General features: G+C 52.6%; 54 protein-coding genes (1 of these 54 running past the window's edge). 27 read left to right on the top strand and 27 right to left on the bottom strand.

Annotated features, from left to right (window positions below; translation table 11 throughout):
• A protein-coding gene (locus JW499_RS08380; RefSeq protein ID WP_091360370.1) for a type IV pilus twitching motility protein PilT crosses the window boundary here: on the bottom strand, positions 1-290 show its beginning. It extends 745 nt beyond the left edge of the window; the window shows 290 of its 1,035 coding nt (coding positions 1-290); the start codon lies at positions 288-290; its stop codon lies beyond the left edge, outside the window.
• 347 nt (positions 291-637) lie between these two features.
• Between JW499_RS08380 and JW499_RS08375 the strand changes: the two genes are divergently transcribed.
• The 13 genes from JW499_RS08375 (at position 638) to yddG (ending at position 10,969) form a co-directional block, all read left to right on the top strand.
• Positions 638-1,348: a YggS family pyridoxal phosphate-dependent enzyme gene (locus JW499_RS08375; RefSeq protein ID WP_205210175.1), complete on the top strand. Its 711-nt coding sequence runs from the start codon at positions 638-640 to the stop codon at positions 1,346-1,348.
• Between the two features lie 42 nt (positions 1,349-1,390).
• A complete protein-coding gene (gene proC, locus JW499_RS08370; protein ID WP_205210174.1) occupies positions 1,391-2,215 on the top strand; it encodes a pyrroline-5-carboxylate reductase in 825 nt (274 codons plus the stop codon).
• A gap of 144 nt (positions 2,216-2,359) precedes the next feature.
• Positions 2,360-2,917: a YggT family protein gene (locus tag JW499_RS08365; protein ID WP_205210173.1), complete on the top strand. Its 558-nt coding sequence runs from the start codon at positions 2,360-2,362 to the stop codon at positions 2,915-2,917.
• Between the two features lie 8 nt (positions 2,918-2,925).
• Positions 2,926-3,219 carry a DUF167 family protein gene (locus JW499_RS08360; RefSeq protein ID WP_205210172.1) on the top strand — a complete coding sequence of 98 codons (294 nt, stop codon included), beginning with the start codon at positions 2,926-2,928 and terminating at the stop codon, positions 3,217-3,219.
• Positions 3,220-3,360: 141 nt separating this feature from the next.
• Positions 3,361-4,527 carry a homoserine O-succinyltransferase MetX gene (gene metX / locus JW499_RS08355; RefSeq protein ID WP_205210171.1) on the top strand — a complete coding sequence of 389 codons (1,167 nt, stop codon included), beginning with the start codon at positions 3,361-3,363 and terminating at the stop codon, positions 4,525-4,527.
• Positions 4,527-5,117, top strand: coding sequence for a methionine biosynthesis protein MetW (gene metW, locus JW499_RS08350; RefSeq protein WP_091360359.1), 591 nt, complete (start codon positions 4,527-4,529; stop codon positions 5,115-5,117). The genes metX and metW overlap by 1 nt, the downstream gene beginning before the upstream one ends.
• Before the next feature lie 11 nt (positions 5,118-5,128).
• Positions 5,129-5,611 (top strand): DUF4426 domain-containing protein, encoded by a 483-nt coding sequence (locus JW499_RS08345; RefSeq protein ID WP_205210170.1) that lies wholly within the window; start codon positions 5,129-5,131, stop codon positions 5,609-5,611.
• A gap of 36 nt (positions 5,612-5,647) precedes the next feature.
• On the top strand, positions 5,648-6,247 hold the full coding sequence (gene rdgB / locus JW499_RS08340) for an RdgB/HAM1 family non-canonical purine NTP pyrophosphatase (RefSeq protein WP_205210169.1): 600 nt from the start codon (positions 5,648-5,650) through the stop codon (positions 6,245-6,247).
• Between the two features lie 11 nt (positions 6,248-6,258).
• Positions 6,259-7,401, top strand: a complete 1,143-nt coding sequence (gene hemW, locus JW499_RS08335) for a radical SAM family heme chaperone HemW (protein ID WP_205210241.1) — start codon at positions 6,259-6,261, stop codon at positions 7,399-7,401.
• Positions 7,402-7,515: 114 nt separating this feature from the next.
• A complete protein-coding gene (locus tag JW499_RS08330) occupies positions 7,516-8,409 on the top strand; it encodes a DMT family transporter (protein WP_205210168.1) in 894 nt (297 codons plus the stop codon).
• Entirely contained in the window at positions 8,402-9,253 is an 852-nt protein-coding gene (locus JW499_RS08325; RefSeq protein WP_205210167.1) for a methylated-DNA--[protein]-cysteine S-methyltransferase, read from the top strand. Before JW499_RS08330 ends, JW499_RS08325 begins: the two co-directional genes overlap by 8 nt.
• The gene (locus JW499_RS08320; RefSeq protein ID WP_205210166.1) at positions 9,228-9,956 is read left to right on the top strand and encodes a helix-turn-helix domain-containing protein; all 729 of its coding nucleotides are present in this window, start codon (positions 9,228-9,230) and stop codon (positions 9,954-9,956) included. The genes JW499_RS08325 and JW499_RS08320 overlap by 26 nt, the downstream gene beginning before the upstream one ends.
• A 74-nt stretch (positions 9,957-10,030) precedes the next feature.
• Positions 10,031-10,969: an aromatic amino acid exporter YddG gene (gene yddG, locus JW499_RS08315; RefSeq protein WP_205210165.1), complete on the top strand. Its 939-nt coding sequence runs from the start codon at positions 10,031-10,033 to the stop codon at positions 10,967-10,969.
• Here yddG and JW499_RS08310 read toward each other — a convergent pair.
• From JW499_RS08310 to lptM, 7 genes are all read right to left on the bottom strand, one after another.
• Positions 10,917-11,450, bottom strand: coding sequence for a hypothetical protein (locus tag JW499_RS08310; RefSeq protein ID WP_205210164.1), 534 nt, complete (start codon positions 11,448-11,450; stop codon positions 10,917-10,919). The genes yddG and JW499_RS08310 overlap by 53 nt on opposite strands.
• 8 nt (positions 11,451-11,458) lie before the next feature.
• Positions 11,459-12,190: an HAD family hydrolase gene (locus JW499_RS08305; RefSeq protein WP_232846297.1), complete on the bottom strand. Its 732-nt coding sequence runs from the start codon at positions 12,188-12,190 to the stop codon at positions 11,459-11,461.
• The gene (gene xerC / locus JW499_RS08300; protein ID WP_205210163.1) at positions 12,177-13,124 is read right to left on the bottom strand and encodes a tyrosine recombinase XerC; all 948 of its coding nucleotides are present in this window, start codon (positions 13,122-13,124) and stop codon (positions 12,177-12,179) included. Before xerC ends, JW499_RS08305 begins: the two co-directional genes overlap by 14 nt.
• A gap of 3 nt (positions 13,125-13,127) precedes the next feature.
• A complete protein-coding gene (locus JW499_RS08295) occupies positions 13,128-13,814 on the bottom strand; it encodes a DUF484 family protein (protein ID WP_205210162.1) in 687 nt (228 codons plus the stop codon).
• A complete protein-coding gene (gene dapF / locus JW499_RS08290; RefSeq protein ID WP_205210161.1) occupies positions 13,811-14,641 on the bottom strand; it encodes a diaminopimelate epimerase in 831 nt (276 codons plus the stop codon). Before dapF ends, JW499_RS08295 begins: the two co-directional genes overlap by 4 nt.
• Positions 14,642-14,760: 119 nt before the next feature.
• Positions 14,761-16,011 carry a diaminopimelate decarboxylase gene (gene lysA / locus JW499_RS08285; protein WP_205210160.1) on the bottom strand — a complete coding sequence of 417 codons (1,251 nt, stop codon included), beginning with the start codon at positions 16,009-16,011 and terminating at the stop codon, positions 14,761-14,763.
• Between the two features lie 77 nt (positions 16,012-16,088).
• Positions 16,089-16,193, bottom strand: coding sequence for an LPS translocon maturation chaperone LptM (gene lptM / locus JW499_RS08280; protein WP_408627316.1), 105 nt, complete (start codon positions 16,191-16,193; stop codon positions 16,089-16,091).
• Between the two features lie 136 nt (positions 16,194-16,329).
• On the opposite strand from lptM, the gene cyaY reads away from it, so the two are divergent.
• Both cyaY and JW499_RS08270 read left to right on the top strand, forming a co-directional pair.
• Positions 16,330-16,647, top strand: coding sequence for an iron donor protein CyaY (gene cyaY, locus JW499_RS08275; RefSeq protein WP_205210159.1), 318 nt, complete (start codon positions 16,330-16,332; stop codon positions 16,645-16,647).
• A gap of 13 nt (positions 16,648-16,660) precedes the next feature.
• Positions 16,661-17,221: a D-sedoheptulose-7-phosphate isomerase gene (locus JW499_RS08270; RefSeq protein WP_205210158.1), complete on the top strand. Its 561-nt coding sequence runs from the start codon at positions 16,661-16,663 to the stop codon at positions 17,219-17,221.
• A gap of 72 nt (positions 17,222-17,293) precedes the next feature.
• On the opposite strand, the gene waaA is transcribed toward JW499_RS08270, so the two are convergent.
• On the bottom strand, positions 17,294-18,595 hold the full coding sequence (gene waaA / locus JW499_RS08265; protein WP_232846296.1) for a lipid IV(A) 3-deoxy-D-manno-octulosonic acid transferase: 1,302 nt from the start codon (positions 18,593-18,595) through the stop codon (positions 17,294-17,296).
• Positions 18,596-18,661: 66 nt separating this feature from the next.
• Here waaA and JW499_RS08260 point away from each other — a divergent pair, with 66 nt between their 5' ends.
• Together JW499_RS08260 and JW499_RS08255 are read left to right on the top strand one after the other, a co-directional pair.
• A complete protein-coding gene (locus tag JW499_RS08260; protein WP_205210157.1) occupies positions 18,662-19,846 on the top strand; it encodes an FAD-dependent oxidoreductase in 1,185 nt (394 codons plus the stop codon).
• Entirely contained in the window at positions 19,840-20,652 is an 813-nt protein-coding gene (locus tag JW499_RS08255) for an aldo/keto reductase (protein WP_205210156.1), read from the top strand. The genes JW499_RS08260 and JW499_RS08255 overlap by 7 nt, the downstream gene beginning before the upstream one ends.
• Before the next feature lie 9 nt (positions 20,653-20,661).
• Here JW499_RS08255 and hldE read toward each other — a convergent pair whose 3' ends face one another.
• Together hldE and msbA are read right to left on the bottom strand one after the other, a co-directional pair.
• Entirely contained in the window at positions 20,662-22,086 is a 1,425-nt protein-coding gene (gene hldE, locus JW499_RS08250; protein ID WP_205210155.1) for a bifunctional D-glycero-beta-D-manno-heptose-7-phosphate kinase/D-glycero-beta-D-manno-heptose 1-phosphate adenylyltransferase HldE, read from the bottom strand.
• A complete protein-coding gene (gene msbA, locus JW499_RS08245; RefSeq protein ID WP_332874420.1) occupies positions 22,083-23,870 on the bottom strand; it encodes a lipid A export permease/ATP-binding protein MsbA in 1,788 nt (595 codons plus the stop codon). Before msbA ends, hldE begins: the two co-directional genes overlap by 4 nt.
• A gap of 143 nt (positions 23,871-24,013) precedes the next feature.
• Between msbA and JW499_RS08240 the strand changes: the two genes are divergently transcribed.
• Positions 24,014-24,943: an LpxL/LpxP family acyltransferase gene (locus JW499_RS08240; RefSeq protein WP_332874419.1), complete on the top strand. Its 930-nt coding sequence runs from the start codon at positions 24,014-24,016 to the stop codon at positions 24,941-24,943.
• Here JW499_RS08240 and JW499_RS08235 read toward each other — a convergent pair.
• The 7 genes from JW499_RS08235 to rfaC are packed head-to-tail and all read right to left on the bottom strand — an operon-like array spanning position 24,940 to position 31,700.
• Positions 24,940-25,953, bottom strand: coding sequence for a glycosyltransferase family 2 protein (locus JW499_RS08235; RefSeq protein WP_205210154.1), 1,014 nt, complete (start codon positions 25,951-25,953; stop codon positions 24,940-24,942). The two genes, JW499_RS08240 and JW499_RS08235, sit on opposite strands and share 4 nt — an antisense overlap.
• A gap of 9 nt (positions 25,954-25,962) precedes the next feature.
• Entirely contained in the window at positions 25,963-26,850 is an 888-nt protein-coding gene (locus JW499_RS22820) for an alpha-1,2-fucosyltransferase (RefSeq protein WP_205210153.1), read from the bottom strand.
• The gene (locus tag JW499_RS08225) at positions 26,831-28,069 is read right to left on the bottom strand and encodes an O-antigen ligase family protein (protein WP_205210152.1); all 1,239 of its coding nucleotides are present in this window, start codon (positions 28,067-28,069) and stop codon (positions 26,831-26,833) included. The genes JW499_RS22820 and JW499_RS08225 overlap by 20 nt, the downstream gene beginning before the upstream one ends.
• 15 nt (positions 28,070-28,084) lie before the next feature.
• A complete protein-coding gene (locus JW499_RS08220) occupies positions 28,085-28,765 on the bottom strand; it encodes a putative nucleotide-diphospho-sugar transferase (RefSeq protein ID WP_205210151.1) in 681 nt (226 codons plus the stop codon).
• The gene (locus JW499_RS08215) at positions 28,762-29,622 is read right to left on the bottom strand and encodes a glycosyltransferase family 2 protein (RefSeq protein ID WP_205210150.1); all 861 of its coding nucleotides are present in this window, start codon (positions 29,620-29,622) and stop codon (positions 28,762-28,764) included. The genes JW499_RS08220 and JW499_RS08215 overlap by 4 nt, the downstream gene beginning before the upstream one ends.
• Positions 29,623-29,661: 39 nt before the next feature.
• Positions 29,662-30,696, bottom strand: a complete 1,035-nt coding sequence (locus tag JW499_RS08210; protein WP_205210149.1) for a polysialyltransferase family glycosyltransferase — start codon at positions 30,694-30,696, stop codon at positions 29,662-29,664.
• Between the two features lie 2 nt (positions 30,697-30,698).
• Positions 30,699-31,700, bottom strand: a complete 1,002-nt coding sequence (rfaC, locus tag JW499_RS08205) for a lipopolysaccharide heptosyltransferase RfaC (protein WP_205210148.1) — start codon at positions 31,698-31,700, stop codon at positions 30,699-30,701.
• Positions 31,701-31,978: 278 nt separating this feature from the next.
• Here rfaC and JW499_RS08200 point away from each other — a divergent pair, with 278 nt between their 5' ends.
• On the top strand, positions 31,979-32,974 hold the full coding sequence (locus JW499_RS08200; RefSeq protein ID WP_205210147.1) for a branched-chain amino acid aminotransferase: 996 nt from the start codon (positions 31,979-31,981) through the stop codon (positions 32,972-32,974).
• A gap of 169 nt (positions 32,975-33,143) precedes the next feature.
• Complete coding sequence (locus JW499_RS08195; protein WP_205210146.1) at positions 33,144-34,859, top strand: histidine kinase; 1,716 nt, start codon at positions 33,144-33,146, stop codon at positions 34,857-34,859.
• On the opposite strand, the gene JW499_RS08190 is transcribed toward JW499_RS08195, so the two are convergent.
• Positions 34,774-35,322 (bottom strand): arylesterase, encoded by a 549-nt coding sequence (locus JW499_RS08190; protein ID WP_232846294.1) that lies wholly within the window; start codon positions 35,320-35,322, stop codon positions 34,774-34,776. The genes JW499_RS08195 and JW499_RS08190 overlap by 86 nt on opposite strands.
• Before the next feature lie 67 nt (positions 35,323-35,389).
• Between JW499_RS08190 and JW499_RS08185 the strand changes: the two genes are divergently transcribed.
• Positions 35,390-36,076: an ABC transporter ATP-binding protein gene (locus JW499_RS08185; RefSeq protein WP_205210144.1), complete on the top strand. Its 687-nt coding sequence runs from the start codon at positions 35,390-35,392 to the stop codon at positions 36,074-36,076.
• A 1-nt stretch (position 36,077) separates the two neighbouring features.
• Positions 36,078-38,540, top strand: a complete 2,463-nt coding sequence (locus JW499_RS08180) for an ABC transporter permease (protein ID WP_205210143.1) — start codon at positions 36,078-36,080, stop codon at positions 38,538-38,540.
• Between the two features lie 29 nt (positions 38,541-38,569).
• Here JW499_RS08180 and JW499_RS08175 read toward each other — a convergent pair whose 3' ends face one another.
• The gene (locus JW499_RS08175) at positions 38,570-41,464 is read right to left on the bottom strand and encodes a DUF748 domain-containing protein (RefSeq protein ID WP_205210142.1); all 2,895 of its coding nucleotides are present in this window, start codon (positions 41,462-41,464) and stop codon (positions 38,570-38,572) included.
• A gap of 336 nt (positions 41,465-41,800) precedes the next feature.
• Here JW499_RS08175 and JW499_RS22650 point away from each other — a divergent pair, with 336 nt between their 5' ends.
• Positions 41,801-41,929, top strand: a complete 129-nt coding sequence (locus tag JW499_RS22650; RefSeq protein ID WP_269814550.1) for a hypothetical protein — start codon at positions 41,801-41,803, stop codon at positions 41,927-41,929.
• A gap of 96 nt (positions 41,930-42,025) precedes the next feature.
• Here the strand turns inward: JW499_RS22650 and rpiA are convergent, their stop codons facing one another.
• Positions 42,026-42,697 (bottom strand): ribose-5-phosphate isomerase RpiA, encoded by a 672-nt coding sequence (gene rpiA / locus JW499_RS08170; RefSeq protein WP_205210141.1) that lies wholly within the window; start codon positions 42,695-42,697, stop codon positions 42,026-42,028.
• 155 nt (positions 42,698-42,852) lie between these two features.
• Between rpiA and ilvA the strand changes: the two genes are divergently transcribed.
• Positions 42,853-44,370 carry a threonine ammonia-lyase, biosynthetic gene (gene ilvA / locus JW499_RS08165; RefSeq protein WP_205210140.1) on the top strand — a complete coding sequence of 506 codons (1,518 nt, stop codon included), beginning with the start codon at positions 42,853-42,855 and terminating at the stop codon, positions 44,368-44,370.
• 67 nt (positions 44,371-44,437) lie between these two features.
• Here the strand turns inward: ilvA and JW499_RS08160 are convergent, their stop codons facing one another.
• The 4 genes from JW499_RS08160 to JW499_RS08145 form a co-directional block, all read right to left on the bottom strand.
• Positions 44,438-44,938, bottom strand: coding sequence for a hypothetical protein (locus JW499_RS08160; RefSeq protein WP_091360488.1), 501 nt, complete (start codon positions 44,936-44,938; stop codon positions 44,438-44,440).
• A gap of 190 nt (positions 44,939-45,128) precedes the next feature.
• Entirely contained in the window at positions 45,129-46,526 is a 1,398-nt protein-coding gene (locus JW499_RS08155; RefSeq protein ID WP_205210139.1) for a TRAP transporter large permease, read from the bottom strand.
• Positions 46,523-47,107: a TRAP transporter small permease gene (locus JW499_RS08150; protein WP_205210138.1), complete on the bottom strand. Its 585-nt coding sequence runs from the start codon at positions 47,105-47,107 to the stop codon at positions 46,523-46,525. Before JW499_RS08150 ends, JW499_RS08155 begins: the two co-directional genes overlap by 4 nt.
• A 237-nt stretch (positions 47,108-47,344) precedes the next feature.
• Positions 47,345-48,328: a TRAP transporter substrate-binding protein gene (locus JW499_RS08145; protein WP_091360296.1), complete on the bottom strand. Its 984-nt coding sequence runs from the start codon at positions 48,326-48,328 to the stop codon at positions 47,345-47,347.
• Between the two features lie 409 nt (positions 48,329-48,737).
• On the opposite strand from JW499_RS08145, the gene JW499_RS08140 reads away from it, so the two are divergent.
• Positions 48,738-50,333, top strand: a complete 1,596-nt coding sequence (locus tag JW499_RS08140; protein ID WP_205210137.1) for a methyl-accepting chemotaxis protein — start codon at positions 48,738-48,740, stop codon at positions 50,331-50,333.
• 87 nt (positions 50,334-50,420) lie between these two features.
• Here the strand turns inward: JW499_RS08140 and JW499_RS08135 are convergent, their stop codons facing one another.
• Entirely contained in the window at positions 50,421-51,797 is a 1,377-nt protein-coding gene (locus tag JW499_RS08135; RefSeq protein WP_205210136.1) for a sigma-54-dependent transcriptional regulator, read from the bottom strand.
• 30 nt (positions 51,798-51,827) lie between these two features.
• On the bottom strand, positions 51,828-54,071 hold the full coding sequence (locus tag JW499_RS08130) for an ATP-binding protein (RefSeq protein WP_205210135.1): 2,244 nt from the start codon (positions 54,069-54,071) through the stop codon (positions 51,828-51,830).
• Between the two features lie 264 nt (positions 54,072-54,335).
• Here JW499_RS08130 and pyk point away from each other — a divergent pair, with 264 nt between their 5' ends.
• Both pyk and gshA read left to right on the top strand, forming a co-directional pair.
• Positions 54,336-55,772 (top strand): pyruvate kinase, encoded by a 1,437-nt coding sequence (gene pyk, locus JW499_RS08125; RefSeq protein ID WP_205210134.1) that lies wholly within the window; start codon positions 54,336-54,338, stop codon positions 55,770-55,772.
• Between the two features lie 159 nt (positions 55,773-55,931).
• Positions 55,932-57,497 carry a glutamate--cysteine ligase gene (gshA, locus tag JW499_RS08120; protein ID WP_205210133.1) on the top strand — a complete coding sequence of 522 codons (1,566 nt, stop codon included), beginning with the start codon at positions 55,932-55,934 and terminating at the stop codon, positions 57,495-57,497.
• Positions 57,498-57,671: the final 174 nt, after the last annotated feature.

Raw genomic sequence — 57,671 nt, 5'->3', positions numbered from 1 at the left:
CGGAATACCGCTGCCGCACCACGGTTCTGGTTATAGGCGTTAACACGGAAACGGGCCAGACCGGGCACCTCGAAGGAGAAGTCAGTTTCAAACCGCTCCTCGTAGTCCTTACGCTGCTTATCATTCATGATATCGTATATCAGCGTATGAACCTGTTTGTGCTCCAGAGAGGGCAACTTAATTCTGCGGACCTCGCCATCAACCCGGATAACCGGTGGCATACCGGCGGTTATATGGAGGTCGGACGCTCCCTGCTGAACGGTAAACGATAAGAGTTCTGTAATATCCATGGCTTCTCAGGTGTATAGGGAATCTGCAAGCAGTTCCATTGATTATCTGTAAGCGACAAAGCCTTCGACTGAAGACGTTGCATACCGTATAACTGGCCCTTCAATGATAATAAAAGCTGCAACCGGGGATATAAAGTCTTTATAAGCCTATTTTGGGCAGCATTGGCTATGATTTACCATAAAAACAGCTCTGAGCGCTGCTAAACGTTGCGAACAACCCAGGCACGGGGCAAATATTCGCGGGTTAGCCGGTGTTCTCTGGTATTATAGTCGCTCACCCCTTATGGGTTGCACTATATCAGTTTTATCAGAATCGCCCATCATAGCCAATCGCTAGTTATTACACTATGACACAGATTACAGATCGATTAAAAAACGTTCACTGCCAGATAAACGCGGCAGCCATCGCTGCGCAGCGTCAGCCGCAAGCGATCAAGCTGCTGGCGGTCAGCAAAACACGCCCGGCTGAAGAACTGCGTCAGGCCTGGGCTTGCGGGCAACAGGCATTTGGCGAGAACTATCTTCAGGAAGCGCTGGATAAGATTGAGGCGCTACAAGATCTGGATATCATCTGGCACTTTATCGGTCCGATACAGTCCAATAAAACCCGGGCAATTGCAGAAAACTTCAGCTGGGTTCACAGCGTAGACCGGTTTAAGATCGCACAACGCCTCAGCGATCAGCGGCCCGGAAACTTGCCTCCACTGAATATCTGTCTGCAGGTAAACATCAGCGGGGAAAGTAGCAAATCAGGGGTTCTGCCGGCTGATTTGCCCGCACTGGCCGCCGCAGTGGCGACGCTGAGCAACATCCGTCTGCGGGGATTAATGGCCATTCCCGCCAGTAGCGACGATCCCGAACAGCAACGCAAACCCTTTGCACAGATGAATCATCTGCTGCAATCGTTGCAACGGCAATTGCCGGACCAGCCACTGGACACTCTGTCTATGGGGATGTCCGGTGATATGGAGGCCGCCATTCTGGAAGGTGCTACCATTGTACGTATCGGCACTGCATTGTTTGGCCCCCGCGACTACAGCAGCCATCATCAGTCATAGCAAGCATCAATCTATAACCATATTTAACATCGGGTATTACACGTGAGCACACAACCTACATTAGCATTTATCGGCGCAGGCAACATGGCCCGGGCCATCATGGGCGGACTGATCAGCAACGGTTATCCGGCGGCAAACATCTGGGCTTGTGATACCGAGCAAGACAAGATGGCCGACCTGCAGCAGCAGGGGCTCAATACCACCACCGACAACAATGCCGCTGTGGCTGCGGCGGATATCGTGATTCTGGCGGTTAAACCTCAGGTGCTAAAAAGCGTCGCCATGGATATGGCGGCCAGCGTGCAGCAACATAAGCCGCTACTGATCTCTGTCGCCGCCGGCATTCTGTGCAACAGCCTGGAACAGTGGCTGGGGGGGGATATCCCGGTGGTACGCTGTATGCCCAACACCCCGGCACTGGTTAAGCAGGGGGCCAGCGGTCTCTATGCCAACAATCGGGTTAGCGACCTGCAACGCAGCCAGACCGAACAGGTCATGACCGCCACCGGTATTGCGCTGTGGGTTGAAAACGAAGCTCAACTGGATGCGGTCACAGCGGTTTCCGGTAGCGGCCCGGCCTACTATTTCCTGATGATGGAAGCGATGGTCGCGGCAGGAGAAAAACTGGGGCTGAGCCGTGAAGTAGCGCAGCAACTCACTATCCAGACCGCCCTCGGGGCAGCGGAGATGGCGCGCCAAAGCGATGTTGAGCCCGCTGAACTGCGCCGCCGCGTGACATCCCCCAAAGGCACTACGGAACAGGCGATACTCACCTTTATCGATCAGGGACTGCCTGAAATCATTGCTAACGGCATGCAGGCATGCAGTGACCGCTCTGCAGCACTGGCAGAAGAACTTGGCAAATAAGCAAATGATATAAATGCCTTTCTTCGGTTCATAGTCACCATGAAAGGCTCTATACTCAGGGCTATACGCTGACGCATGACTCACACTGTAATGCGCCAGACACTGAATCAACCCAAACAGATATCTGCAACAGGAACAGAGACAATGGGACAGGATCCTCTCAGTTCAATTATTCAGCTTTTCGGCCAGCTTTATGTTTTCATTGTCGTGCTGCGATTTTTGCTACAGATCGCTAAAGCCGACTATTACAACCCTATCTGTCAGGCGGTCGTTAAAATTACTGCAGTGCCACTGACACCATTACAGAGAGTATTGCCACGCCCCGCCAATATCGATCTTTCACCGCTGTTACTGGCGTTTTTAATCAATGTTGCGCTCTGGGCAATTATTCTGCTGCTCAAAGGCCAGAGCATGGGTGCAAACCTGTCTCCCGTGATGGTCCTTTCCGGCATCGGGGTACTGAATACGATTCTCGATATCTATTTTTACGCGGTTATTGGCGCGGTGATCATCAGTTGGGTGGCCCCCGGTAGCTATCATCCGGGGCCACAACTGATTGTACAGCTGACAGAACCGCTGTTTGCCCTGGCACGCAGGGTGATTCCCTCCCTGGGAGGACTTGATCTGTCGCCGATACTGATCTTTTTCGTCATCCAGATCGCCCGTTACCAGCTAGGCAACCTGACCCACTTCCTGCTCTGAGGACGCTGATGACAGACTTTTACTCCTGGCAGGACGACTGTCTGATTATCAGCTGTCGTCTGCAACCCAAAGCCAGCAATGATGCAATTGTTGGCTTACTGGATGATAGTGTTAAAATCCGTATCACTGCGCCGCCTATAGAAGGCAAGGCCAATGCCCATTTGATAAAATTTCTGGCGAAACAGTTTGGTGTGGCAAAAAGCTCAGTTACAATCCTGAGTGGCGAGCTGGGTCGACAAAAGCGGGTAAAGATTGCAGACCCGAAAAAATTTCCAGAACAACTGACGATTGAGCGCACCTGAAGTGATACTGAGATCCCTGCATAATTACCGACCCGCTGGCTATCTGATTCTGGATAGCCAGTCTCTGCTGTACGAAATGTGAAGCTCGACCCGATAGATCAGCAGCTCCATATTTCAAGTTATCAGCAATAAGTGAGAACTATGCCTCAATCATTTCCCCAAGACTCTGTCGGTATCGTTACACCACAGATCATCCATTTTGAGCAGCCACTGCCCCTGGCCTGCGGTCGTCAGCTCGACAGTTACGAGCTGATTGTAGAAACTTACGGCACCCTGAATGCCGATACCTCCAATGCCGTTCTGGTGTGTCATGCGCTGTCAGGAAACCATCATCTGGCGGGCTTTCACAGTGAACAGGAAAGCAAGCCCGGCTGGTGGGATTCGGCTATCGGCCCGGGCAAACCGATCGATACCAATACTTTTTTTGTCATTGGCCTGAATAATCTCGGCGGTTGTCATGGCTCCACCGGACCACAGAGCATCAATCCCGAAACCGGCAAACCCTTTGGCCCTGATTTTCCCATCATGACGGTCCCGGACTGGGTTGAAAGTCAGGCTCGTCTGGCAGATCATTTTGGCATTCAACAGTGGGCGGCCGTTGTCGGGGGCAGCCTGGGGGGAATGCAGGCACTTCAATGGGCGATCGATTACCCACAACGACTGCGCCACTGCCTGATTATCGCAGCGGCCCCCAGACTCAGTGCCCAGAACATCGCATTTAATGAGGTTGCCCGGCAGGCAATCACCCGGGACCCAGATTTTAATAACGGCCATTTCTACGAGAACGGTAACGTCCCCAAAACCGGACTGATGCTGGCGCGGATGCTGGGGCATATTACCTATCTGTCCGATGACGGTATGCGGGAAAAATTTGGCCGGGAGTTGCGGGAGGGCAAGATCAGCTACGATTTCAACCCGCAATTTGAGGTTGAATCCTATCTGCGTTATCAGGGAGAACGTTTTTCCACCGCCTTCGATGCCAATACCTATCTGCTGATGACCAAAGCACTGGACTATTTCGACCCGGCGGCGGACTACGGTCACAACCTGGCCGAAGCGGTTCGCAATGCGCTGTGCAAGTTTATGGTGATCTCCTTTACCTCGGACTGGCGCTTCTCGCCTGAACGATCCCGCGAGATTGTCGATGCGCTGGTTGCCGCAGAAAAAAAAGTGAGCTATGCCGAAGTAGACTCCGATCATGGTCATGACGCATTTCTGATTCCGAACCCTCGCTATATGGATATCTATTCAGCCTATATGAAGCAGGTTGCCAGCGATATTCCCCCAACCAGTAAGGAGAACAACTGATGCGAGCGGATCTGGAAATCATTCAGGAGTGGATAGCGCCCAACAGTAAGGTGCTGGATCTGGGCTGTGGTAATGGCGAGCTGCTGGCCTTTCTGCAGCAACAGAAACAGATCACCGGTTACGGCGTCGAGGTGGACCATGACAACATCACCGCCTGCCTCGAAAAAGGGGTCAATGTAATCGAAAAAAATATCGATGAGGGGCTCGCCAGCATCGATGACAGCAGTTTCGACACCGTCATCATGACACAGGCACTGCAGGTGATGTATCGTCCGGACCAGATTGTTGATGAGATGCTGCGCATCGGCAAAGAGTGCATTGTCACCTTTCCCAACTTTGGTCACTGGCGGGCACGGGGCTATCTGGCGTTTCGCGGGAAAATGCCCGTATCTAAATTCCTGCCCTATACTTGGTACAATACACCCAATATCCACTTCTGTACCTTCAAGGATTTTGAACAGCTATGCGTCGAGCGCAACATTCACATCCTTGATCGCACGGTGGTGGATAATGAACATAAACATCACTGGTCGATCCGTTTGTGGCCCAATATGCTGGGTGAAATCGCAATCTACCGGATCACCCGATAGGGAGAGATAAAATGAAAACGCCAACCAGGCACCATGGATTTCTTCAAACAACCGCAACGATTCTGTTGATGTTCGCGGGGTTGCTGAGTGCCGCTTTCAGCAGCAGCGCCTCTGCCGAACAGATGGTCTCCCATGGGGACTACATGATCCACTACAACGCCTTCAATAGTAGCTTTATTGAACCGGATATCGCCTCATCCTATGGCATTGAACGCAGCAAAACCAAAGGGTTGCTGAATATCTCGGTGCTTAAAAAACAGGCCGATGGCACAACCAAACCGGTTTCGGCCATTGTTTCGGGTGATGTCACCAATCTGATCTCCCAGCGGCAGACGCTGAAATTTATGAAGATCGAGGAGACCAATGCGCTTTACTATATCGGCGAATATGGTTTTACCGATGATCAGGTGCTGCGTTTCAATTTACAGGTTCAACCTGATCCAAATCAGCCTGCCTATACCATCAATTTTGAACAGCGCTTCTACGTCGACTGACTGCTGACGATCTGAACAAAAAATAAAGGCCCGTTAATGACCCGTCAAATAGTCCTTGCCAGCGGCAACAGAGGTAAACTGAAAGAGTTTAATCAGGTTTTAGGGGAGCTGGGGGTTGAGGTGATTCCTCAGTCACAGTTCAGCGTCCCCGATGCAGAAGAGACCGGCCTGAGCTTTGTTGAAAATGCCATTATTAAAGCCCGCCATGCGTCGCAACTGACCGGTTTGCCGGCACTGGCAGACGACTCAGGGCTGGAGGTGGATCTCCTCAACGGGGCGCCAGGGATCTACTCCGCCCGTTTTGCAGGGGCTGGTGCCACCGATGCGGAAAATAATCAGAAACTTCTAACGCTGCTCGAAGGCGCCTCTCCGGAACAGCGAACCGCGCGTTTCCGGTGCGTTCTGGTGTTTATGCGTCATGCAGAAGACCCCACGCCACTGATCTGTCAGGGCAGTTGGGAGGGACAGATTCTGCCCCTGCCCCAGGGCGAAAACGGCTTTGGCTATGACCCACTGTTTCTGGTTCCCGGGCTGGATATCGCGTCAGCTCAGTTGCCCCCCGAGCAAAAAAACAAAATCAGTCACCGGGGACAAGCGGTTCAGCAACTGATCAAGATGATCCCGGCCTATCTTTGAGCCGGTCGCTGATGCTCTCACTGCCACCGCTATCCCTCTATATACACATTCCCTGGTGTGTGCGTAAGTGCCCCTATTGCGACTTTAATTCCCACGCGGTTACCGGAGAGATTCCACAGCAACGCTATATTGATGCACTGTTAAGAGATCTTGAGTCGGAGCTTCCCGCTGTACAGGGAAGAGTCATCGAAACCATTTTTATCGGTGGCGGAACCCCCAGCCTGTTTGATGCCAGCGGAATCCAACAGATACTCCGGGGCATCGAAACACTGACGCCCCTGTCCCCGTCGGCCGAGATCACCATGGAGGCCAACCCCGGCACCTTCGAACAGGACCGTTTTGCAGGTTTTCGCCAGGCCGGTATCAACCGCCTTTCCATTGGGATCCAAAGCTTTGACAGTGGCCGGTTACAGCAATTGGGACGGATTCATAACCGTAATGATGCCTTGCTCGCCGCCAGCAAAGCCCGGGAGATCGGTTTCGATAATTTCAATCTCGATCTGATGCATGGTCTGCCGCAACAGACGCCGGAGATGGCCCTGGCTGATCTGCAACAGGCGATTGGCCTGCAACCCACCCATCTTTCCTGGTACCAACTGACCATCGAACCCAATACCGAATTCTTCAGTAAGCCGCCAGAACTACCAGAAGATGAAGATCTGTGGGCGATACAGGAACAGGGGCAGGCCCTGCTGGAAGCTCATGGATATCATCAATACGAGATCTCAGCCTACAGTCAGCCCGGGCGTCAGTCGCAGCATAATCTTAACTACTGGCAGTTTGGCGATTATATAGGCATCGGTGCCGGTGCCCATGGGAAGATCAGCTGGCCGCAACAGAATCGAATCAGCCGCCGCTGGAAACAGCGTCAGCCAAAAGCCTATATGGATGCCCTGACCCCTCTGTCCGGGGAGCAGGATATCACACCTCAGGAACGCCCTTTTGAGTTCATGATGAACGCTTTACGACTGACCCATGGAGTCAAAAGCGATCTGTTCACCCAGCGCACCGGCGTATCACTGACTTCAATCCAGGACCTTCTGGAGCGGTGTCGCCAGTCCGGTCTGATGGAAACCGATGCAGCGATTCTTGCCCCCTCTCCACAGGGACGACTGTTTCTGAATGATCTGCTGGAACAGTTTCTCGACGACTGAGTTTTTGGCGGGCTGCCTGACTGAATATAATAGACAATTAGCGCAAGAATCGGGTGGCTCTGGCGACTTAAATCGTCAACACTAAACGGATTAACACCCATACGGAACAGCACAATGACGATTAAGCACCTGCTACAATTGCTGAGCCTTGCCGCGCTCTGGGGCGGATCATTTCTATTTATGCGGATAGCCGCTCCGGTCATTGGCCCAGCTATTCTGATTGAGTTACGACTGCTGCTTGCAGCTCTGTTCCTGCTGGCAGTTGCTACGTTTCTCAAACGCCATTTACAGCTACGGCAGCACTGGAAACATTACTGCATACTGGGCTGGTTTAATTCAGCCCTCCCCTTTCTGCTGTTTGCCTACGCCGCACAAACACTTTCCGCATCGCTGCTATCGATACTCAATGCCACCGCACCGATCTGGGGAACAATCCTGGTGGCGTTGCGATATAAAAAAACGATTACCTTAAAAGTGTTTGCCGGACTCATAGCAGGCATCAGCGGAGTGGCTTTATTGGTCGGCTTTGACCCTGCGGTTTTAGCCGCAGACTCCTGGGTAGTCATTGGCGCGGCACTCAGCGCGGCACTCAGTTATGGGATAGCAACCTGTTATGCACAGGGTAAAAGTGCGATAGAGCCCTTTGCCAATGCCCATGGGAGCATGTGGGCTGCCAGCCTGTTACTGCTGCCACTACTGCCGTTCTTCCCAACACAGGCGAGCAGCGATCCGGAAATTATCGGCTCAGTATTACTGCTGGGCATTGTCTGCACCGGTATCGCCTATCTGTTTTACTTCAGACTGATCGCTGAGATTGGCGCCCCTTCAGCGCTTACCGTGGTTTATATCGTGCCGGTCTTCGGTGTGCTCTGGGGGCACCTGCTGCTGGATGAACCGATAGGCTGGCATACCATCACGGGCGGGCTGACTATCCTTACCGGAGTAGTACTCGTGACCGGCTTCAACCCACTGAGCCTATGGCGAAACAGGGGAGCCTCATATGTCTGACCGATCCCTTCAACATTACAAAACAGTCGCCACGGCGATCCGTTACATCCGCCAGCACGCCAAACACCAACCCGAACTGGCCGAAGTTGCAGCAGCCGTTCATATGAGCGAGCACCACCTGCAACGCATCTTCAGTGCCTGGGCGGGTATCTCCCCCAAGCGATTTCTCCAGTACCTGACTAAAGAGCATGCCCTCAGTGCACTGAAAGCATCCACGGATAGCCTTACTGCCGCACACGACGCCGGCCTCTCCGGCGGTGGACGTCTTCACGATCTGATGATCAGCTGCGAAGCGATGACGCCGGGAGAGATCAGAACCGGAGGGATGGGTGTCGAACTGCACTATGGTATGGCGGCGTCCCCCTTTGGACTCGCACTGGCGGGCTGGACCCGGCGCGGCCTCTGTTATCTGGCCTTCCTCGATGAAGACCGGAGTGAACGTCAGACAGAGCTGTTGCAGCAGTGGCCCAATGCAACCATCATCGCCGATGACCGCGGCGTCGAAGCCCTGATGGAAAAGATATTCCCAGCCACACCACAACCGGGCAAACTGCATCTGTTACTGCGGGGGACCAATTTTCAGATAAAGGTGTGGCAAGCTCTGCTCAACACCCATCCGGGCCAGTTCTGCTCCTACTCGCAACTGGCAGCCGCCACGGGCTCGCCCAAAGGACAACGCGCGGTTGGCAGCGCCGTCGCCGCCAACAATATCGGTTATCTGATCCCCTGTCACCGGGTCATACGGGAGAGTGGTGAGAGCGGCAACTACCGCTGGGGGGCGGATCGAAAGCGGGCGATACATAGCTGGGAATATGCACATGTCACTCAACAACCTGACACTTGATCTGCGCAGCTATAGCGCCGAGACCGATAACCACCTGCATGATTATCACCAGTTGGTCCTGCCGGTCAGTGGTCAGCTGGATATATCGGTGGGCAACCAGTCCGGTCGGGTCGATTCAGATCAGGCTGCGATCATCAGTGCAGGTAAAGACCACGGCTTTTCAGGCTCTGAAGGCAACTGTTTTGTGGTCGCCGATATACCTGACCAACTGGCCCCTGAGTTTGAACAGCTACCGGCCTTCATCCACCTGAACCCGGCGCTGAATCAATATGTGCGCTTCCTTCACCAGCAGCTACAGCAGTATAACTCTGCCAGCACCCAGCGGCAGATGCTGCTGTTATTGATTCAGCTACTACAGGAGCAATGCGGCCACCAACTGCGGCTGGATCGGCGTATCGCAGTCGCCCGCAACTATCTTGATCAGCATTTCAACAGCGCGATCAGTCAACGCCAGTTGGCAGCTGTCGCCAGCCTGAGCCCCCGTCAGCTTGGCGAGCTGTTCCGTAAACAACTGGGGATGACGCCGCAGCAATACGTGATCGAAAAACGGATGCAGCAGGCATGGCAACTCCTTGAGCAGGGACATCTGTCGATTCAGCAGGTAGCGGATGCTGTCGGTTATAGCAGTCTGGCAGCGTTCAGTGATCGCTTTCGCCGACACTTCGATATTCCTCCCAGCTATTTCCGCCGCGTCGGCAAATAATTCCGCCATGATGAGAAAGTCCCGAACTCACGCTGGCGCTATGCTGGTGTGATTCAATAGCAGGATATCCATTCATGTCGACGATCACTCTGCGGGCCACCCTGGTCGGCTCCGTTTCCATCTTTCTCTGGGGAACCCTGGCGCTACTGACCCGCCTGACCGACGGTCGGATACCGCCGTTTCAGATGATGGCGATGACCTTCGCTCTGGCGTTTCTGTTGATGTCTCTGAACTGGTGGCGACAGGGGCATCTGGGTCTGCGCCATCTGCGCCAGCCTAAACTGGCCTGGTTTCTGAGTGTCGGCGGTTATTTCGGCTATCACTTCTGCTACTTTCTCGCCATGACCAAAGCTCCCGCGGTGAGCGTCAGCCTGATCGCTTATCTGTGGCCATTACTGATCGTCCTGTTTGCCAGCCTGTTGCCCGGGGAACACCTGCTGAAACGACACCTGAGCGGAGCGGTGCTGGCGCTGTATGGCTGCTGGTTACTGATTGGTCAGGGAAGCGATGGTTTCAATCCAGACTATCTCGGCGGCTATCTGCTGGCCCTCTGCTGCGCCTTTATCTGGTCCGGATATTCAGTGCTGAGCCGGCTGGTCAAACAGGTTTCCACCGACGCCGCCGGATGGTTTTGTGGTGCTACCGCACTGCTGGCCCTGCTCTGTCACGGGCTATGGGAAACCACAGTCTGGCCGGTATCGGCAAGCCAGTGGCTCGGTGTTATCGGTCTGGGTTTAGGCCCGGTAGGGATCGCCTTCTTTACCTGGGATTACGGTATCAAACATGGCAACCTGCAGTTATTAGGAGTACTGGCCTACTCGGCACCACTGATTTCCGCTCTGTTACTGGTGTTAACAGGCCTCGCCAATGCTGATATCACTCTGCTGCTGGCCTGTCTTGCCATTGTCAGCGGCTCGCTGATTGCCGGCTATCAGCGAAACCGCAGCCAGGGCGCTGAAGTCAGTGCGCCAGAATCGGTTTATGGGGTACACCAGCCCGATCATCGGGCTTAGCTTCTATCCACTCAGCGGCCACCATCACCTGCTGCAGCATATGTTCGAATGAGTAGCGCTGGCCGGGGGGTAATGACAGGGTCATCCCCTCCCCTTCAGCGGGTAGCATAACGAAGCGAACAATTTTGCCTTCGGTTTTAATATCCACCCGCTGCACCAGAATACCGTTCTCTCCTAATGGAAAATGCTCGGCACCATCCTGAAACGGTGTGGAAAAATCAGCCTGCTGAACTGCGCCATGCTTTTCTATATCGCCTAAACTCTGCTGTTGCTCTGGTTGCAGATGACTGGCACTGTTCTCAGTGGGAAAACGGTGTTCCTGAAACAACTTAAAGAGGCGCAGCGCTAACCTTCGGGTCCACCAGGCCCGGTACTCTTTACCGTTTTCGCAGGCGCGGATCAGAATCCGGTCCTCAACAGAGTTGTAACTCAGGTTAATCTGATTCTGCGGCGTTGCAGTGGCAGGAGATTGCTCTGTCATTGACGTACCTAAAGGGTTGCCCGATGGGCAGCGAGTGTGGCAACTTCAGCCACCTTATCCGGAATTTCGCTCAGGCAGGTGACGCTGCGGTCAGCCGGTTCTCCCTCTGGCCACTCTTGCTGATCCCGGTTGACCCAGATGGTCCAGAGCCCGGCATTTTTCGCCCCCGCAATATCATGATGGGGGTGATCGCCGATATGGATCACCTGTTCAGGTCTCAGCTGCTGCTGATGCAGCATCTGTTGAAACATTAATGGGTGAGGCTTTTCCTTACCGACACCATCAGCATTAAGGGCAAAGTCAAACAGATCACCCAGACCTACCCGGCGCACATCGGCATTACCATTACTTAACGCCCCGATCAGATATCCCGCCCGCTGCAACTGTTCCAGCATCGCCCGCGCATGTTCGAACAACTCAACCTGATTGCGCGCTTCGATAAACACTTCGAACGCCTGCCGGGACAACGCCACCGCCTGATCATGGGAATAACCGGCATCTTCCAGCCCGATCTCCAGTTGCTTCAACCGAATCAGGGTAACGCTATGGCCGATATCAGGAAAACGCTGCAGCGCCTTTTTTTTCAGATGCTCAAAATCCTGTAACTGATAACATTTCACAAAGAGTCCGGCATTTTCACTGAGCCAGCGATACAGCGTCTTGTTTGCCTCGACGATAACCGGATCAACCGCCCAGAGTGTATCGTCGAGATCGAAGGTAATACATTTAATCATCGTCATTACGGGCCTTCTTTGGTGACTGTTTGTGGGCCCGGGGGTGGGCTTTATCGTACACATCCATCAGATGCCTGAAATCAAGGTGGGTATAGATCTGAGTGGTGGAGATATCCGAGTGCCCCAGCAGTTCCTGTACCGCGCGAAGATCACCACTGGATTCCAGCATATGGCTGGCAAACGAATGCCGCAGACGGTGCGGATAGACCTTGCCCTGAGTATGCTGCATTCTGGCACGGCGATCGATCCGCAGCTGCACGCTGCGACCGCTGATACGGCTGCCGCGTTTACTGACAAACAGTGCCATCTCTTCCGGTCGGGCCATACTATCGCGAAGATCGCACCAACGGTCCAGTGCCTGCATCGCCTTGCGGCCAATCGGCAGTAACCGCTCTTTGGAACCTTTACCAACCACCCTCAGGCTGGCATCCTGCCAATCGATGCTGTGCAGATCCAGACTGACCAGCTCCGACAAACGCAGACCTGAAGAGTAGATCAGTTCAAGCATCGCCTGATCGCGACACGCCAGAGGATCTGTTTCATCGTCGTCACTCTCCAGCAACTGATTCAGTTGATCAACATCCAGCGTCTGCGGTAAGCGGCGGGGACTCTTCGGCGCCTGAACACCCAGCGCAGGGTTCTGCTGCACCAGCCCTTCCCGGTGAAGATATTTATAAAAGCTGCGGATGGCAGAGAGTAATCGCTGAATACTTTTGCCCCCCAGCCCCTCACGGTGCACCCAGGCAATAAAGTTACGGATATGTTTTGGTTCAATCCGGGCCCAGTCCACGCGGCCATCGGGAAACAGCGTACTGTGTTGCAGATAATCCTGCAGACGACCCAGATCTCGCTGGTAGTTACTGAGGGTATGGCGCGAATACTGCCGTTCGCTGCTCAGATAGGTATAAAACCCATCCAGTGCAGCGTTACCTGAGCTCATTGATCAGACCTTGCGCCCCTGCAGCAGTGGCGAGACCACCCGGCTCACCGCCTGCCCAATATAATCCAGGAACAGGGTGCCCTGATTACTCTGAAAATAGCTCGCATCAAAGCTGCCTATCGCTAACAGCCCCAGGGTTTCGCCCTTCACCAGCGGCACAGCTGCAGCGGACTTCACCTTAAAGGCCTGTTCGCGGAACATAAACTGATTTTGCAGTTCGGTCAGACTGCCGCAACGGGTCTGCGACTGATCCACCAGCGCATCAATCGCCGAAGCTTCGCTGCGGGGCATTAAGCGCAGATTATTCTGCTCTTCCGGCTGATCACTGAACAGCACCAGAGCGGTGGTATCACTATTAAAGTCCTGACACAGGCTTTCATCGATAGCCACCGCCACATCGTCAAGGGTTGCCGCATCCATCAGTGCCAGAATCATCTTCTTGGTTTTACTGAACTGGATATCATTTTCCCGGGCAACGCCAATCATATCGCCCAGATAGTCATGCAGCTCCCGATTTTTCTGGCGCAGCAGACTGGTCTGACGTTCCACCAGAGAGACCGTTGTACCCCGTTGGTGCGGTACATACAGTTGCTCCAGCAGATACTCGTTACCGCTGAAAAAGTCCGGATGCTGTTGCAGATATTCAGCTACCTGCTCAGCGCTGATCTCTGCCGGTTTATTCTCGCTCATATAAAAATCTGCCCCTCATACACAGTCGTGGCCGGCCCGGTCATAATCAGAGGTTCTCCCGCACCTGCCCACTCAATCAGCAGTGTGCCACCGGGCAGGTGAACTGTCACTTTCTCATCCAGCAACCCGCGCAACCGGCCTGCGACAACCGCCGCACAGGCACCGGTACCACAGGCTTTGGTTTCACCCGCACCCCGTTCATAGACACGCAAGCGGATCTCAGCGCCACTGATCACTTCCATAAAACCGATGTTAGCCTTAGCCGGGAACTTGGGGTGAGACTCCAGAGCCGGCCCCCAGGCTTCAACCGGTGCTTTATCAACTGTATCAACCACCAGCACACCATGGGGGTTACCCATCGAGACCGCGCTGATCTGAACCGTTTGCCCCGCCACATCGATCGGGTAAGTGGCCGCCTGATGATCGGCACTAAAGGGGATCTGCTGAGGCTCCAGAACCGGCACCCCCATGTCCACTATCACCTGACGATCTTCATTGATTGTCAGGTAGATCGGCCCTTTCTGGGTCTCAACTGCGATGGTCTCTTTGGCCGTCAGACGCTTATCACGGACGAATTTAGCGAAGCAACGGGCACCATTACCGCAGTGCTCCACCTCACTGCCATCAGCATTGAAAATCCGGTAACGAAAATCCATATCAGGATTGGTTGGCGGCTCAACAATCAGCATCTGATCAAAGCCCACACCAAAGTTGCGGTCTGCCAACCGCGATACAATCGCAGAGTTAACCTTTACCTTCTGAGTCACGGTATCCAGCACCAGAAAGTCATTGCCAAGGCCATGCATTTTAGTAAATCGAACTAACATAGTTATCTCTTCAGGCGCACTGTTCGGACAGTGTTTTGCCTTTTCTATGGGCTTATGCGTAACGCTTGTTTAGCTAATCATCATATCCGATCGCTTAACCAGAATCTTAGCGCCAGTCTTCACCCCGGTAAAATAGCTTCACCCCGCAGCTGATCTGCAATAGTTTCGCGCTTGCGAATCAGATGCACCTGGTTATCATCCACCATCACCTCGGCTGCACGGTTCCGGGCATTGTAATTAGAACTCATGCCAAAGCCATAAGCACCCGCAGAGCAGACGGCCAGCAGGTCACCCGCCTCAATGTTCAGCTGCCGGTCTTTACCCAGAAAGTCACTTGATTCGCATACCGGGCCCACCAGATCGAAACAACGGGCTTCGCCCTCTTCGCGAATATCTACCGGAATAATCTCCATATAAGCGCTGTAAAGCGCCGGACGGATAAGATCATTCATGGCACCATCGATAATGGCAAAGTTCTTGTGTTCGGTGCACTTCAGAAATTCAACCTTAGTGATCAGAATACCAGCATTCGCGGCAATGGAACGACCCGGCTCAAAGATCAGCTTCAGCGGGCGATCACCCAGCTTATCGATCACAGCTTCGATATATTCCTGCGGCGAAGGCGGCACCTCATCGGTATAACAGACCCCAAGTCCGCCCCCCAGATCCAGATGTTTAATAGTGATACCCTGCTCTGCCAGCGTATCAATCAGCAGCAGTAAACGGTCCAGCGCATCCAGGAATGGGGCGATCTCTGTCAGTTGTGAACCGATATGACAATCCACCCCCTGGACATCAAGATGACTCAGGCTATGGGCATAGCGATAGATACGTACGGCATCATCGATGGCAACACCAAACTTATTATCTTTAAGTCCGGTGGAGATATAGGGGTGAGTCCCGGCATCCACATCAGGGTTCACCCGCAGGGAGATCGCAGCCACTTTATCCAGTTCACTGGCAACCTTGTTCAGGCGTTCCAGCTCTGCTTCTGACTCAACATTGAAGCAGTGAATACCCAGCTCCAGCGCCCGACGCATCTCATCTTCACGCTTTGCGACACCGGAAAACACGACCTTCGCCGGATCACCGCCCGCCTTGATAACCCGTTCGAGTTCACCCAGGGAGACAATATCGAAGCCTGCACCCAGACGGGCTAGCACATTCAGCACACCGATGTTTGAGTTCGCTTTTACCGCATAACAGACCAGCGCATCACGGCCTTCCAGCGCCTGAGCGTAATCGAGATAAGCGCGCTCCAGAGCATCACGGGAGTAGATATAGGTCGGTGTGCCAAACTCGTCTGCGATCCGGCTAACCGGAACTTCTTCAGCGCAGAGACGGCCATTCAGGTATTGAAAATTATCCATTGTCTTCTTTCTGTATCAAATAGGGTTACTGCTCAGGAGTGCTGAGCCTGTGCATTCAACAGCAACTAAACTGGATGCTACTGAGACTGTTGCTGCGTTTGTTCCGGCGCCTCATCGGGCAGGTAGAGACTGCCTTTCTGTCCGCAGCCGCTGATCAACAGCGCACTGAAAAAAATAGCTATCCAACAGGCTTTCACGACGTTTATTCCCGATATTAAGTTAATCGTCCGATTATACAGCGCCGTTGCCATGATGAGTACCTGCACAAACTGCTATATACTCTCAACTGACGATAATTTTCCGCCTGTGAGTACGACAATGAACGAATCTGAATTTAATCAACGCGTTGATAACACCCTGGAGCAGATTGAGGAGGTCCTGGACGAGGCGGAAACCGATCTCGACGTTATCAATAACGGCGGTGTACTGACAGTGATCTGTGAAAACAAAAGCCAGGTCATCCTTACCCGCCAGACCCCGGTTAAGCAGCTCTGGCTGGCGGCCCGCAGCGGCGGCTTTCACTTTGACTTTGATGGTGAAACCTGGGTCCGCGACAGTGATGGGGCACCGTTGAATAATGTGCTGCAGGAGATTCTCTCTGAACAGGCTGGCGAACCGTTCAGCTTTGATCTGTAAGGATAAATAACCGATGTCATTTGAAAGCGCACGGCAACGCCATCTGCAAACGTTTAACCGCCTGCCAGAGATTCAGGCCGATGTAGAAAAACTGGCCGGGCAGATCTCGGACACCTTTGCCGGCGGTGGCAAACTGTTGTTCCTGGGTAACGGCGGCAGTGCCGCTGACAGTCAACATCTGGCGGCAGAGTTTGTGATCCGTTATAAAGCGGAACGCCGGGCACTCCCGGCCATCGCATTAACAGTAGACAGCTCAATTCTGACCGCCCACTCCAACGATTACAGTTTTGATTCGGTGTTTACCCGGCAGATCGAGGCGCTGTGTCGCCCTGAGGATCTGGTCATCGGGCTCTCAACCTCAGGCAACAGCGCCAATGTGATCAACGCCATTGAAGCCGCCCAGCAAATTGGCGCGACCTGCTGGGCATGGACCGGCGAAAGTGGTGGCAAGCTGAACACCATTGCCGATCACCTGATCAAAGCTCCCAGCAGCGAGACCGCACGGATTCAGGAAGCGCATATATTTATCGGCCACTGGCTCTGCGAAGAGATGGACCGGCGGCTAAGCACTTAATAGATAAGTTATTAATAGATAAGCACTTAATAACCAGCGGCTGAAAAGACAACCGCAGCATAAACCCGGTGGTTACTGAATGCCAGCCATCTGTTTTACCAGTGCCAGCTGCTGATCCAGTGCTCCCCGATTTGACTCGATGCAGGCGCGCCCGCGGATACCCATCGCCCGGGCCTGTTCCGGGTGATCCAGCAGCTCAGCCAGGGCCCGCTGCAGTTCTTCAGCATCGCTGACAACCTGTAACGCCAGCTCCTGCTCCATCGTCGCGACTATCTGATGAAAGTTATACACATGGGGGCCCATCAACACCGGCTTACCTAACACCGCCGGCTCCAGCGGGTTGTGCCCCCCTCTTTCGATCAGACTACCGCCGACAAAAGCGATATCGGCCGCGCTATACAGCGTCATCAGCTCACCCATCGTATCCCCCAGATAGACTTCGCAGTCTGGCGCGGGAGCGGGAGAAACGCTGCGCCGACAGGTGCGCAAACCCGCTTTGACACTCTGATCGTAGATCGTCAGGAAGCGCTCCGGATGGCGGGGCACCAGTATCAACAACAGAGTGTGATAGCGGGACTTCAGATTACGATAAACCTCAAGCAGCTGCGATTCTTCGTCATCATGAGTACTGGCCGCGATGATAACCGGGCGCGTACTCCCCCAGGCATGACGCAACTTTGCGGCTTCCTCGCTTGCCCCTGCCGGAGTATCAATATCAAACTTGATGCTACCGGTCACCTGCAGCTTATCCGGCGCAAATCCCAGCGAGATAAAACGTTCACCATCGTCACGGTTTTGCACGGCGATACGGCTGACCTCATTCAACATCGGCCGGGTCAGCCAACTGAAGCGCTGGTAGCCAGCGGCAGACCGGGCTGACAAGCGGGCATTGGTCACCACAACCGGAACCCCGCGCTTAGCACAACTGTGAATCAGGTTGGGCCAGAGCTCTGTCTCAACGATGACACAACTGCGGGGCCTGACACGCCGGTGGAAACGGCTAAGGGCACAGGGAAGATCATAAGGGCAGTAGGCATGTCCAACGCGGTCACCAAAGTGAGTCTGTACCCGGGCACTACCCGTTGGCGTCATGCTGGTAATAAATACCGGAATCTGCTGATGTTCCGCCAGTAACCTTTCCACCAGCGGAATGATGGCCATGGTTTCACCAAACGACACCGCATGGATCCAGACCGGCCGCTCCCCGCTTAACCGGGGAATCAAACCAAACCGCTCACCCCAGCGACGACGATAGTCAGGACTCTGACGTCCGCGCATCCATAGCTTCAGCAATATCAGCGGTGTCAGGCAGTAAAACAGCAGCGAATAGAGCAATCGGGTCATGGGGATAAACGGATTCCATTCATAAAACATCAGTTTACCATTATCAGCCTGTGATACCGAAGGTATAATGCCCCCTGTTAAATTGCGGAATGGCTCATGCAAACGATAAAGACAGATCTGGTTATTCTTGGCGGAGGCGTGGCAGGTCTGTGGCTGCTCAACCGGGCGCTGCAACAGGGGTATGATGCACTCCTGCTGGAAACCGCCGATCTTGGTGGGGCACAGTCGGTGCGTTCCCAGGGGATTATCCATGGCGGTACCAAATATGCCCTCAATGGCGTGCTTACCCAGGCCGCCAGCAGTATTGCCGATATGCCATCCCGCTGGCGCGCCTGTCTTGACGGCACCGGCGAGCTGGATCTGAGTTCAGCAAAGATCCTCTCTGAGGCTCACTATATGTGGTCTAAAGCCTCGCTGGGGGCAAAAATGACCAGCTTTTTTGCCAGTAAAGCGCTGAAAGGCCGGGTTGACGCTGTTGCGCCCGATCAAAGGCCAGAAGCCTTCAACCATCCGGACTTTCGCGGTAATCTCTATCGACTCAACGAGATTGTGCTGGACGTGCCAACGGTCATTGAAGCGCTGAGCCGGCCTCATATCCAACGCATTGTCAAAATTGACGCCGATGCCCTCCGGTTTGAATTGGCAGATAATGGCGTAACGGCGTTGCAACTGCCTCAGCTGCGAATCGAAGCACAGCGTTATATCACCTGCGCCGGGGAAGGCACTGAAGCACTGTTGCAGCACCTGAATATACGCCAACCACAGATGCAGCGCAGACCCCTGCATATGGTCATGGTACGCCATCAATCAGATCTGCCCACCTTTGCCCACTGCATCAGCAGCGGCAGTAAGCCAGTGGTTACTATCACCACACACCCCGCCAGTAATGACGAACAGGTCTGGTATCTGGGAGGTGATCTGGCGGAAAGCGGAATGAGACTCTCCTCAGAGCAGCAGTGTCAAAAGGCCGAGAAACTTATCCGTGAACTGCTTCCCTGGGTCGGGTTAAAAAACCCGCGCTGGGCCAGCTTTCATATTAACCGGGCAGAACCCAAACAGTCATCTCTCACCCGCCCGGACTCTGCCTTTGCCCAGACCGCCGGGAACTGTATCATCAGTTGGCCAACCAAACTGGCTCTGGCACCCGATCTCAGCGATCAGATTCTCACCCTGCTGGATGAGCAGCATATTGCCCCAGCAAACAAAGCCGACACCCTTGTCACCGGTCAGTTGCCCCACCCTGACATTGCCCAACCGGTGTGGGAGACACTGTTTTGTTGACGCTCAGGCCGATTCCAGGCACCGACCTGATAGTCAGCCCGATAGGGCTGGGCACCGTTAAGCTGGGACGGGATAAAGGGGTTAAATACCCCAGCCGCTTTACCATACCGGACGATAAGCAGGCAGCCCGGCTGTTGGACCTGAGTCGCGATCTTGGTATCAACTTGCTGGATACCGCTCCTGCTTATGGGAACAGTGAAACGCGACTGGGACCGTTATTGCTAAACCAGCGCCATCACTGGCTGATCTGTAGTAAGGTCGGAGAAGAGTTTGACCCGCAGACTGGCGAATCCCATTTCAATTTCACCCCGGAGCACGTGCGCTTCAGCATTGAGCGCAGCCTTAAACGATTGCGCACCGATGTGATCGATATTCTGCTGGTGCATTCCGATGGTAATGATCTCGACATTATCAATCACTACGGTATTCTTGAGCAGCTGGAGCAACTGAAATCAGAGGGGAAGATTCGCGCGGGTGGAATGTCCACAAAGACCATTGAGGGCGGAATCGAAACGCTTAAACGCTCCGATATCGCCATGGTCACATACAATCTGGATTACCGGGATGAGCAACCGGTTATCGATTATGCCCTGGCGGCCCAAAAAGGGATCTTTATCAAAAAAGCCCTGGCCTCAGGCCATATCGCCCAGGCAAGTGAAGCGGATCCAGTGCGTGCCAGTTTCGATCTGGTACTTGGCCATCAGGGCGTCAGCAGTGCCATTATTGGCACGATCAACCCAGACCATCTGCGCGCCAATGTCATGGCCGCTGTAGAGAGCCTGAAGGCAGGCCCGCCAAACGATTAATATAACAAATCAACTGCTCTGTATTTTCTCAACAATCGCGGTCGTCGAGCAGTTATCGAGGAAAGACAGCACCTTCACCTCACCACCATAGCTTTTAACAAACTCACCACCCACCACCTGATCGAGACCGTAATCCCCCCCTTTCACCAGCACCTCGGGACGGATCTGCTCTAACAGGCGTTCGGGCGTATCCTCGGCAAAACTGACCACCCAGTCGACCGCTTCCAGACCAGCAAGGACCGCTTTGCGTCGATCAACCGGGTTGATCGGCCTGCCTTCTCCCTTAAGCCGGCGCACCGACTCATCGTCATTGATCGCCAACACCAGCCGGTCACCCTGCGCCCGCGCCTGCTCCAGATAGCCTACATGACCCGCATGCAGAATATCAAAACAGCCATTGGTAAAAACAATCTTTTCACCGGCGGCCCGGGCATCCTCCAGTGCGATCAGCAACTGCTCATCGCTAACAACGCCGCGCTCAGACCCCTGAGCCCGATTAACCGCCCGGCGCAGTTCCGGACCACTGATCGCGGCAGTGCCCAGTTTACCCACCACAATACCGGCAGCGATGTTGGCCAGACCGGTAGCAACCTCCAGGGTTTCACCGGCAGCCAGCGCCGTGGCCAGAGTCGAGATTACGGTGTCGCCTGCGCCGGTCACATCGTAGACCTCTCGGGCATGGGCAGGAAAATGCACCTCATTCTGCCCCGGCTTAATCAGTGTCATGCCCTGCTCGCTACGGGTCACCAGCAGCGCCTCAAGGTCAAGCTGAGCAACCAGTAACTGGGCTTTCTCAACCAGCTGCTGTTCCGAGTGACAGTGACCCACCACCGCTTCAAACTCACCCATATTCGGGGTGAGCAACGTCGCACCCCGGTACCGTTCAAAATCGACTCCCTTGGGATCCACCAGTACCGGCACCCCCATCTTACGGGCGACACCGATCAACCGCTGAGGGTCACTCAGAGTGCCTTTATCATAATCGGATAGCACCAGAGCACTGACATTGCCCAGCAATGATTCAACCTGCTGTTGCAATGCAGTGCTATGCCCGGCACTGAAACGCTCCTCAAAATCCAGCCGGATCAACTGCTGATGACGGCTCAATACCCGCAGCTTGGTAATCGTCGGCTCACTGTCACTGATGCAGAAGCGGCAGTTAACCCGTGCTGACTCCAGCTGTTGCTGCAGCGCCTGTCCCGCCTCATCCTGCCCGACAATACCGATCAGTGAAACACCCCCGCCCAGGGCGGTAATATTCAGCGCCACGTTGGCCGCCCCTCCGGGCCGGTCTTCCCGCTGATTAACTTTAACCACAGGCACCGGTGCTTCCGGAGAGATTCTGGAGGCAGGGCCATGCCAGTAGCGATCCAGCATCAGATCGCCAACCACCAGTACCTGCGCTTTGTCTAATCGGGGCATTACCAGTTTCATTGATTGGTTTCCTGATCAGTGGTTGGTAAGGTTTCTGTGACAGCGGCTGCTTCAGAAAATTGCAGGCTGTGGAGGTTAGCATATACGCCACCCAACTGGAGTAACTGAGCATGGCTGCCCTGCTCAATAATCCGACCGGAGTCCATCACCAGAATCCGGTCGGCATTCTCGATGGTCGACAAGCGGTGGGCGATCACCAGTGTGGTGCGGCCCTGCATCACATTTTCCAGGGCATCCTGAATATGCCGTTCCGATTCAGTGTCCAGCGCCGAGGTGGCCTCATCCAGAATCAATATCGGTGCATCTTTAAGAATCGCCCGGGCGATGGCGATCCGCTGGCGCTGACCGCCGGACAGCAGCACACCGTTTTCACCCACCAGAGTATCCAGTCCATCCGGCAGGTGCTGAACAAACTCAATCACATGAGCCGCCTCAGCCGCGGCTTCAATCAGTTCACGGGAGCAATTGGTCATCCCGCCATAAGCGATATTTTCAGCAATCGTACCGTTAAAGAGAATAACCTGCTGATTTACCAAGGCTATCTGGCTACGCAGGTTGGACAGCTTGTAGTCTTGTATATTGTGGCCATCAAGCAGTATCTCCCCCTCAGTTACATCGTAAAACCGCGGCAGCAAACCAGCCAGGGTCGATTTACCACTGCCAGATTTACCCACCAGCGCAACGGTTTCACCGGGACTAATATCGAGACTAATGCTATCGAGAATCTGTTTGCCATCGGCTTCATACCTGAACCCCAGATTCCGGAACCTCAGTGTCCCCTGAGCACGCTCGGTAGCAAACGTACCGGCATCTGTTTCGGGCTCACTATCAACAACCTCAAAAACACTTTCAGATGCCGCCAGTCCAGACTGAATCATGCTGCTGATCTCTGTCAGCGAACGTACCGGCTTCGCCATCAGCGCAGCTGCAGAGATAAAGGCGATAAACTGCCCGGTCGTCATCTCCCTGATCAGATCAGGCTCCATCGCCAGATAGGTCATCAGGGCAATTACTCCCGCCACCATCATCTGCACAAACGGAGTGGTAACCGATTGAGTTACCACCATTTTCATCACCTGACGCCGGTTTTGCTGACTGACTTTGATAAAACGTTCAGTCTCAAGCTCTGTGGCGCCAAAAATACGCACCACCTGATAGCCCTTAATGGCTTCAGATGCAGACGAGGTAATATCACCGACGCTCTGTTGCACATTGCGGCTGATGCCACGCATCCGGCGTGCTGCAATGCCCACCACAACACCCACCACCGGTCCGACAACCAGAAACAGCAGCGTTAGCTTCCAGTTGAGGTAAAGCATATAGCCAAACAGACCGATAACAGTAAAGCCTTCACGAATAGCCACCTTCAACGCATTGGTTGCCGCCCCGGTAACCTGCTCAACGTTATAAGTCAGCTTAGCCAGAAGCTCGCCGCTGGAGTTTTTATGATAGTAAGCACTGGGCAGCAACATCAGATGTTTAAACAGATCAGAACGCAGATCGTGAACCACATAGCGGGCCACATAGGAGAGTCCATAGTTTCCGAGAAATGTACCAACACCGCGAACAAAAAAGATCCCCAGTACAGCCAAAGCCAGCAGCCCCCTTTGATCCAGCTGACCGGAACCGACTGCATCGACAAACGCCTCAAGCCACTTTGCCGAAGCGGTCTGCGATCCCGCATAGATAGCAAAGCCGACAACGCTGAGCAAGAACGCTGACCAATATTTTTTCACATACTGCAGCAGGCGAAGATAGACCTGCAAGCTATTACCCGTTTTCACGTATAAATATATCTCTGTTATTTAATAAGCCCATGAAACAACAATCAGCACGACCGTTAGAAAATAAAGAACTGAAACGATACGCTAGTGTTCCCGGGGCCCGATCATTATAATTTACTGATTTTACAGCATCTGGATTGATTGTGGGCAATAAAGAAGCCGCTTGGTCAGATTTTCTGGCACCAAAGTTTTGGCCAATATGGTTAGGAATAGGGTTGCTTCGCCTTGTGTCTATGCTGCCATACAGAGCAGGGCTGGCTCTGGGCAGAATGATAGGACGGCTGTTACTTAAAGCGATGTCTAAACGCCGCCATATCGTTGAGATCAATATCCGCACCTGCTTCCCTGAACTCACCAGAGAACAGCAACAGCAGAGAGTAAAAGAGGTCTTTGAAAACAATGCGATCGGCCTTATCGAGACCGGCTGGGCCTACTGGAAAAGCAGAGAATTTTTCAGGGCGAGAACGGAATTCCGCAATTTTGAACTGCTCGATCGCTATCTGGAAGAAGGCAATGGTGTGATCCTGATGGGCTGGCATTTCTCCTGCCTTGACCTGGCCGGATTGCTGTTCTCCCTTTACGGTAAGCCTTGCAGTACACTTTACCGTAAGCATGACTACCCCCTGCTGGAATGGTTCTTTACCCATGGGCGAGAGCGTTTTAGTTTTCCTATAGAACGACAAAAAACCCGTCAGATGTTACGGGCGATGCGCAATAACCACTGTATCTGGTATGCGCCGGATCAGGATCTGGGGCGAAAGGGTACTGTATTTGTTCCATTCTTTGGTCACCCTGCAGCAACGACATTAGCCACAACAAAAATGCATCAGTTAAATAATTCTCCACTGATTAAACTGGACTGCTGGCGCAAGCCTGATAATTCAGGTTACATCCTTGAATGTAGCGAAGTTGAAGGATTCCCCTCTGGTTCAGAAGAGCAGGATGCAGTGTTGATAAACAAGGCTATCGAGCAGGGTATTCGCAAAGCGCCATCGCAATATATGTGGGTGCATAAACGGTTTAAAACAGCACCACCTGGTGAGAAGAATATCTATAAGGCGGCCAAACGCTAGTGTTTCAATAAACTTAGTCTGCTTCGCAAAAAATTTCTGATGCGGTTTTTTCGACTGATATCCATATATGGATACAACCATGAAGCGCGCAGAACGTGATAGATGCCGTACCCCAATGTTTTAACATTGGCTTTATATATCTCGTATAAAACATAGGCACTCGAACTCATGACCGCATTCTCGCTAAATCTTTTTGTTTTCTTCTGAAGATCTGCGAAGCGTTCAGCAGATTCAACGAAAGCAGAGAATTCAGCTACACCTTTGATGTGAAACGCCTCATCAAACAGTTGATCGACACTGACTCCGTGATCGCGAAAGGCTCGCTGAATCAACCTGACTTTATTTCTGTGCATTTCAACCCGTTTGCGTGAGGAGTTGCTGGAATGCTTACGATAATAAAGCAAAACATCTTCTATATTAGAGACTCTGGACACCTGGCTGACTCTGTACCACAGATCCCAGTCCTCGCACACCGATAGCGACTCATCGAAATATAAACCGTGCCTTCTAATCAGGTCGGTCCGCAGCATGGCAGCAGGGCAGCAGATAACACACTGAAATAACAACCGCGCGGCGATAAAATCCGGATCCGAAGGGAGTTTCTTTAAACTTTTTTTACCTGTCAGCAGCTGTTCTTCAAAGGTTTCATAGGCTGCACTGATCAGACCGTATTCAGAGTGCTGTTCAAGAAAATTAACTTGTTTTTCGATACGATCAGATAAACTGACATCATCCGCATCCATAAAAGCAATATACTTGCCTTTAGCACAATGCATCCCTTTATTCCGCGAGGCACTGACACCTAGATTGCAGGGGTTACTGATAACAGTAATATTCCCGGCAGACAGTCGCTCAATAAGGGCCACACTGCTGTCGGTTGAGCAGTCATCGATCACGATGATTTCAATATTTGGATAGCTCTGAGTTAAAACTGAACCGAGCGATTCACTCAGATAATCAGCCCCATTAAAAACTGGAATTATCACTGAAACCAGCGGCAGATCTGTCACATCAGTCTCCTAAAGGCGAATCCAGCTATCCGGAATCAGCGTCCTGCTGAACCGCTGCATATCAGGATCCGCATACCATTGCTCTGGAGCAACAACCTCTTTAGCTGCATTATCGTTTAACCAGGCACCCCACCAGCTGAAAGAACTATTTGCCACGATGTTGTGGTCACACTGGCTCATCAGGTAGATATCCTCCCCCGCAAATCGCTTCTGCTCAGCGCTAATATACTGCGCGCGGGCGATTTTGAGGTTTTCTTTAACCCAGTCAATATCATCTGAGAAGATATAGAAGTCCACATCCGAATAGCGGTCTTCGAACTGCTGTATAGCCGCATAATAATAATCAAGTGAACAGACCCCGTGGGTACTGTTGGCCGATGAGTCACTGATATAATCTCCACGACGAATATGCACAGAGACACTCACTGGGGAGTCGGATATAGCGGTGCAGACTGCCACCGAATAGGCAGACAGCTTATGCTTCAGACTAAGTGATTCCAACAATGCCCCGCGGATACCGTTAAAATACTTTTCACTTTGAAAATAACCGACCAGGTAATGTCCATCTTCAGGTGCCAACATCTTTTCATCATAAGAGAAATTAGACTCCCTGATCACCCGCCGGCTTTTTTTTCCCTGAACCTTCCTTAACAGCTTCGTTAAAGGTCCGACCCGGGTCAGTTGTCTGATCTCGTCCTGAGTCGCAATCGCAATCCGCTCATCATAATGTCCCAGACTATAGCCGCCATGCAGCGTATAGCTTTCAAACTCAGAGATATCCAGTTTCACCCGATAGCCCCTGTCGGCTAGTGACAGGGCGTACGCGTATTGAAACAACTGATTACCCAAACCACCGATCAACCTGACAATAACCATACTAACTCTCGAAAGACTCACTATTAATCCCTTGTGCCCCGGTCTTACAGGCCAGCAACAGAGAGATAAGCATCATAAAAAAGGCATAGGATACTGTTGCATTCAACGGAGCCTCAAACATTGCAAACACCATATATACAAACAGAACTGTCGATATGCAGCCTTTGCAGAACGAGCATCTGTGCTGAATCCCCCACAAGGGTGCCAGAAACAGCATCAATAACAGAATAAGGCCTGGCAGCCCCCGGGTCATCCAGGCTTGAAGAAGTTCATTATGCACATGCACATACCGTTTGGTTGCGGCGGAAAGCCCCCCCTGCTCAAGCAGCTCCGGGAAAATCTCTCCCAGCCGCCAGGTGCCTATACCGAAAAGAGGCTCAGCCTGAATGGCACTGATTGCAGCGCGGTACATTTGAATTCGCTGCTGAGTCGAACTGTCCTCTGAAACCGCTATTCCAGGCTGATCGGCATAGGTTTCCACGTTCGAGATCAGCGTTTCCAGCCTGCTGAAAGGGTTCATAATAAAGCCAATCAGGATAAGTGGTGAAAGTAATATCAGCAGGGTTTTCACACAATGCCGGTTTCTGAATACAGTAGAAGCAGATAGGGCCAGAAAGACTCCGATAAGAGCCAGGATTGCACTTTTGGATCCTGACGCAAACACTCCTCCACCGGCAACACAAAAACAAAATATGTAGCACCAACGGTAGTTATGCCGGTATTCAGACAGCGCAAACAACATTACCAACCCAGTTGCCACCGTCATAAGCAGAGCATACATATTGATCAGCGGGGTGCCCACTGTGATGCGCACTCCTCCCTGAGAAAACCAGTAATACACGCCTAATGCTCCGGTCAGTCCGGCAAAAAGAGCAACGGCAATCTTAATATTGGTAGAGGTCAGTACCTCACTTTTGCGAAACACCAGAAACAGGATGACAGCTAAAAAAGAGAGTCGGTAAAACTCCACAAAAGTTTCAGCGTCGATTTTCGAGCCATACATAAGATACGCATAGAAAAAGCTCATAGGATAAAGCAGGACAGTGAATATCCATGCCAGCTCTGCACCAGACAGGTCACAAAGCAGTACTTTAAAGTTTCGACTCAAGACATAAATGGCTGCCAGTGCTGACAGTATCAGCAGGCTATTAGCAAGAGGATTTATCACCAGATAAACTGCCACTGCCGCCAACGCCGAATACACAACAAACCGGTCCGTTATACCTTCCTGGTACACCATATGCTTTACACGCCTCTATTCATCGGCACACAGCTGATTTAATTCAGCAACCCGCTGATGTCTTCTTTTTAACAGTTCATCCTTATTCACGGTTAAGCCAAGCAGACGTTTAAATCTGTTTTTCAGTGTTTTCATCTTCCTTCGGCAATAGATCTCCCGACTGGCCTGGAGATGCTCGATGATGGGCCGTTTCACTTCATCATAGACACGGTCAAAGATATAGGTAAACGCAGCTGAAAGGCGGTATACCGTCAGCTCACCCTCAAACTGTTCTACTGCAAGCTGTAGCGATTGCTGATCATTCAGAGCGGTATTTTCCTTTCCGGTGCGCATCCATGCCTGCACCAGAGAGATCACTGTTTCGTTGAAGGCAAAATAAACAGTGCCTGATAACAGTTCCTCCTCTCCGGTTTTCTTCTGCAGATAATTGACCGCAATATCGCACTGTTTATCGGCAAAATATTTATCCAGATTCTCATGTACAAATGCATCAACATCCAGATAGAGAACCGGTTCCCGGTATTGCTGCAGCTTTTCAAGAACGATACGGGGCTTCAGATCGGTCACACTTTTCCAGTCGGCAGGAGGTATCGCTTTAAAGTCATAGCGATGCCCCACCCGCTCTAAAGATTTAACCAGCAGATCAAAGCAGTCCTGATAAACCGGATCGGTGGTGTAATAACCAATAATGATCATAGCGTTTTCTCGTGTAACAGCTTGCTGATTACATCCATTGCCGTCCGGTCTTCAACCAATATACCAAGATCAAACAGAGCATTGCGATTCTGATCCGTAACGGTCAGGCGGTTAAGTTCCTCTTCAATCGATCCTCCCTGAAACATACTGACCCAGCGGCGATAATGATCGCCCATCTTTGTCACCCCCGCATCCAGCAGCGCTTTGCGGTTCTCAATATTCTGGATGAACTTCTCTTTCGAGCGGATCGGATAGTGGTACACTCTAATGTTTTCTGACGTTCTCTTATTCAACCACCCCCAGGCATGCCATGCCCGATGATTGCCCCCCTTCACCCGCAACATCCCTCGGGAACGCACCGCCACCTTGCCATGAATCTGCCCCAGCATTATGGACAGATTGGGCTGCTGGCCCTGTATCCCCTTCGGGTAGTTAATGGGGTACTGAACGCGGTTAGTCTGGGTAAAATAAGCCGCTTCCTGATCAAACGCACTGCGATCATAAAGCATGTTGAAGCGAGGGCATTCAAGTATCGAACCGGATGAAGTCATCTCCGTTTTGAGATTACCATCTTTTGGAATCCAGAACTCATCAGCATCATTGGCGATGCTCCAGTCAGCCCCCAGCTGCTTTGCTGCTGTTCTGGCCATCTCTGTTTTCCAGTTGCTTTGCTGATAGTCCAATAGCGGCCGGTCAATAATGATCATCTCATATTGATCCTTGACAGAGTCCAGCAACTCACGGGTATTGTCACTCGAGCCATTATCGATAATGACAAAACAATCTGCACCCAGTTGGGAATGCACTTTAATGTTATCAAGAATGATATCGGCCTCATTCTTGATGAGATAATTCATAGCCAGCTTCATCGCTTTTCCTTAGTCCGCCTGAGCCTGTTAACGCACCTGTATCCCAAGATCGCTGAACAGTTGCTCAAACCTGCTGTTTTCTGTGCCATTGCGATATGAGATCGCTTCAATTTCAGGCCTCAGCCAGCGTGTTAATAACAGCGTCGAGGATACATCTCCAATGATTCGAACCTCTCTTTTAAGCAGTGGCAGAATGGCCTCATAACTAACCGATGAGGGCAGAAGTTCAACACCATATTGCTTTAATCCAAGAGCATCCTCACAGCTATTGCGTGGATGATATTTAACCGCGACATTACCCTTAAGTTCAGCAGTCAGTGTCAGTATCTTTTCCTTATAACCATTGTTTTTCTCAAACAGGGACTCATGGGGAAGCGTTATGAGCACATCAAGCAACCTGACCTGCTCCTCGTTCACACCATTTTCCTGAAGCATCATCCGTGATAGTTGCTTCAAAGAGGCCGATTGAAAGCTCTGCGCAGAAAGACAGTGTACCGTTTTTGACCGCAGGCGCGGGTCTATCAACTCTGGAAAGGCGACATGTATCTCACTTATCCATGCAGATTCACCCACCGTCAGGGGATTTTTCCACCACAGGCCATAGAACAGCTTTTTAAGGAGGTTATCCACAACCACATCGCCCATGCCACTGGATGCCTGGCGGCCAACATAGGTGAAGGTTCCCTCGTCCATATAGTGGCCGACGGCACGCTTGCCACTCGAACTGGCGATATGCATTGCATACTGAAACTCGATACGACGATCATTTCCCACAAAAATATGTGTCGGCTGGAGGCGTTCCATTAACTGTTTTATATCGCGAAACAGTTGCCGCCTCTTTTTCAGCTTGCTTAACCCTCCTTTCAGGCGCCCATAAAACAGATGCTGTTCGGCAAAAGGAGACAACTCCCACTGTTGCACCAGGTTAAAGATCTGTGGAACTTTGCCCTCAGGCTGATCGATAAAAACTAAAACAGCTTTCTCGTTGTTTCGCTCCCCGGCAATCGCTGTTGCAGTAAACAGATGCAGCAGAGTCGAGACGAAATAAACAGAACGGGGCATCTCTAATCCTTAACCTTAAAACACTGGGATGTCAGGGTGCGCCAGACAATCTCCGGCGTCAGATTAGCAAACACGGCAGGCTCGACATCGCGGCCGCTGTCAGCCTGAGTTTTCGCCTCTAAGCAGATCTGATCCTTACCATAACCACCCACCAGTCCCGGGTCAGTGGGGCCAAACAGAATCACATTGGGGCGGTCCAGTGCGGCAGCCATATGCGACAGGCCGGTATCCACCGATACACACCCGGCAGCGCCTGCCAGAACCTGCGTCACCTGAGCCAGGTTTAGTTTGGGCAGCACCTCAACGGCATCATTATGCCGGGCCAGTCGCTCTGCCCGCGCTTTCTCATCAGGGTTCCCCCAGGGCAGTTTGATCTTCCACCCTGTAGTAGTCGCTTTATCGATCAGCTCCAGCCAATAGAGCTCCGGCCAGTGTTTATCAAAACGGGTGGTGCTGTGAAGAAAAACCAGATAATCCGATGCGGCGGCCTGTTCAGGCATAAAGTGTTTACGAATGGCGAAGTCACCACGTCCCTGAATCTCGTAACCCAGCGCCCCGGCAAACAGCTGTCGGGTGCGTTCGACCGCATGCTGATCTTTGCTGACGTTAATTTTGCGCTGATAAAACCACGCAGCCTGAGACTCCCGGGCCGAATGTTTATCGTAGCCGCAACTCACCCCCCGACTGTAACGGGTCACCAGCATCGCGCTTTTCAAAAGCCCCTGAGCATCGATCACCAGATCATAATCGGTCTCAGACAACGCCGCACGATAGCGTTTCCACTCGCCACTGGTAAATGTCTTCCAGAGATTTTTGCGCCAGCGGCGGATCGCCACCGGTATCACCTTATCAACGGCAAAATGCCACTGGGGAATTTCAGCAAACCCCTCCTCCACGACCCAGTCAAACCGAATACCGGGGATAGCGTTTACCGCATCCGTAAGCGCCGGCAGGGTGTGGATAACATCCCCCATGGATGAGGTTTTCACAATCAGAACTTTCAAGGGGATTCCTGTCTGTTTCAGAGGCGTTGAGTAAGGCCGCAGTATACCATTTATCATTCACAGTTCACCCATCCGGAGGATAGCTACGGGATCTGCGGCACGGAATCACAGAGGATTACGCTGCTTTCAGGTTAATTTTCTTAGTTTTATCCCGCTTTATTATTCGGTAGCCGATTCCCTTTTTAATCATTGCTGATTACAATCATTGGCCTGAAAATTTCTCTGAATCACGCTGCGTGCAACAGATCAATCAACTTATTATCTTTTCGAGGTAACCAATGGCAGCTTTTGGAACTGTGTTTATGCCGGAAATGGCAATCTCCTGGTTTGATGGCAACAGCTGGAGCGCAGCTGAGGTCGTCAGCAGCGATAGCCTGCAGCTGCACCCGGGAGCACATGTACTGCACTATTCCAGCACCTGTTTTGAGGGCCTCAAGGCGTTCCGTCATCAGGATGGATCAATCAATATCTTCCGCATGGACCGTAATCTCGAGCGCTTTTCTCAAAGCAGCCAGTTACTGGCTCTGCCAGAGATAGATAAAGCCGCCACCGGTCAGATGATTATCGATATTGTTAGCCGCTTTAAGGATGAAGTACCAGAGCCTCCGGGTTCAATGTATATACGCCCAACCCATTTCGGCACAGAGCCAGCGATTGGTAAGGCTGCAACCCCTTCTGTCACCTCCTGCCAGTATATTCTGCTGTCGCCGGTGGGGGATTATTTTGCCGGAGGCGATACCACGCTACGGCTATTGCTGGAAGAGAACGGTGCCCGCTGCGCCGCCCACATGGGAATGATTAAGAGTGGTGGCAACTACGCCAGCGCACTACGCCCGATTATGAAAGCCAAACAGGAACTTAATGCTGACCAGGTGCTGTTCTGCCCCGGTGGCGATGTTCAGGAAACCGGCGCCGCCAACTTTCTGCTGATCGATGGCAATCAGGTGATTACCAAAGCACTGGATGAAAGCTTTCTGCATGGCGTGACCCGCGATTCCATTCTGACCATCGCCCGGGATCTGGGTATGGATGTCCAGGAACGCCCGTTAACGATTGATGAGTTACTGGAGCGCGCAGCCAAACCGGGCTGTGAGGCAGCACTGTCAGGGACTGCAGCGGTACTGACTCCGGTTGGCACGTTGATTCACAAGGGTAAAGAGCACCCGGTGGGCAATGGCGGTATCGGCGCAACAACCCTGAAACTGCGTCAGGCACTGAACAATATTCAATGGGGTCTGGCAGAAGACACCCACGGCTGGCTCACCCGCATCTGAGGTTGGTTTGTCACCACACACACAAAAAAAGTGCTTCGGCGCTTTTTTTTTGGCTCTGGGAATAAATAGTTTACACTTAGCCGATGATATGGATTTCATAAACTGATCACGGAACACAACAACACCGATGCAAAGAAGCTATTTTCCCTTCATTACCACGGGCTGGTTAATGCTGACCCTTATGATGGCAGGGCTAAGCCTGTATGCTGACTACAGCAGGCTCAAAAAAGATCTCAGTAATGATGCGCAGTTCGTATATTCATCGATTTACGAAAAAGCCTATATTAATGAAGTGCTGCTCCAGAGCTTTACCGTACTGGTGTCATCATCACCCAACGATCAGGAATCGATTCGCAGCTTTGCCAACGAGATGCGCAAACGTTACCCACATATCGAAAGGCTGCAGATTCAACGACAGCAGAAAGTGGACGGCAGCAATTTTGGCAGAGCAGAAGATTTCCGTATTGACCCGACCCGGGATGACTTCAGTGTCCGCTTTCCCATCACGTTTATCGAACCCCTCAACCCGGATACCCGCTATCTGCTGAACAAAGATCTGCTGACTGATCCTGTGTTTACCGAAACCATCCGTTTCGTGCGTAAGTATCATCAGCCGGTGACCTCCCCCCCTTTCACTCTGGACAACAACAAAACCGGATATGGTCTGTTCCTGGCGTTCTTTGAACGCAATACGGCCCCCTCAGCCGACAACCTCTATATCGCATCACTGATCATTGATACTGAGGGGATGCTGCCAAACACCAGTTTCCTTTCCGAACATGCCAGTATCAGCCTGATGGATGAGAATGGTGAGATTCTTGATCAGCATCTTTCAGAAGCAACCACCCGGTTGCCTATCTGGCTCCCCACCCTTGAAGAGCAGCGCACCGTCACTCGTTTTGGCCAGTCGTTCAGGATCAAAATTGTGCATAAGTTCGGCCCCAAAAATATCAACCTGGGGATGTTGCTGATCCTGTTATCAGCATCACTCGCGGTCTATTTTATGCTGACTGCCTATCTGCGGCAGAAAGTGAAAGCGGCTATCGAACACTCATCCATCTACGAGACGCTGAAAAATGAACGTCAGCAACTGGAAGTGCGGATCCATACCCGTACCCGCGAACTACGGGAACAGTTAGTGGAAAATCGTCGCCTGACCCATCAGGTGCTGGCGGTACAGGAAAAGGAACGGCGCAACCTGTCACGCGAGCTGCATGATGAACTGGGGCAATCGCTGACAGCGATCAGAACCGATGCCAAAATCCTCAAGCGGGTGCACCCGGAAGAGAACAGCCTGGTCAACCAGACAGCCGAATCGATCGATGCGATCGCTCAGAATATTTATGATGTTACCTATGGAATGATGCGGGCATTACGCCCGTCTGCCCTTGACGATCTGGGCCTGATTGACGCGATTCAGGAGTGTATTGTCTCTAACCGCTTAGCCGAACATGGCATCACCCTGCATCATGACTACCGCGGTGCACTCAACGAGATGTCGGAAGATTACAACATCACACTGTTCCGTCTGGTGCAGGAAGCATTCAGCAATATCATCAAATACGCTCAGGCGCGCAACGTCTGGCTTGATATTCACAGAACCTCACAGGGACAACGAAAAGAGATCAGTGGCGACCGTCTGGAGGTTATGATCAGTGACGATGGCTGCAGTTTCGATATCGAACAGGATGCCTTCAAAAAGGGCTTTGGTCTGATCGGTATGCGCGAACGGGTCAGAGCGCTGGGAGGCGTGTTTCAGATCAGTAAAAATCACGACCGGGGTATCCGGATAATCGTGGTTATCCCGCTTGGTTCTGAGGCGGCAACAAGCGCTTCAGAAAGGGCCATACCTGATCAAGGAGCTCCGGCTGAGCCTGCGCATTAGGGTGCAGACCATCCGCCTGCATCAGTTGCGGTTGCAACACCACTGAAGCCATAAAAAACGGCACCATCGGCACGCCCCGCTGTTCCGCTACCTGGGCAAAGAGCCCGCTAAAGCCGTCGCTGTAGCGAGGGCCATAATTGGGCGGTATACGCATCTCCAGTAACAACACCCGGGCTCCGGCGGACTGAGACTGACTCACCAACTGACTGAGATTGTTCTTTATAACCGGCAAAGGAGCCCCCCGCAAACCGTCATTGGCCCCCAGTTCCAGCAGTACGATGTCTGGCTGATACTGATCCAGAAGGGCGGGCAAACGCGTAATACCGCCATGGGTTGTCTCTCCGCTGATACTGGCATTAACCACCTGATAGTCGAACTGACTATCGTTCAGCCGCTGTTCAAGCAGTGTGACCCAGCCTCTGTCTTTAGGTATTCCGTATGCAGCAGAAAGGCTGTCACCCATGACTAAAACGGTACCGCTCCATGCTAAGCTAGACACCAGTAACAAGATGATTCCAAAAAGAGATGACATGATGACTCCCGAACCCAGTGCTGTATTGATTGCCAATGCCCTGGCGAAAACGTTTGCAGACCAGAGCGGTGGATTGGATATTTTTACTGATATCAGCCTGCGCGCCGAGGCTGGCGAGAGCATCGCTATTATCGGCCCATCCGGCGCAGGCAAATCGACCCTGCTAAGTATTCTGGCAGGACTAGACGAACCAAGTAAAGGCTCAGTTGAACTGTTGGGTCAGCCACTGGCCGGACTCGATGAGCACTCCCGTGCCGAAATGCGGGCCAACCATATCAGCTTTGTGTTTCAGTCATTTCAGCTATTGCCGGAACTGACAGCGCTGGATAATGTCCAGTTAGCCCTGGAAATACAGGGGCACCCCTACCCTGAACAGCAGGCTGCAGACTGGCTTGACCGGGTTGGCCTTCAGGCGCGACACCAGCATACCCCCGCGCGTCTCTCCGGCGGGGAACAGCAGCGGGTCGCGATCGCCCGGGCATTTGCCACGCAACCCAGTCTGTTATTCGCCGATGAGCCCACCGGTAATCTGGATGAACAAACCGGCACCGAGATCATTGAGCAGCTGTTTCAGCTCAATCAGCAACTCAACACCACGCTGATTCTGATCACCCATGATACCTCTCTGGCCCAACGCTGCCAGCGGCGACTCTACCTGCATAACGGACGTCTGCAGGAGCAATAGGATGAGATCATCACAACTTATCCGTCTGACCCTGAAACAGAGCCGATCCGACCTGCGAACCTTTGAGTGGCGGGCACTGCTACTGGCGCTGTTCCTGGCAACAACCCTGGCCAGCTTCCTCACCTTGCTGGGCAATCAGCTGGAAAAAGGGCTGAACCGCCAAAGCGCGTTAATGCTGGGGGCCGATCTCAGCCTGAGTGACAGTCAGCCAATCCCCACCAACCTGCTGACAGCGGCATCTGAGCAGGGTTTGCAACACAGCAGCGTCATTCAGTTTTCCACCATGGTGAGCACCGATGAGCAGATGCTGTTGAGTTCTGTCAGGGCTGTCGCCTCCCCCTATCCGCTCCGGGGGGAGATCGTTACCCAGCCCCCTCAATCGACCCGGATACCCGCTCAGGGGACCGCCTGGGCCGAACAGCAACTGTTAGAGCGGCTGGGGATCAGTGTTGGCGAAACCATCACGCTGGGATATTCACAGCTGAAAATTACCGCGGCTGTGATCAGCTCACCCGACCGCGGCACCGGGTTTCGCAGTTTCAGCCCGCAACTTCTGATCAATCGGCAAGACCTGGCCGCCACCCGGGTGATTCAGCCGGGTAGCCGGATCGGCTACCGGACGCTGTTCAGCGGCCCGGAACAGCAGATCAGGGATTTTCACGCCCGACTGCAGCAAACCCTGACACCACAACAGCGGCTCTGGTCAGTCTATGAAGATCAGCCGCTGGCATCCGGGGCGATGCAAAACGCGTCAGGCTTTCTGCGTATGACCTCCCTGTTTGGCATACTGCTGTGTGGTCTGCTGATCACCCTCAGCCTGAGGCGCTATAGCAGCGCACAGTATCGCCGCAGCGCCCTGCTGCAGAGCCTGGGAATGAAACCACGACAGATACTGCAGTTATATCTGATAAAGTTGCTGCTTGGCTGGCTGCTGGCCGCCCTTATCGGCGTGATCGCAGGTCTGCTGTTGCTGCAACTGACCGGCTCCGTACTACAGCCGCTGCTCCCCTCAGGGCTACCCTCCCCCGATTATCGCTTAACCGCTACCGGCCCGTTGCTGAGCCTGGCGTTACTGCTGGCCATAGGCTATTCACCACTACTGCAGATCAGCCGGATTCCAGTGATGGGATTGCTGCGCCATGATCAGCTCAGCCATCAGGGGCTCAGCTGGCCCGTCCGGCTGGTTATACTGTTTCTATCAGGTGCCGTGATTGCCCTCTACCTGGGGTCGGTCACCCATGCCCTTGCCGCCACGCTGTTAAGCGTCGTCACCATCCTGCTGGCCGGCCTTTGTGCCAGCCTGCTGCTGCCCCCGGCTGGCCGGTTGTTAGCCCGACGGTTTCGCCTGGGACGTCTGCTCAGTTACCGCATCCGCCAGCAACGTCAGTGGCACCGGGTGCAGCTGGGTATTATGTGCCTGTTACTGACATTGCTATGCAGCCTGCTGATCAGCCAGACCGAGCTGGTTAACCGCTGGCGAGCTCAGCTACCGGTAAACACCCCCAATCAGTTTGTTATCAACATCCAGCCCTGGGAGTTGCAACCGCTAAGCCAGTTTCTTACGGATTCAGGAATAGAAACGGACCTCTATCCAATGATACGGGGTCGGATCACCGCAATTAATGGCCAGCCTCCAGAACGGGTTCTGGATCAGGATCAGCTGGAAAACAATGCTTTAAAGCGCGAGCTAAACCTGAGCTGGTTAGCCAAAGCGCCAGCGCACAATGAACTGGTGAGTGGTGCCTGGTGGCCCGCTGATACTCAGGAGGGTCTGATCTCCGTCGAACAGCAACTGGCAGCCAATCTCGGTTTAAAACTGGGCGACAAAATCACCTTTGAGGTGGGAGGCGATTCGTTTAGCGCGACGATCAGCAACACCCGTAAAGTTGAGTGGCGCTCTTTCCGGCCAAATTTCTATATGATTTTCAGCCCTGGTGTGCTGCAGAACTATCCACAGACTTATATCACCAGTTTCCGGTTATCAGATAAGCAGGCGGGGTTAAGCCGCGAACTGCTCAAACGTTTCCCTTCGCTGACGCTGATCGATGTCAGTCAGTGGATCAATCAGGCGAGTGAGCTGATCGATCGCCTGATTCAGGCATCGACCCTGATCCTTGGCATAACCCTGTGTGCCGGCATCGTTCTGGTGCAACTTCTGGTATCACAGGAACTGGAACAGCGGCGTCACGAAAACGCCCTGTTACAGGTGCTGGGGAGCACCGCAGCACAAACCCGGCAACTGGATATTCTCGAATTTGCCCTGCTGGGCTGCGCCAGCGGCGCGATGGCCGCTGTGTTAACGGAGATAATCACCGGCCTGATCAGCTATCGACTGTTGAATCTTCCTCTGCTGCTGCATCCCTGGATCTGGCTTATCCTGCCGCTAACCGGGATGCTGCTGTTTACCCTTGCAGCACTGATCAGCCACCGTCACAGCGGCTACCGACAGCTGCAATCCAACTGATATAGCGCGGGCAACTCACTGCCGGCCTGTTACAATCCCAGGGTCGCAGTAGGTTTCAACTCAGGATCATCCAGAGAGGGGACCGGAAAACAACTGAACAGTCGCTCTCCGGGGATCTTCTGCGTCAGTTGCTGTTTCACCCGATCCGAGCGCTGCTGCGCCAGCGCTTCCAGTTGCTGCTTCTCCAATGCCGCCAGCTCCTCCGGTGTAAACGGTTTGTCACGTTTCTTATTATCCGCTTCCAGGGCGGCGCGGATCAGCGCCTGGTCCTGCTGTACTGCCTGACCGCAGATATTCAGTCGCATCCCTTTGCGTTCAGTCATCATCGATTCAATTTTCGTCAGATAGCCCTGCGCATAATCATCCAGCTCGGCACTACCGGGAGCAAACACCACCGGGTCAAGGGTAATAAAGCTGCCATCTTTGGCCGCACTGGCCGCCAGACTGATAAGGGTGCCGTAGGGCTGCAGAGATTTGAGCAGGATACTGAAAGCGGCCTGTTTAAGGCCTTTGCCGGCGAGCCGGCTAACAATACTTTGTAAACCAAAATCCGGGTCTGCCAGTGAGCCGCTAATGGGCACATCAAGATCGATATTGTCATCACTATCCTGCAAAACAGAGATCGCAGTACCTAATGGCATCGACAACTGTTTGCTGAATTTTGCCATCTGTTGCTGATCCGCAGGTTCCACTTCTAAACGATGGATCTTAATCTCATTTTTACCGCTGATCTTTCCACCCTCCAGGCTACCTGAGCTGTTCAGCTGCAGCTGTCCATTCTGCAAATAATAACCGGTATACTCGATACTATAGGGACTCAGCCGGGGCAGTTCCAGTTGCTTCAGGGCCCCTTTCCAACTGGCATTTTCGCCACCGCCAACAAGATCGGTCTCACCGTTCAGCGTCAGGGTGGTGAAGCCTCCCACTTTCAGTGCCAGATCAAAGGTTGCCGGAGTTTTGCTGCCACTATCCAGCCTCTGTAACAGCGCTTTATCGATCAGAATCTCAGAATGGAAAGGGGGCGAGGTCGAGTTATCGGTGAACATCGCCTTACTGTCCCCGCTGATAACCAGCTCCTTCACCTGTACACGTAATGGCGGCTCAGCGCCCGCAGCAGAGGAGCTGCTGGCGGTTGTGTTACTGGTTTCTGCCGACGGCAGCAAACTGTCAATCCCCTGCTGCAAACGAGACACACCCAGCGGCTGCTTCGCGGCACTGAGTTGCTCATTTAACTGTAAATCCTGTAGCTCAGCCCGATTAATCGAGACCGCTTTGCCAGGCGCCAAATCAACATCATTGAGTTTCAGATTCAATGTTGCCAGAGTCGCGTCAGCCCGCGGAGACAGTGCGATCCCGTCGGCCTTCAACGCTCTCAGGCTGAGTTTCTCCGGCAGCGCCAAACCGATATCGCTGAACTGCGCGTGGTTTAACGTGACCAGTTGCTGATCCCCCTGCAGCGCCTTCACTTCGACCCCCGCCAGGTCCAGCTGACCTTTTTCACCGTTGATCGTCACCGGCTTCTGCTGCAACGCCAAAACGATACCGTCGCCCTGCCAGTCAATCGAATTCACTCTGGCCTGCATGCGATCAGCCATCTGATACAACAACTGACGGGTTTTCAACTGCCCTTTCACATCAACCTGTTCAGCCCCGGCCCGATTAAAACCCAGCCCGGTTGTTCCCTGCCAGGCCGCGCTGCTCAACTGCAGCTTCAGGCCATCATCACCCATAAGGTCTACTGCAGCCATGTTTAACTGCCCATCCACTGCGACCTTATCAATACCATCAGCACTGAAGTTTACACGGGTATCACCCTGCCACTCGCCACTCTGCAACGTCAGATTGTTGGCCTCACTATCAACATCCAGCCCGGTCATACCCAACTGACCTTTTACACCCACCTGCCGAATACCCGTTTCACCAAAACTCAGTTCCGTGCGACCCTGCCAGCGGCTCTCGCCAAGCTGCAGCTTCAGTGCATCAGCCACCAGCCCCAACGCAGCCATATTCAGCTCCCCCTCAACCATCACGGACTCCGGTTTACCGGCACTCATCTTAAACTCGGTCAGGCCATTCCAGATAAGCGTCTGCTGATCCAGATCCAGGCCGGTTTGCTTCCAACTAAAATCATCCAGTTGAACATTGCCGCTCTGAGTAATACTGATCTGCTCACCGGCAACAACCGCAAGCGTCAGATCGGTGGTGAGGATTGCCTGCAACTCAGGTACGAAGGGGGCGGTAAAAGAGTGCAACGGTAGCCGATCCAGTTTCAGATGCAGTTCGGAACGTTTGGTTGCCGGTAACGGTTGCCCCTGTGTCGCCAGATTAAACCCGGCACCATTGATAGCCCCCTGAATAGACAGATGGGTAATCGCCTCTTTCTGCCAGGTATAAAAGGTATCCAGTTCCGCGCTATCGATACGCAGCTGGTGATCCCCCTCTTGCAATTGTGACCGCCAGCTAAAATCGGAAATATTCAGACGTGCCAGGCCAAACTGCCAGGCGGAAGGTTCGGCCGGGGGCACCTCAGGATTGTCAGAAGAGGCCCCCGGCAGCGCCACCGGGCCAAGATAAAACTGACGCGGTTCGGCCTCCGTCTGTTCGTGCAGAAACAGACTAACGCCCTGCAGGGTCAGATCGCTGATCAGGATGCGTTGCTGCATCAGCGCCGCATAATCGAGATCGACCACCAGTTGATCGAGACGAAGCGCCGGCTGGTCAGGAGTAATAACCGATACCCCGTGCAGCGCTACCTGACCGGTAAACCAGTTGACAGATATTGAGTAGATCCTGGCACTGCTGGCCCCCTGATCGAGCAACCACTGAACGGCGTAATCCCGTCCCAGTTGAATCGCAGTATGCAGCCCTAAGAAAACAACCAACACGATAATAACAATGCCACGCACAACCCTTTTCACACTCATACTATCTGTCCGTCTGCAGTTCTGATCCGATATCTTTAGATATTAGCAGGTTGTCTCAGGGTCGGGGAGCTGACCTGTCCAGACAGCCTGATACGAGTGATGCTGCTAAGCCGCTGATTCAGCGACAGGTATAGGGCACCGGGCCTGATGAAAATCACGGCGCCGAAACCATTATCCCGGAGGTATACGGGTGGCATAAGGATTAAGACCAATTATCGCTATCCAGAAAAGCGACTAGCTGGTAGAATCGCGCCCCGAACCGTTTATAAAAGATGCCCTAAGGCACGCAGCAGTGCGGTTCATAACAGTTCTATCAATGACTACGGGTGAATAATCATGGCAAACCATGACAAAAACTTCCGTGACAGCTCAGGTCCAGTCTGGCTCCTGATCAACGCTGGCGCTCTGGCGTGGATCTGCATGCCTGCCATTATTGGCTGGAGCCATGTAGTACAGGCGATGTAATTCAAGCACTGTACTACGGTTGAAGCCGTTACGGTTAAACATAAAAAAGGCCTTCTTCTGAAGGCCTTTTTTATTGTCCGCGGGTGACCATCTGACTTACCGGGTAAGGGTTTCAACCCCCTCCGGCGTTGCCATCAGCACGACGTCGGCGCCGCGTCGGGCAAACAAACCGTTAGTGACAACACCAACGATATTATTAATTTCGGTTTCCAGCGCGTGCGGTTGTTCGATCTCCAGACCATGCAGATCGAGGATGATATTGCCGTTATCGGTCACAAATCCATCCCGGTAAACCGGCATACAGTCCAGTTGCACCAGCCTGCGTGCCACCTGTGACCGGGCCATCGGAATCACCTCCACCGGCAGCGGAAACGCCCCCAGCAGATCAACTTTCTTAGTCTCATCGACGATACAGACAAACTCTTTGGCCACCTCAGCAACAATTTTTTCCCGGGTCAGTGCGCCACCGCCGCCCTTAATCAGATTCAGTCGGCCATCGAACTCATCGGCGCCATCGACATACACCTCCATCTGATCAACCGAGTTCATATCATACACTTCAATACCGTGGCCTCTGAGACGTTCGGCAGTGGCCTCTGAACTGGCGACAGCCGCTTCAAACAGATGCTTAATCTTTGCCAGCTCATCGATAAAAAAGTTCGCCGTGGAACCCGTGCCAACACCCACGATTGAATCGCGGCTCAGTTTCGGCTGGATATAGGCCACTGCAGCCTGGGCGACTGCCAGCTTCATCTCATCCTGTGTCATATTTTGGGAAACCCCGTATAAGTGTCGTTAACTGGCGAGATTATACGCTGATTGATCGATATCTTATAGACGAAAACTCTCTCAGAGATTACCATTTAACGCTTTATTCACACTGCCTCCTACGCAGGACCGCAGCAACAGATTGAAAGCACCCCATGGCTCACCGATATATAAAGAAAATTCTTGATGCCCGCGTTTATGACGCAGCCATCGAAACGCCACTTGATGAAGCGACCAGTCTCAGCAGCCGTCTGGACAACCGGGTTTTGCTGAAACGGGAAGACCTGCAACCGGTATTCTCCTTCAAACTCCGGGGTGCCTACAATAAGATGGCTCAACTGACCGAGGAGGAGCGTAAACGGGGTGTTATCGCGGCATCGGCTGGCAACCATGCTCAGGGGCTGGCGATGTCCGCCAAAATCCTCGGGGTTAAAGCGACAATAGTGATGCCCAAAACCACCCCGGATATTAAAGTTAACAGTGTCCGGGCACGGGGCGGCAAGGTGGTTTTGCACGGCGAAACCTTCGATGAAGCCTCCCGCCACTCATTCAAGCTGGTTGAAGAGCAGGGCTTAACCTACGTTCACCCCTACGATGATATCGATGTGATCGCGGGACAGGGCACCATTGCGATGGAGCTGCTGCGTCAGGAAAGTGGCCCTATCGATGCGGTTTTCGTTCCGGTAGGCGGTGGCGGCCTGATCTCAGGTATCGCGGTCTATATCAAGTATTTACGGCCGGAAACAAAGGTGATCGGCGTTGAATCAGAAGATTCAGCCTGCCTTAAAGCCGCCCTGGAAGCGGGCGAGCGGGTGATTCTGCCCCAGGTCGGTATTTTTGCCGATGGTGTCGCAGTAGCCCAGATCGGCGAGAACACCTTCGAGCTGTGTCAGCAGTTTGTTGATGAAGTGATCACCGTCAACACCGATGAGATCTGCGCTGCTATCAAGGATATCTTCGAAGATACCCGTTCAATTACCGAACCTGCCGGTGCCCTTGCCGTTGCCGGTCTGAAGAAATATGTGGCCCGGGAAGCGGCCAAAAACCAGACCCTGATCGCCATTGACAGCGGTGCCAATGTCAACTTCGACCGCCTGCGCCATATTGCCGAACGCTCTGAGCTGGGGGAAAACCGGGAAGCGATTATCGCCGTTAAGATTCCGGAAAGACCCGGCAGTTTTAAAGCGTTCTGCAGCGCGCTGGGCAAACGCAACATCACCGAGTTTAACTACCGCTATGCTGATGATAATGATGCTCAGATCTTTGTCGGGGTCCAGTTACGGTCCGGCACCGATGCCCGGGCAGAGCTGCTCGCAGAGCTGAAATCCGAAGACTATAAAGTGATTGACCTGTCAGACAACGAGATGGCCAAGCTCCATGTTCGCTATATGGTGGGCGGTCATGCTCCTGACTCAGTTACCAATGAAATTCTCTACCGCTTTGAATTTCCTGAACGTCCCGGCGCACTGATGAACTTCCTGAAAAAGTTGGGGGGTCGCTGGAACATCTCCATGTTCCACTATCGTAACCATGGCGCCGCCTACGGCCGGGTGCTGGTCGGTTTGCAGGTACCAGAAGACGAGCGTCTGCAAGTGACTCAGTTTCTCGATGATATTGGTTACAACTACTGGGAAGAGACCGAAAACCCGGCATATAAACTATTTCTGGGCTGACACAACCTGCATAAAAAACGCACCTTCAACGGGTGCGTTTTTTGTCCGGATCTGCCTGCCAGTTTATTTACGGCATTTCTGGCGAGTGACTGAATTTATCGGTAAAAAATGCTTTCAGCACAAACAGTAAAATCGAAGTTGTTCCCCAGCTCAGGCCCACCACAACCCCAAAATCAATAATGCCTCGCCAGGGTTGCTGCAACAGATGCACCAGCTGTATCAGAGCAATGATCCCCAACAACAGGCAGTAGGTGATAATCATCCGCTTACGCCGGATATGAAAAAAACCCATACAAAACAGCGGAGCCAGGATCAGTCGCAGCGGCGTCACATGGTCCCGCAGGTAGAGTAGCCGCGCCGCCACTCTGGGCGAATAGGCACGCTGAAAGCCTTTGTATCCCTCAGCAAAGCCCATAAACAGTACACTAAACGCCAGTGCCGCCCAGTGGTACCAGTTCAGTGAATAGGTGAACGTATCCAGACCTATCGTACCGATGCGCACAATAGCATTGCCAAAGATAAAGGCGATGCCGATAAATCCCCAAACAACAGCGATATAACCCAACACAATAAATCCATCAGTGATTGATAAACAGGCCGGCAATTATAATGGATTTAAGATTTTCTGACGACATAAAAAAGGCCGCACATCGATGACGATGCACGGCCAGTAACAGCGGCTCATCCGGATTGGGAAGATAAACCGCCGACAGTTAACCGATACCAGGGTTCTTACTCAGAACCCATCGGATTAAAAGTTAATACCCCTTCAACTGATCAATGTACTCCGGCAGGAACAGAGAGATCTGCGGTATATAGGTAATCAGCATCAGGAACATCAGCAACAGACATAGCCATGGCAGACAGGCCTTGATAACCCAGATCATATTCTTGCCGGTTATGCCCGCCGTAACGAACAGATTGAGTCCCACCGGCGGCGTAAGCATACCGATCTCCATATTCACCACCATGATAATACCCAGATGGATCGGATCGATACCCAGCTTCATCGCAATTGGGAACAGGATGGGGGCCATAATCAGCAGGATCGCTGAAGGTTCCATGAAGTTACCCGCAATCAGCAGCAGAATATTCACCACTATCAGGAATCCCCAGGCAGGCAGCCCCCAATGAACGATGGTTTCAGCGATCTGATGAGGAATCCGTTCAGTGGTCAGTACGTGCGCAAACAGCATCGCGTTGGCGATGATGAAGAGCAGCATCAGAGACACTTTAGAGGCGTCCAGAATCACCTTACGCACTTCAGGATGACGAATCGATTTTGGAAGAGCCCAAAGCATCTGCAACAGGTTACGCGCGGCGGCTGCCGCTATCCCTTCACCCTCGTTGCGCCAGGCAATCCCTTTCATCGGACCGATATCCCGGTACCCCAGCACCGATACAATATACGCGTAGACTGCAGCCACCGCCGCCGCCTCGGTCGGACTGGCAATACCACCGTAGATAGACCCGAGTACGATAATGATCAGCATCAGACCACCAAGAGCGATCATAAACGACTTGCCCAGCTGGGCCACACCAGGGAACGGTTCAGCGGGAAGCTTCATGATCCGGGCCGCGATATAGATGGCAATCATCAGAATGCCTCCCATCATCAGACCAGGAATAAAGCCCGCCATAAACATCCGTGATGCCGACACCTCAGTGGCTGCGGCGTACACCAGCATAACGATTGAGGGTGGAATCAGAATACCCAGAGTACCGGCATTGGCAATAACCCCCGCCGCAAACGATTCCGGATAACCGGAACGCACCATACCTGCAATAACGATGGTACCAATCGCCGCAACCGTCGCAGGCGAGGACCCGGAAACCGCTGCAAACAGCATACAGGCCAGCACCGAAGCCATCGCCAGACCACCGCGGATATGCCCTACACTGTCGACAGCAAAGTTGATCAGTCGCTTCGCCACGCCCCCGGTTGAGAGAAAGGCGGAAGAGAGAATAAAAAACGGAATGGCCAGCAGCGTATAATGCTCTGACGTTGCTTCAAACAGCTTCAGAGAGACAGACGCCAATGAGTCGTGGGAGAACATCAGAATCGTTGCCACACTGGATAATCCCAGTGCAATAGCAATCGGCATGCCCATAAACATACAGGCAAACAGGATGATAAATAATGCTGCTGTAGTCATGACCGCCCCTCCTTATTGTTTGCATCTGGATCAGGCTGATCTTTTGACTCCAGCCCCTGAAGCTCTTTAGCAAGCTCCATACTTTCTTCCGCTTCATCGCTGAAGTGGAAACCATCAGCCTCTCGGGTGATCACTTTCCAGCCCAGCTGCAGAAAACGCACAATCAGCATAACAAAGCCGAACACCAGTATGCTCATCGCCAACCATTTGGGCACCGGCATATCTTCCAGCTCTATCCCGATCATCTTCATCTTGCTCAGATAGATCCAGGAACCATAGAGAAATAGTCCGCAATAGATCAGACACAGTACGATCGCCAGAAGCGTAAAAAAACGGTGCGCCTTGCTCGGCAGCAGCTTAACAAAGACATCGACACCGATATGCGCGCCAACCTTGACACCGTATGACGCACCATAAAGGACAAACCAGGCGGCCATCAGCAGGGTCAGCTCCTGAGCCCAGTGGATCCCGGAGTTAAATCCGAAGCGCATCACCACTTCGGCAAATACCAGCAGCGTCATCGCTACCAGCAGCAGGGAGAGGAATGCCTCTTCCAGTTGTGTCACCAGATTACGAACCATAACGGCCCCCTTAGAACCACAGAGCAACGTTCAGCGAACAGAGATCACTCTGCAGATCTTTTTATTGTGCGTGCACCACAGGACAGCCTTGCAGCAAATCAGCAAGACCCGCCGAGCCAACGTGACTCTCCTGTGTTGCCTCACAAGTGGTTTAGGGTGAAGAGGGGCTGCAGTGGGGCCTATACTCCCACTGCAGCAGTGTTGTGCCGGCCTCCGCAGAGGGAGACCGGACGCAGATCACTGGTTAGACGCTTCAGCCGCGTCAATCAGGTCCTGACCGATCGCACCAGCGAACTGCTTCCATACTGGTTTCATAGCAGTCACCCACTGGGCACGCTCTGCAGGTGTCATCTCGATCACTTCAGAACGTTTTGAATCGATGATCGCCTGCTTGTCGTCTTCGGCTTTCTGCGCTGCAATCTTATTGCCGTAGGCGATTGACTCATCCAGGGCTTTTTTCAGCTCAGCACGGACATCGTCATCCAGGCTGTTCCAGAACTCAGCAGAAGTCACGACCATGTAATCCAGTACACCGTGGTTTGACTCAGTGATGTAAGGCTGAACCTCATAGAACTTCTTAGAGTAGATGTTTGACCAGGTGTTTTCCTGACCATCAATCGCTTTGGTTTGCAACAGGGTGAATACCTCAGAGAACGGCTTCTTCAGCGGTACCGCATCAACCGCTTCAAACTGTGCCTGCAGCACATCAGACGTCATAATACGGAACTTCTTCCCGCTTACATCCGCAGGCACTTTGATCGGATTGCTGGCAGACAGCTGTTTCATACCGTTGTGCAGATAACCCAGACCTACCAGGCCTTTTGACTCAAGTGAAGTCAGCATCTCCTGACCGACCGGGCCGCTCTGGAAACGTTCTACCGCAGCCATATCCTTAAACAGGAACGGCAGATCGAACAGTTGCAGACTATCGGTATATTTCTGGAACTTAGACAGCGCTGGTGCAGCCATCTGAACATCGCCCAACAGCATCGCTTCGAGAACTTTGTTGTCTCCAAACAGCTGTGAACTTGGGAAAACCTTCACTTCCACTTTACCCGGCAGGCGCTCAGCCACCAGCTTCGCAAACTTAGTTGCCATCTGGCCTTTGGGAGTGTTTTCAGCCACTACATGTGAGAATTTAATTTCAATCGGGGCAGCCATTGCAGAGGTTGCACCAAGAGTCAGAGCCATTGCCGTAACGGCAGCAGAAAATAAACGCATATTGCTTCTCCAGTTTTGTAATTATTCAGGCGCTTTTTCGGGTCTAACAGCAGAACCCACGCTCAGTTATTCACTCAACCTTAATAAAAGCAATGTGCAGGCCAACTTTTTACTCGGGCATAAAATATTTTTTTATCTTTTATAAATCAGATGGTTAATAAAACCCCTTTCTCTGAAAGCGAAAGATTTCGTCATGACACATGGGTGAGAATCCACCCAAAACAACAGATCTTCACGGGTGAATTTCCATCCAACCTGTCACAAGCGAGTACAGATAAAAAGTCAAGACGCCAACCGCAGTTGTCGCAAAATAATACTCAAAATGCTGACATAGGCTGTCGCACCAACGGTAGCAGTTAGGGTATATTAAGTACGAATTCAGAGCCGAAAATCATGCGGATAATACAACATGGCGATCCAAACTAAAGTAAACCTAAGTCTGGCATTTGTTTTTTTAATCGTTCTTATAACCTCCGTCTCAGTCATCTATCGAAGTGAAACCAACCTGTCTTCTGATATTGCCCTGAAAAACACCCAGAATACCGCCGAAGCCTATTTTGACAGTATTAACATCATGATGTTGAGTGGCGCGATGGCTAACCGGCAGACCCTGCAGTCTAAGATTCTCGGCAACCCTGAACTCACCGAAGCGCGTATTATTCGTGGCGAGCCGGTTCGCTCAATGTACGGCGAAGGCACGCCGGACTCCCACATCCAGGATGACCTTGATAAACGGGCAATGAATGGTGAAACCATTGCGGTCGAGCTGGATGATGAAAAGGGCCACCGCATGACTGTTGTGCGACCAATGCACGCCAGCTCTGACTATAAAGGCACTAACTGCCTTCAGTGCCACCCGGTTGAAGAGGGCACTATCCTGGGTGCCGTGCGGGTTACCTACTCATTCGCCAATATTGATAAACATATCTTTGCCAACATTCGCAATATTGCGCTGGTCGAACTGGGCATGTTTATCATTGCACTCTTTCTGGTGGGCTGGATGATTCACCGCATTGTGCTAAAACCGATCAATACAATGAACGACACTATCCGCGAGATTGAACAGAATGCCGACCTGACCCAACAGCTGAAGATCGAATCCAATGACGAAATCGGACAGATGTCTGCATCGTTCAATAGCATGCTGAGAACCTTCCATGACAGCATCGATCACGTGGTGCAATCGATCGCCATGCTGGGACAGTGCAGCCAGCAAATTAAGGATGTCACCGAGCTGGCGAATATTGGTACAGCAAAGCAGATCAGCCGCGCCGAGGCGGTCACCAATGCGATGATCGCGATGGACGGTGCCACTCAGAACGTGTCCGCCACCGCAGATGTCACGATCAAAGCGTCTGACAAAGCATTGCAGGAAACCCGTAGTGGAGTGGATATCACCACCGGCACAGTGAAAAAGATCGAGGCACTGCAGCAACAGATCAAGCACGCCACCGATGTCATTGTTCAGCTGGAACAGCAAAGCTATAACATCGATGCGGTCCTCAGCGTTATTCAGGATATCGCCGAACAGACCAACCTGCTGGCACTCAACGCAGCCATTGAAGCAGCCCGTGCCGGAGAGCAGGGACGCGGCTTTGCCGTGGTTGCCGATGAAGTACGCACCCTGTCGCAGCGCACTCAGAATGCCACTGTTGAGATCAACGGCATTATAGGATCACTGCAGCAGAATGCCAAAGGGGCCGCCCAGGTGATGGGACAGGCAAGCGCAGCCACCGAATCGAATGTAAAAGAGATTCAGGAAACCTCCTCTGTCTTGTTCAACATTCAGAAAGAGATGGAGTCGATCGCAGAAACAAACCACAGCATCTCCGAGTCTGTTAAGCAGAGCAGTGCTGCCACACTGGAGATCGAAGGCGCCGTGAATGAGATCAATGAAGGCAGCGACCACGCTAAAGAACGGGTGGTTCGCCTGTCGGCTATCTCAGCCCAGATCAACAATCTGGCTGACGAACTGGAAAAGCGCGCCAGCCAGTTCAAACTCTGATTGGCACCTGTTTTTTTCATACAAAAACGGCGACCTTAAGGTCGCCGTTTTATCTTCCGTCAACACAGTGTCGCTACGCTCACATCACTACTTATAATCTTTTTTATCCAGACCGTATTTTTTCATTTTGTCATACAACGTTTTACGGGGTAGCCCCAACTTTTCCTGAGTCAGCTTCAGCGAACCACTGTTACGGGACAGCTCCTCTTCCAGCACCAGCTTTTCAAACTGTTCAACCTGCTCAGGCAACGTCATCTGCGCCGTCGTCACATGCTCCCCCGCAGCACCGACTTCAAACTGATAAGCAGGCCCCAGCAACACATAACGCTCGGCGATATTGCGTAACTCGCGGACATTACCCGGCCAGTGATGCGCCACCAATGCCCTGATGTTCTCTGCGCTCAACTGTGGCACCTCTTTCTGATACTGAGCAGATGCAATCAGGGCAAAGTGCTGAAACAGCATCGGAATATCTTCTCGCCGCTCCCGCAGCGGGGGGATCTCCAGACTGACAACATTGAGGCGGTAATACAGATCCTCGCGATAACCCCCCTGCTCACTCAGCTCTTTGAGATCAACCTTAGTGGCAGCAACTACCCGTATATCCAGGGGGATCAGCTCATTCGAACCCAGCCGCTCAATTGCCCGCTCTTCCAGCACCCGCAATAATTTGACCTGCAGGGAGAGCGGCATACTCTCAATCTCATCGAGAAACAGAGTACCTCCGTTAGCATGCTCAAACTTACCGATGCGCCGACTCTTCGCGTCGGTAAACGCCCCCCTCTCATGGCCGAACAGCTCACTCTCAATCAGATGTTCCGGCACCGCGCCGCAGTTAATGGCAACAAAATTCTTCTCCCGGCGGTTGCTGTGCTCATGGATATAGCGTGCCACCAGATCCTTACCCGAACCGGTTTCAGCCTGTATCAGAATATCGGCTGGAGTATCCGCAATATGCTGGATCATCGCCCTCAGCTGCTGGATGCGGGGAGAGTTGCCAATAATCCTTGGACCAATGCCACCCTGCGCTTCCAGCGCTTTACGCAGCGCCCGGTTTTCCAGTGTCAGACGACGTTTCTCTGCCGCTCGACGGACCACATCATTGAGCAGTTCAGAGGAGAAAGGCTTCTCGATAAAATCATAAGCACCATCCCGCATGGCACTGACCGCCATTGATATATCGCCATGACCGGTAATCAGAATCACCGGCAGGTCGTTATCAATGGTGATAATACGCTGCATCAGTTCAAGGCCATCAATCCCCGGCATATTGATATCACTGACCACCACTCCGGGCCAGTCCCGGTCCAGCAGGGTCAGCGCTTTCTCAGCGCTATCAGCGCAGACCACCTCATAGCCGGCCAGCTCCAGCGTTTGCGCCGCCGCCAGGCGGATATGTTTTTCATCATCGACCAGCAGGATCTGGTGTGGTGGCAACTGTTCAACCGAAGTTTCAAGATTCATCAGTGGCTCTTATCTTTGAAATGGGAATCGTCATTCTAACCCGACAACCGACGCTGGCGCATCTGCAGCGGGCAGGTTGATAGTAAACACCGCCCCCCCCATTGAGTGATTACTCACACTCAGCTCGCCATCCATCGACTCGATTATCCGATGAGAAATTGACAACCCCAGCCCCAGCCCCTGACCCGCTTTCTTCGTGGTATAAAAGGGCTCAAACACCTTTCCCAGTTCAGACTGAGGAATACCCGGACCATGATCCCGAAAACAGAGATTCAACCGGTCATGCTGACGCTGAATACTGATCTCAATCCATTTTTCAGTGCCGCCTTCCATCGCCTGCAGCGCATTACTGATAAGGTTAACCACCACCTGCTCCAGCCTCAGCATATCGCCGAGGACAAAGATCTGATCCAGCTTATCGGGCCATTCAATTTTCACATTTTCCCGATCAAGGCGGCCATACATAATAGACATGGCACCATCACGCACCGCTTTCAGGCTCACCAGCGTCGCCTGACCACTGGTTTTACGGGAAAACTCTTTCAGCGGCGCAATAATTTTAGCCATCCGCACCGTCAGCCCGCTGATCTCATGCAGATTACTGCTCACCTTCTCAACTTTTCCCAGTTTCAGAAAAGAGAGCGCATTATCCGCGTAACTACGAATCGCGGTCAGCGGCTGGTTCAGCTCATGGTTGATGCCCGCAGACATCTGCCCGATCACCGCCAGCTTTGCAGTCTGAATCAGTTCGTTCTGAGTATGCTTATGCTCCTCAACCTCCTGCAACAACCGTTCATTTGCCCGGGTCAGATCCTCAGTCCGTTCGGACACACGTTGTTCCAGTTGATCACGGGCTTCGCGCAGTTGCTCCTCATTCTCTTTACGCTCGGTAATATCATGAATCGTCACAACAAAGCGGTTGACACTACTGTCAGACATCCGGCCAATGATCAGCTCGACCGGAAACTGTGAGCCATCGGCCCGCACACTGCTGACCTCCACCATCAGTTCGTTGGGCTGACGGGCACCGCTCTCCTGAGAGATATGTTGCCAGCAAACCGCCCGATCCTGATAGCCGATCAGTTTGCTGAAATATTCACCGACGATCACATCGGAGCGATAGCCAAACAGTTTTTCCGCCGTTGGGTTAAATGATTCGATAAGGCCATGCGCATCCAGAGTGATCAGGCCCGCGTGAGTATTATCAATAATTGCCCGCACCCGGGCTTCACTGCGTTCCAGTGCCCGGGTTTGCTGCAATTTAAACCGGGCCCGCTCACGGGCAATTCGCCGCCGGGCCAGCAGCAGCAAAACCAGAAATACCAGCGCACTATAGATAAACCCGGCCAGCAGGGCATTACTCAGTACCCGTTTATCCACTGGCTTCAGATCCGCCAGGATTGACACGTTGAATCCCGCCTCGGGTACTGCGCGGGTCTGCTGCAGATACTGACGGGTCTCAATACCGTCCAGCGCACCATTGGCGATAGTGTCCCCCTCAATCAGAGTGACGAGTTCACTATCCTGAAACTTTTTTCGCTCAACGATCGACAGAGATGTCAGTTGATGATCACCATAACGCAGACTGGAGATAATTCTTTGCAGATCTTCCTGAGGTAAAGGCTTAAGGGTACGAAACTTCCACTCGGCCCGGGTGCTGATAAAGATAACGCCATCCTCATCGGTCACGAGAATATCCGTGAGCGGATCGTTCCAGTCGGTCTCTATATCATTCAGATCAATTTTTACCACAATGACACCCAGAATAGTGCCACGGTATTCAACCGGATATGAGAAAAAATAGCCACGTTTCTTGGAGGTTGTTCCCAAAGCAAAGTAACGCCCGCTTCGCCCCTCCATTGCATCCCGGAAATAGGGACGAAACGAGAAGTTCCGACCAACAAAGGTTTGCGGTTTAGACCAGTTACTGGCTGCCAGTGTATTGCCCTGAATATCCATCAGATAGGTATCTGAAGCACCGATGGTATCATTAACTTTTTCAAGATAGAGGTTAGCACCATGAATCCCTTCACTGCCGGGCAGCAGCAACAGGTTTACCAGTTCAGAGTGTGTGGACAGCAGTTTTGGCAGATCCTTATAGCGATCCAGTTCCTGCTGCAGACTGAGAATATAACGATTCAGATCGGCTGACGCGCTTCGCTGCAGATCATCTACCGCCCGCGCACGACTGATCGCTACGGTCTGATAGATCACCAGAATAAATATTACTGTCAATAACAGCGCCCACAACAGACGCAATCGTGTTCTTATCACTACAACCCCTGTAATTTAACTACAAAAAATGAATTTTAATTCGTAACAAAAAGATAAATAAACGTAAAATACGGTTTAAAAAAAGCCATCCTGTAATATAATTACAAATACTTATAGCGCCGGGTTACAGCTTGCTGACAAACAGCACAGCGTACACCCGGCCAGCCAGATGCTTGAAATACTATTAGCAGAGCTCTATCTTGCAATAGCGCCATATCTAAAGTCTAACAGGTAATAATCCACCGTCTACCGGATATCCTAATCATGCTAAAACGCACCAAAATTGTTGCTACTCTGGGCCCCTCAACCGATAAACCTGGCATCCTTAGCCAGATGATCCGCTCCGGCGTTAATGTTGTCCGTCTTAACTTCTCCCACGGCAGTGCGGATGATCATCGCCGCCGGGCGCGGGAAGTGCGTGAAATTTCAAATCAGCTGGCAATTCCCGTCGCGGTGCTGGGAGACCTGCAGGGTCCCAAAATTCGTATCGCCCGCTTCAAAGACGACCAGAAAATCAAACTCGCGGTGGGTGATCATTTTGCACTGGACTCCTCACTGGACTCCTACGCCGGAGACCAGACCCAGGTAGGTATCGACTACAAGGCACTGCCGGAAGACAGCCGCCCGGGGGATATCCTGCTGCTGGATGATGGCCGGGTGCAGTTTAAGGTGATCGATGTACAGGGTACACGGATCAATTGCGAAGTGATTATCGGCGGCCCCCTGTCAAACAACAAGGGAATCAACCGCCAGGGCGGAGGCCTCTCAGCCGCAGCACTGACCGAAAAGGATAAACAGGATATTCTGGTGGCGGCAGATATCGATATGGATTATGTCGCGGTATCCTTTCCCCGCAGCTCTGCCGACCTGCATGAGGCACGACAGCTACTCGATGCTGCTGGCAGCAGTGCAGAGATTATTGCCAAAGTTGAGCGGGCTGAAACAGTCAGCTCCGCAGAGGCGCTTGACGATATTATTCTGGCCTGCGATGGCGTCATGGTGGCGCGGGGCGACCTGGGGGTAGAGATCGGCGATGCAGAGCTGATCGGCGTCCAGAAACACCTCATCAACCGGGCCAGAGAGCTCAATCGGGTCGTCATTACCGCAACACAGATGATGGAGACGATGATTCAGAACCCGATGCCGACTCGGGCAGAGGTTTTCGATGTGGCCAACGCGATTCTCGATGGCACCGACGCCGTGATGTTGTCTGCCGAGACGGCGGCGGGAGACTATCCGGTCGAAGTTGTACAGGCAATGACCAAAATCTGTCAGGGTGCAGAAAAGCACCAGCTATCACGTCCGGCCCCCACCAGTATTACTCAGCAGTGCGAACACTTCGATGAAACTATCGCCCGCTCGGCGATGTATACCGCCAACCACCTGGTCGGTGTGAAAGCGATTATCTGCCTTACCGAATCCGGCTCGACACCCCGCTGGATGTCACGGATCCGTTCCGGGGTACCGATTTACGCTCTCACCCGCAGCGCAAAGGCGATGAGCCGAATGACACTGTTCCGTGGTGTTGAACCGATGCTGTTCGATGCCACCAGGATCGATAACGATGATCTGAACAGTCAGGTACTAGATCATCTCAAAGCCAAACAACTGCTCAACGGCGGGGATCTGGTGCTGCTCACCCGGGGCGCTGTGATTGGTAGCGGCAGCACCAACTCCATGCAGGTACTACAGGTTCCTTAGACCAGAGAGTAAACAGCTATACCAGGCCCGCTAACGACCATTAGCGGGCCTTTTTTACCCCAGAATGTCGCGTTCAGAATAACCGATTCTTTACGGGGTTATGTTTAGCCCATGCTGCGCTATAATAGCGCTCTTTTTCTCCGGTAAAGGTATCCTGATGTGTCTGAGGCACTGGAACAGAATCTGAAATTAATCACCGAAAAGGGTCAGATTCTGGCACTTGACGGCATCCTTCATGGCATTGAGAAGGAGGGGCTGCGCACTGATTCCAGGGGGGCGATCAGCCAGACGGGGCATCCGGTCTCACTCGGCTCAGCGCTCACCCATAGTCACATAACCACCGACTATTCCGAAGCACTGCTTGAGTTCATCACGCCGGCCTTCAGAGAATCTGCAGATGCGCTGCAGTTTTTGCAGCAGCTACACTGCTTTACCTATCAGCATCTGGGCGAGGAAGAGCTGTGGGGAGCCAGTATGCCCTGTCAGATTGAATCCGATGATGCGATTCAGATCGCCCGCTTCGGCAGCTCCAATGTTGGCCGCCTGAAATCGATCTACCGGGTTGGTCTGGAACACCGTTACGGCAAGATGATGCAGGCGATCGCCGGAATCCATTACAACTTTTCCCTGCCGGAAACACTCTGGCCAGTATTGCGCGAACTACAGCAAAGTCAGGAAGATCTGCAACAGTTTCGTTCTGCCGGTTATTTTAAGCTGATCCGGAACTTTCGGCGAGCCTCATGGCTGCTGCTCTATCTCTTTGGTGCATCACCGGCCCTGTCATCCAGCTTTATGCGTGGCCGCGAGCACGATCTGGAACAGTGGGATGAGAACACGCTCTACCGGCCCTACGCAACCTCTCTGCGGATGAGCGACCTGGGCTACTCAAATAAAGCCCAGTCTGGTCTGAATATCTGTTTTAACCACCTTAATTCCTATATTAAAACCCTGACCCAGGCAATCAATACGCCCTACCCGGCGTATGAGAAACTCGGGGTAAAGACCGATCAGGGCTATAAGCAGCTCAACAGCAACGTACTGCAGATTGAGAACGAATATTACAGCGATATCCGCCCTAAACGGGTTTGTCTGTCAGGAGAGAAGCCCGTTCATGCGCTACGGGAACGGGGCGTGGAATATATCGAAGTCCGCAATACCGATATCAACCCCCTGTTACCACTGGGTATCGATCAGCAGCAAGCTGATTTCATGGATGCCTTTCTGGTCACCTGTCTGCTATCCGACCCTACCGATGTCAACAGTCCTGAGTGCGAGCTGATAAACCGCAACAACAGTCTGGTAGTCAACCGGGGACGCGAACCAGGGCTGACACTGACCCGTGGCGATCAGCAGATCACAGTCCCCGAGTGGGGCCACCTGATTCTCAGTGATATCCTCAAAACAGCAACGGTTCTGGATCAGGTCGCGGGTGATAGCCGCTATTCGGACGCGGTATCCGCCCAGCAGGCCAAGCTGGACAACCCTGAACTGACACCGTCCGCCCAGATTCTGGACAGCATGAAAACATCGGGGTTGGGATATGAAGCATTTATCCTGCAGCAGAGTCGCAAACACCGGGATAGTATACTGAGCATGGGGCTGGCGATAGAACGGCAAGAGTATCTGGAAAAGCTGGCGATCAGCTCCTTCGAAGAGCAAAAGCAGATAGAACTGAGCGATCAGCTGGACTTTGACACCTATCTTGCGAACTACCTCGCACAATAAAGATCCGCTGTTGCACACACAAAAAAGCCCTGCAAATGCAGGGCTTTCAGGCTGTTGATAAAGTCCTCGTCAAATGACGAGGATTTTTTATAATAGGCTCATGCTAAGAGAACGCCCCCCAACCCAGTCCGCCCTTGAGTTTGTTTGCATCGATGAACTTGTTCCTCAAGACCA

The sequence above is a fragment of the Amphritea pacifica genome, assembly GCF_016924145.1.
Taxonomy (GTDB): Bacteria; Pseudomonadota; Gammaproteobacteria; order Pseudomonadales; family Balneatricaceae; genus Amphritea; species Amphritea pacifica.
Note: the sequence above shows the minus strand (reverse complement) of the source record. Positions and strands in the feature narration are given on the sequence as shown.

What these genes read in the sequence shown, in the direction of transcription:
- JW499_RS08375 (WP_205210175.1), top strand. Translation starts at nt 638, where the DNA reads ATGACACAGATTACAGATCGATTAAAAAACGTTCACTGCCAGATAAAC.
- JW499_RS08365 (WP_205210173.1), top strand. Translation starts at nt 2,360, where the DNA reads ATGGGACAGGATCCTCTCAGTTCAATTATTCAGCTTTTCGGCCAGCTT.
- JW499_RS08360 (WP_205210172.1), top strand. Translation starts at nt 2,926, where the DNA reads ATGACAGACTTTTACTCCTGGCAGGACGACTGTCTGATTATCAGCTGT.
- metX (WP_205210171.1), top strand. Translation starts at nt 3,361, where the DNA reads ATGCCTCAATCATTTCCCCAAGACTCTGTCGGTATCGTTACACCACAG.
- metW (WP_091360359.1), top strand. Translation starts at nt 4,527, where the DNA reads ATGCGAGCGGATCTGGAAATCATTCAGGAGTGGATAGCGCCCAACAGT.
- JW499_RS08345 (WP_205210170.1), top strand. Translation starts at nt 5,129, where the DNA reads ATGAAAACGCCAACCAGGCACCATGGATTTCTTCAAACAACCGCAACG.
- rdgB (WP_205210169.1), top strand. Translation starts at nt 5,648, where the DNA reads ATGACCCGTCAAATAGTCCTTGCCAGCGGCAACAGAGGTAAACTGAAA.
- hemW (WP_205210241.1), top strand. Translation starts at nt 6,259, where the DNA reads ATGCTCTCACTGCCACCGCTATCCCTCTATATACACATTCCCTGGTGT.
- JW499_RS08330 (WP_205210168.1), top strand. Translation starts at nt 7,516, where the DNA reads ATGACGATTAAGCACCTGCTACAATTGCTGAGCCTTGCCGCGCTCTGG.
- JW499_RS08325 (WP_205210167.1), top strand. Translation starts at nt 8,402, where the DNA reads ATGTCTGACCGATCCCTTCAACATTACAAAACAGTCGCCACGGCGATC.
- JW499_RS08320 (WP_205210166.1), top strand. Translation starts at nt 9,228, where the DNA reads ATGTCACTCAACAACCTGACACTTGATCTGCGCAGCTATAGCGCCGAG.
- yddG (WP_205210165.1), top strand. Translation starts at nt 10,031, where the DNA reads ATGTCGACGATCACTCTGCGGGCCACCCTGGTCGGCTCCGTTTCCATC.
- JW499_RS08310 (WP_205210164.1), bottom strand. Translation starts at nt 11,450, where the DNA reads ATGACAGAGCAATCTCCTGCCACTGCAACGCCGCAGAATCAGATTAAC.
- JW499_RS08305 (WP_232846297.1), bottom strand. Translation starts at nt 12,190, where the DNA reads ATGACGATGATTAAATGTATTACCTTCGATCTCGACGATACACTCTGG.
- xerC (WP_205210163.1), bottom strand. Translation starts at nt 13,124, where the DNA reads ATGAGCTCAGGTAACGCTGCACTGGATGGGTTTTATACCTATCTGAGC.
- JW499_RS08295 (WP_205210162.1), bottom strand. Translation starts at nt 13,814, where the DNA reads ATGAGCGAGAATAAACCGGCAGAGATCAGCGCTGAGCAGGTAGCTGAA.
- dapF (WP_205210161.1), bottom strand. Translation starts at nt 14,641, where the DNA reads ATGTTAGTTCGATTTACTAAAATGCATGGCCTTGGCAATGACTTTCTG.
- lysA (WP_205210160.1), bottom strand. Translation starts at nt 16,011, where the DNA reads ATGGATAATTTTCAATACCTGAATGGCCGTCTCTGCGCTGAAGAAGTT.
- cyaY (WP_205210159.1), top strand. Translation starts at nt 16,330, where the DNA reads ATGAACGAATCTGAATTTAATCAACGCGTTGATAACACCCTGGAGCAG.
- JW499_RS08270 (WP_205210158.1), top strand. Translation starts at nt 16,661, where the DNA reads ATGTCATTTGAAAGCGCACGGCAACGCCATCTGCAAACGTTTAACCGC.
- waaA (WP_232846296.1), bottom strand. Translation starts at nt 18,595, where the DNA reads ATGTTTTATGAATGGAATCCGTTTATCCCCATGACCCGATTGCTCTAT.
- JW499_RS08260 (WP_205210157.1), top strand. Translation starts at nt 18,662, where the DNA reads ATGCAAACGATAAAGACAGATCTGGTTATTCTTGGCGGAGGCGTGGCA.
- hldE (WP_205210155.1), bottom strand. Translation starts at nt 22,086, where the DNA reads ATGAAACTGGTAATGCCCCGATTAGACAAAGCGCAGGTACTGGTGGTT.
- JW499_RS08225 (WP_205210152.1), bottom strand. Translation starts at nt 28,069, where the DNA reads ATGGTGTACCAGGAAGGTATAACGGACCGGTTTGTTGTGTATTCGGCG.
- JW499_RS08220 (WP_205210151.1), bottom strand. Translation starts at nt 28,765, where the DNA reads ATGATCATTATTGGTTATTACACCACCGATCCGGTTTATCAGGACTGC.
- JW499_RS08215 (WP_205210150.1), bottom strand. Translation starts at nt 29,622, where the DNA reads ATGAATTATCTCATCAAGAATGAGGCCGATATCATTCTTGATAACATT.
- JW499_RS08210 (WP_205210149.1), bottom strand. Translation starts at nt 30,696, where the DNA reads ATGCCCCGTTCTGTTTATTTCGTCTCGACTCTGCTGCATCTGTTTACT.
- JW499_RS08200 (WP_205210147.1), top strand. Translation starts at nt 31,979, where the DNA reads ATGGCAGCTTTTGGAACTGTGTTTATGCCGGAAATGGCAATCTCCTGG.
- JW499_RS08195 (WP_205210146.1), top strand. Translation starts at nt 33,144, where the DNA reads ATGCTGACCCTTATGATGGCAGGGCTAAGCCTGTATGCTGACTACAGC.
- JW499_RS08190 (WP_232846294.1), bottom strand. Translation starts at nt 35,322, where the DNA reads ATGGGTGACAGCCTTTCTGCTGCATACGGAATACCTAAAGACAGAGGC.
- JW499_RS08185 (WP_205210144.1), top strand. Translation starts at nt 35,390, where the DNA reads ATGATGACTCCCGAACCCAGTGCTGTATTGATTGCCAATGCCCTGGCG.
- JW499_RS08180 (WP_205210143.1), top strand. Translation starts at nt 36,078, where the DNA reads ATGAGATCATCACAACTTATCCGTCTGACCCTGAAACAGAGCCGATCC.
- JW499_RS08175 (WP_205210142.1), bottom strand. Translation starts at nt 41,464, where the DNA reads ATGAGTGTGAAAAGGGTTGTGCGTGGCATTGTTATTATCGTGTTGGTT.
- JW499_RS22650 (WP_269814550.1), top strand. Translation starts at nt 41,801, where the DNA reads ATGGCAAACCATGACAAAAACTTCCGTGACAGCTCAGGTCCAGTCTGG.
- rpiA (WP_205210141.1), bottom strand. Translation starts at nt 42,697, where the DNA reads ATGACACAGGATGAGATGAAGCTGGCAGTCGCCCAGGCTGCAGTGGCC.
- ilvA (WP_205210140.1), top strand. Translation starts at nt 42,853, where the DNA reads ATGGCTCACCGATATATAAAGAAAATTCTTGATGCCCGCGTTTATGAC.
- JW499_RS08155 (WP_205210139.1), bottom strand. Translation starts at nt 46,526, where the DNA reads ATGACTACAGCAGCATTATTTATCATCCTGTTTGCCTGTATGTTTATG.
- JW499_RS08150 (WP_205210138.1), bottom strand. Translation starts at nt 47,107, where the DNA reads ATGGTTCGTAATCTGGTGACACAACTGGAAGAGGCATTCCTCTCCCTG.
- JW499_RS08145 (WP_091360296.1), bottom strand. Translation starts at nt 48,328, where the DNA reads ATGCGTTTATTTTCTGCTGCCGTTACGGCAATGGCTCTGACTCTTGGT.
- JW499_RS08140 (WP_205210137.1), top strand. Translation starts at nt 48,738, where the DNA reads ATGGCGATCCAAACTAAAGTAAACCTAAGTCTGGCATTTGTTTTTTTA.
- JW499_RS08135 (WP_205210136.1), bottom strand. Translation starts at nt 51,797, where the DNA reads ATGAATCTTGAAACTTCGGTTGAACAGTTGCCACCACACCAGATCCTG.
- pyk (WP_205210134.1), top strand. Translation starts at nt 54,336, where the DNA reads ATGCTAAAACGCACCAAAATTGTTGCTACTCTGGGCCCCTCAACCGAT.